The sequence below is a fragment of the Sphingopyxis sp. GW821-FHT10B01 genome (genome assembly GCF_059415685.1).
Window position 1 is genome coordinate 170,467 of sequence record NZ_JBWKNS010000006.1, and the last position, 56,422, is coordinate 226,888.

General features: G+C 63.9%; 55 protein-coding genes (2 of these 55 running past the window's edge). 32 read left to right on the top strand and 23 right to left on the bottom strand.

Going from position 1 to position 56,422, the window contains the following annotated elements:
- The 5 genes in view from AC07NV_RS18230 to pyrE are tightly spaced (at most 11 nt apart) and all read right to left on the bottom strand, a layout consistent with a single transcriptional unit that may run on beyond the window.
- Positions 1-493, bottom strand: partial view of an AI-2E family transporter gene (locus AC07NV_RS18230; protein ID WP_495167810.1) — the start only. Its footprint begins 629 nt before the window's first position; 493 of the gene's 1,122 nt are visible here — the first part of the coding sequence; its start codon is at positions 491-493; the stop codon falls past the left edge of the window.
- Between the two features lie 11 nt (positions 494-504).
- Positions 505-1,359 carry a signal peptidase I gene (gene lepB, locus AC07NV_RS18235; RefSeq protein ID WP_495167811.1) on the bottom strand — a complete coding sequence of 285 codons (855 nt, stop codon included), beginning with the start codon at positions 1,357-1,359 and terminating at the stop codon, positions 505-507.
- 6 nt (positions 1,360-1,365) lie between these two features.
- Positions 1,366-1,767 (bottom strand): holo-ACP synthase, encoded by a 402-nt coding sequence (gene acpS, locus AC07NV_RS18240; protein ID WP_495167812.1) that lies wholly within the window; start codon positions 1,765-1,767, stop codon positions 1,366-1,368.
- A complete protein-coding gene (locus AC07NV_RS18245; RefSeq protein WP_495167813.1) occupies positions 1,764-2,513 on the bottom strand; it encodes a pyridoxine 5'-phosphate synthase in 750 nt (249 codons plus the stop codon). The genes acpS and AC07NV_RS18245 overlap by 4 nt, the downstream gene beginning before the upstream one ends.
- Positions 2,510-3,091 carry an orotate phosphoribosyltransferase gene (gene pyrE / locus AC07NV_RS18250; protein ID WP_495167814.1) on the bottom strand — a complete coding sequence of 194 codons (582 nt, stop codon included), beginning with the start codon at positions 3,089-3,091 and terminating at the stop codon, positions 2,510-2,512. The genes AC07NV_RS18245 and pyrE overlap by 4 nt, the downstream gene beginning before the upstream one ends.
- A gap of 233 nt (positions 3,092-3,324) precedes the next feature.
- Between pyrE and coxB the strand changes: the two genes are divergently transcribed.
- The 19 genes from coxB to AC07NV_RS18345 all read left to right on the top strand — a co-directional run bounded on the left by coxB (position 3,325) and on the right by AC07NV_RS18345 (position 26,575).
- Entirely contained in the window at positions 3,325-4,428 is a 1,104-nt protein-coding gene (coxB, locus tag AC07NV_RS18255; RefSeq protein ID WP_495167815.1) for a cytochrome c oxidase subunit II, read from the top strand.
- Between the two features lie 15 nt (positions 4,429-4,443).
- Positions 4,444-6,117, top strand: coding sequence for a cytochrome c oxidase subunit I (gene ctaD, locus AC07NV_RS18260; RefSeq protein ID WP_495167816.1), 1,674 nt, complete (start codon positions 4,444-4,446; stop codon positions 6,115-6,117).
- A gap of 205 nt (positions 6,118-6,322) precedes the next feature.
- Positions 6,323-7,234, top strand: coding sequence for a heme o synthase (locus AC07NV_RS18265; RefSeq protein ID WP_495167817.1), 912 nt, complete (start codon positions 6,323-6,325; stop codon positions 7,232-7,234).
- The gene (locus AC07NV_RS18270) at positions 7,231-7,380 is read left to right on the top strand and encodes a cytochrome c oxidase system small membrane protein (protein WP_495167818.1); all 150 of its coding nucleotides are present in this window, start codon (positions 7,231-7,233) and stop codon (positions 7,378-7,380) included. The genes AC07NV_RS18265 and AC07NV_RS18270 overlap by 4 nt, the downstream gene beginning before the upstream one ends.
- Positions 7,377-7,952 (top strand): cytochrome c oxidase assembly protein, encoded by a 576-nt coding sequence (locus tag AC07NV_RS18275; protein ID WP_495167819.1) that lies wholly within the window; start codon positions 7,377-7,379, stop codon positions 7,950-7,952. Before AC07NV_RS18270 ends, AC07NV_RS18275 begins: the two co-directional genes overlap by 4 nt.
- Before the next feature lie 80 nt (positions 7,953-8,032).
- Positions 8,033-8,908 (top strand): cytochrome c oxidase subunit 3, encoded by an 876-nt coding sequence (locus tag AC07NV_RS18280; RefSeq protein WP_495167820.1) that lies wholly within the window; start codon positions 8,033-8,035, stop codon positions 8,906-8,908.
- Entirely contained in the window at positions 8,868-9,305 is a 438-nt protein-coding gene (locus AC07NV_RS18285; protein ID WP_495167821.1) for a DUF983 domain-containing protein, read from the top strand. The genes AC07NV_RS18280 and AC07NV_RS18285 overlap by 41 nt, the downstream gene beginning before the upstream one ends.
- Positions 9,298-9,939 (top strand): SURF1 family protein, encoded by a 642-nt coding sequence (locus AC07NV_RS18290; protein ID WP_495167822.1) that lies wholly within the window; start codon positions 9,298-9,300, stop codon positions 9,937-9,939. The genes AC07NV_RS18285 and AC07NV_RS18290 overlap by 8 nt, the downstream gene beginning before the upstream one ends.
- A 27-nt stretch (positions 9,940-9,966) precedes the next feature.
- Complete coding sequence (gene thrC, locus AC07NV_RS18295; protein WP_495167823.1) at positions 9,967-11,364, top strand: threonine synthase; 1,398 nt, start codon at positions 9,967-9,969, stop codon at positions 11,362-11,364.
- The gene (locus AC07NV_RS18300; protein ID WP_495167824.1) at positions 11,357-12,247 is read left to right on the top strand and encodes a class I SAM-dependent methyltransferase; all 891 of its coding nucleotides are present in this window, start codon (positions 11,357-11,359) and stop codon (positions 12,245-12,247) included. Before thrC ends, AC07NV_RS18300 begins: the two co-directional genes overlap by 8 nt.
- Before the next feature lie 169 nt (positions 12,248-12,416).
- Positions 12,417-15,401: a TonB-dependent receptor gene (locus AC07NV_RS18305; RefSeq protein WP_495167825.1), complete on the top strand. Its 2,985-nt coding sequence runs from the start codon at positions 12,417-12,419 to the stop codon at positions 15,399-15,401.
- Between the two features lie 105 nt (positions 15,402-15,506).
- Positions 15,507-17,042, top strand: coding sequence for a tryptophan halogenase family protein (locus AC07NV_RS18310; protein WP_495167826.1), 1,536 nt, complete (start codon positions 15,507-15,509; stop codon positions 17,040-17,042).
- A 12-nt stretch (positions 17,043-17,054) separates the two neighbouring features.
- The gene (locus tag AC07NV_RS18315) at positions 17,055-17,774 is read left to right on the top strand and encodes a SapC family protein (RefSeq protein WP_495167827.1); all 720 of its coding nucleotides are present in this window, start codon (positions 17,055-17,057) and stop codon (positions 17,772-17,774) included.
- Positions 17,767-18,798, top strand: coding sequence for a cupin-like domain-containing protein (locus AC07NV_RS18320; RefSeq protein ID WP_495167828.1), 1,032 nt, complete (start codon positions 17,767-17,769; stop codon positions 18,796-18,798). Before AC07NV_RS18315 ends, AC07NV_RS18320 begins: the two co-directional genes overlap by 8 nt.
- On the top strand, positions 18,795-20,294 hold the full coding sequence (locus AC07NV_RS18325; protein WP_495167829.1) for a tryptophan halogenase family protein: 1,500 nt from the start codon (positions 18,795-18,797) through the stop codon (positions 20,292-20,294). Before AC07NV_RS18320 ends, AC07NV_RS18325 begins: the two co-directional genes overlap by 4 nt.
- A gap of 112 nt (positions 20,295-20,406) precedes the next feature.
- On the top strand, positions 20,407-21,471 hold the full coding sequence (locus AC07NV_RS18330; RefSeq protein WP_495167830.1) for a LacI family DNA-binding transcriptional regulator: 1,065 nt from the start codon (positions 20,407-20,409) through the stop codon (positions 21,469-21,471).
- Positions 21,464-22,660, top strand: a complete 1,197-nt coding sequence (locus AC07NV_RS18335; protein WP_495167831.1) for an MFS transporter — start codon at positions 21,464-21,466, stop codon at positions 22,658-22,660. The genes AC07NV_RS18330 and AC07NV_RS18335 overlap by 8 nt, the downstream gene beginning before the upstream one ends.
- An 87-nt stretch (positions 22,661-22,747) precedes the next feature.
- Positions 22,748-25,231: a glycoside hydrolase family 3 protein gene (locus AC07NV_RS18340; protein WP_495167832.1), complete on the top strand. Its 2,484-nt coding sequence runs from the start codon at positions 22,748-22,750 to the stop codon at positions 25,229-25,231.
- A gap of 48 nt (positions 25,232-25,279) precedes the next feature.
- Positions 25,280-26,575, top strand: coding sequence for a sugar MFS transporter (locus tag AC07NV_RS18345; protein WP_495167833.1), 1,296 nt, complete (start codon positions 25,280-25,282; stop codon positions 26,573-26,575).
- A gap of 76 nt (positions 26,576-26,651) precedes the next feature.
- Here the strand turns inward: AC07NV_RS18345 and AC07NV_RS18350 are convergent, their stop codons facing one another.
- Complete coding sequence (locus AC07NV_RS18350) at positions 26,652-27,788, bottom strand: sensor domain-containing diguanylate cyclase (protein ID WP_495167834.1); 1,137 nt, start codon at positions 27,786-27,788, stop codon at positions 26,652-26,654.
- A gap of 215 nt (positions 27,789-28,003) precedes the next feature.
- Between AC07NV_RS18350 and AC07NV_RS18355 the strand changes: the two genes are divergently transcribed.
- Both AC07NV_RS18355 and AC07NV_RS18360 read left to right on the top strand, forming a co-directional pair.
- On the top strand, positions 28,004-29,362 hold the full coding sequence (locus AC07NV_RS18355) for an ATP-grasp domain-containing protein (RefSeq protein WP_495167835.1): 1,359 nt from the start codon (positions 28,004-28,006) through the stop codon (positions 29,360-29,362).
- On the top strand, positions 29,359-30,150 hold the full coding sequence (locus tag AC07NV_RS18360; RefSeq protein ID WP_495167836.1) for a sulfite exporter TauE/SafE family protein: 792 nt from the start codon (positions 29,359-29,361) through the stop codon (positions 30,148-30,150). Before AC07NV_RS18355 ends, AC07NV_RS18360 begins: the two co-directional genes overlap by 4 nt.
- Here the strand turns inward: AC07NV_RS18360 and AC07NV_RS18365 are convergent.
- A complete protein-coding gene (locus AC07NV_RS18365) occupies positions 30,147-32,279 on the bottom strand; it encodes a S9 family peptidase (protein WP_495167837.1) in 2,133 nt (710 codons plus the stop codon). The two genes, AC07NV_RS18360 and AC07NV_RS18365, sit on opposite strands and share 4 nt — an antisense overlap.
- Positions 32,280-32,573: 294 nt before the next feature.
- On the opposite strand from AC07NV_RS18365, the gene AC07NV_RS18370 reads away from it, so the two are divergent.
- Positions 32,574-34,760, top strand: coding sequence for a TonB-dependent receptor (locus AC07NV_RS18370; RefSeq protein ID WP_495167838.1), 2,187 nt, complete (start codon positions 32,574-32,576; stop codon positions 34,758-34,760).
- 54 nt (positions 34,761-34,814) lie between these two features.
- On the opposite strand, the gene AC07NV_RS18375 is transcribed toward AC07NV_RS18370, so the two are convergent.
- From AC07NV_RS18375 to AC07NV_RS18385, 3 genes are read right to left on the bottom strand one after another with little or no spacing between them, the layout of a single operon-like run.
- Positions 34,815-35,822 carry a histone deacetylase family protein gene (locus AC07NV_RS18375; protein ID WP_495167839.1) on the bottom strand — a complete coding sequence of 336 codons (1,008 nt, stop codon included), beginning with the start codon at positions 35,820-35,822 and terminating at the stop codon, positions 34,815-34,817.
- On the bottom strand, positions 35,819-36,397 hold the full coding sequence (locus AC07NV_RS18380; protein WP_495167840.1) for an FMN-binding negative transcriptional regulator: 579 nt from the start codon (positions 36,395-36,397) through the stop codon (positions 35,819-35,821). The genes AC07NV_RS18375 and AC07NV_RS18380 overlap by 4 nt, the downstream gene beginning before the upstream one ends.
- The gene (locus AC07NV_RS18385; RefSeq protein WP_495167841.1) at positions 36,394-37,347 is read right to left on the bottom strand and encodes an alpha/beta hydrolase; all 954 of its coding nucleotides are present in this window, start codon (positions 37,345-37,347) and stop codon (positions 36,394-36,396) included. The genes AC07NV_RS18380 and AC07NV_RS18385 overlap by 4 nt, the downstream gene beginning before the upstream one ends.
- 176 nt (positions 37,348-37,523) lie before the next feature.
- Between AC07NV_RS18385 and AC07NV_RS18390 the strand changes: the two genes are divergently transcribed.
- On the top strand, positions 37,524-38,282 hold the full coding sequence (locus AC07NV_RS18390; RefSeq protein WP_495167842.1) for an AraC family transcriptional regulator: 759 nt from the start codon (positions 37,524-37,526) through the stop codon (positions 38,280-38,282).
- A gap of 6 nt (positions 38,283-38,288) precedes the next feature.
- Here the strand turns inward: AC07NV_RS18390 and maiA are convergent, their stop codons facing one another.
- A complete protein-coding gene (gene maiA, locus AC07NV_RS18395; protein WP_495167843.1) occupies positions 38,289-38,948 on the bottom strand; it encodes a maleylacetoacetate isomerase in 660 nt (219 codons plus the stop codon).
- Positions 38,949-38,988: 40 nt separating this feature from the next.
- The gene (locus AC07NV_RS18400; RefSeq protein ID WP_495167844.1) at positions 38,989-39,480 is read right to left on the bottom strand and encodes an Lrp/AsnC family transcriptional regulator; all 492 of its coding nucleotides are present in this window, start codon (positions 39,478-39,480) and stop codon (positions 38,989-38,991) included.
- 187 nt (positions 39,481-39,667) lie between these two features.
- On the opposite strand from AC07NV_RS18400, the gene phhA reads away from it, so the two are divergent.
- Genes phhA through AC07NV_RS18440 form a run of 8 tightly spaced genes read left to right on the top strand, consistent with a single transcriptional unit; the run spans position 39,668 to position 47,137 of the window.
- Positions 39,668-40,540, top strand: coding sequence for a phenylalanine 4-monooxygenase (gene phhA, locus AC07NV_RS18405; RefSeq protein WP_495167845.1), 873 nt, complete (start codon positions 39,668-39,670; stop codon positions 40,538-40,540).
- On the top strand, positions 40,537-41,442 hold the full coding sequence (locus tag AC07NV_RS18410) for a tryptophan 2,3-dioxygenase (protein WP_495167846.1): 906 nt from the start codon (positions 40,537-40,539) through the stop codon (positions 41,440-41,442). The genes phhA and AC07NV_RS18410 overlap by 4 nt, the downstream gene beginning before the upstream one ends.
- Complete coding sequence (gene kynB / locus AC07NV_RS18415) at positions 41,439-42,068, top strand: arylformamidase (RefSeq protein WP_495167847.1); 630 nt, start codon at positions 41,439-41,441, stop codon at positions 42,066-42,068. Before AC07NV_RS18410 ends, kynB begins: the two co-directional genes overlap by 4 nt.
- Positions 42,065-43,306 (top strand): kynureninase, encoded by a 1,242-nt coding sequence (gene kynU / locus AC07NV_RS18420; protein WP_495167848.1) that lies wholly within the window; start codon positions 42,065-42,067, stop codon positions 43,304-43,306. Before kynB ends, kynU begins: the two co-directional genes overlap by 4 nt.
- Positions 43,303-44,319, top strand: coding sequence for a carbon-nitrogen hydrolase family protein (locus tag AC07NV_RS18425; protein WP_495167849.1), 1,017 nt, complete (start codon positions 43,303-43,305; stop codon positions 44,317-44,319). Before kynU ends, AC07NV_RS18425 begins: the two co-directional genes overlap by 4 nt.
- On the top strand, positions 44,316-45,449 hold the full coding sequence (locus AC07NV_RS18430; RefSeq protein ID WP_495167850.1) for a cupin domain-containing protein: 1,134 nt from the start codon (positions 44,316-44,318) through the stop codon (positions 45,447-45,449). Before AC07NV_RS18425 ends, AC07NV_RS18430 begins: the two co-directional genes overlap by 4 nt.
- A 16-nt stretch (positions 45,450-45,465) precedes the next feature.
- Positions 45,466-46,374 (top strand): fumarylacetoacetate hydrolase family protein, encoded by a 909-nt coding sequence (locus AC07NV_RS18435; RefSeq protein WP_495167851.1) that lies wholly within the window; start codon positions 45,466-45,468, stop codon positions 46,372-46,374.
- A gap of 10 nt (positions 46,375-46,384) precedes the next feature.
- Complete coding sequence (locus AC07NV_RS18440; RefSeq protein WP_495167852.1) at positions 46,385-47,137, top strand: maleate cis-trans isomerase family protein; 753 nt, start codon at positions 46,385-46,387, stop codon at positions 47,135-47,137.
- Here the strand turns inward: AC07NV_RS18440 and AC07NV_RS18445 are convergent.
- From AC07NV_RS18445 to AC07NV_RS18470, 6 genes are all read right to left on the bottom strand, one after another.
- A complete protein-coding gene (locus AC07NV_RS18445; protein WP_495167853.1) occupies positions 47,131-48,387 on the bottom strand; it encodes a dicarboxylate/amino acid:cation symporter in 1,257 nt (418 codons plus the stop codon). The two genes, AC07NV_RS18440 and AC07NV_RS18445, sit on opposite strands and share 7 nt — an antisense overlap.
- An 80-nt stretch (positions 48,388-48,467) precedes the next feature.
- On the bottom strand, positions 48,468-49,238 hold the full coding sequence (locus AC07NV_RS18450; protein ID WP_495167854.1) for an ABC transporter ATP-binding protein: 771 nt from the start codon (positions 49,236-49,238) through the stop codon (positions 48,468-48,470).
- Positions 49,239-49,249: 11 nt separating this feature from the next.
- The gene (locus tag AC07NV_RS18455; protein WP_495167855.1) at positions 49,250-50,095 is read right to left on the bottom strand and encodes an ABC transporter permease; all 846 of its coding nucleotides are present in this window, start codon (positions 50,093-50,095) and stop codon (positions 49,250-49,252) included.
- Positions 50,092-51,075, bottom strand: coding sequence for an aliphatic sulfonate ABC transporter substrate-binding protein (locus tag AC07NV_RS18460; RefSeq protein ID WP_495167856.1), 984 nt, complete (start codon positions 51,073-51,075; stop codon positions 50,092-50,094). The genes AC07NV_RS18455 and AC07NV_RS18460 overlap by 4 nt, the downstream gene beginning before the upstream one ends.
- Positions 51,076-51,089: 14 nt before the next feature.
- Entirely contained in the window at positions 51,090-51,965 is an 876-nt protein-coding gene (locus tag AC07NV_RS18465) for a TauD/TfdA dioxygenase family protein (protein WP_495167857.1), read from the bottom strand.
- Between the two features lie 319 nt (positions 51,966-52,284).
- Positions 52,285-52,413: a hypothetical protein gene (locus tag AC07NV_RS18470; RefSeq protein WP_495167858.1), complete on the bottom strand. Its 129-nt coding sequence runs from the start codon at positions 52,411-52,413 to the stop codon at positions 52,285-52,287.
- Between the two features lie 243 nt (positions 52,414-52,656).
- Here AC07NV_RS18470 and AC07NV_RS18475 point away from each other — a divergent pair, with 243 nt between their 5' ends.
- Positions 52,657-53,277 carry a PilZ domain-containing protein gene (locus AC07NV_RS18475; RefSeq protein WP_495167859.1) on the top strand — a complete coding sequence of 207 codons (621 nt, stop codon included), beginning with the start codon at positions 52,657-52,659 and terminating at the stop codon, positions 53,275-53,277.
- Positions 53,278-53,279: 2 nt separating this feature from the next.
- Here the strand turns inward: AC07NV_RS18475 and AC07NV_RS18480 are convergent, their stop codons facing one another.
- The 5 genes in view from AC07NV_RS18480 to AC07NV_RS18500 are tightly spaced (at most 28 nt apart) and all read right to left on the bottom strand, a layout consistent with a single transcriptional unit that may run on beyond the window.
- Entirely contained in the window at positions 53,280-53,936 is a 657-nt protein-coding gene (locus AC07NV_RS18480; protein ID WP_495167860.1) for an FABP family protein, read from the bottom strand.
- Between the two features lie 19 nt (positions 53,937-53,955).
- The gene (aguB, locus tag AC07NV_RS18485; protein ID WP_495167861.1) at positions 53,956-54,807 is read right to left on the bottom strand and encodes an N-carbamoylputrescine amidase; all 852 of its coding nucleotides are present in this window, start codon (positions 54,805-54,807) and stop codon (positions 53,956-53,958) included.
- Positions 54,808-54,835: 28 nt separating this feature from the next.
- Positions 54,836-55,156, bottom strand: coding sequence for an energy transducer TonB (locus tag AC07NV_RS18490; protein ID WP_495167862.1), 321 nt, complete (start codon positions 55,154-55,156; stop codon positions 54,836-54,838).
- On the bottom strand, positions 55,156-56,139 hold the full coding sequence (locus AC07NV_RS18495) for an agmatine deiminase family protein (RefSeq protein ID WP_495167863.1): 984 nt from the start codon (positions 56,137-56,139) through the stop codon (positions 55,156-55,158). The genes AC07NV_RS18490 and AC07NV_RS18495 overlap by 1 nt, the downstream gene beginning before the upstream one ends.
- An 18-nt stretch (positions 56,140-56,157) precedes the next feature.
- On the bottom strand, positions 56,158-56,422 hold the end of the coding sequence (locus AC07NV_RS18500; protein WP_495167864.1) for a M28 family metallopeptidase. The gene runs 1,418 nt beyond the window's last position; 265 of the gene's 1,683 nt are visible here — the last part of the coding sequence; its start codon lies off the right edge, out of view; the stop codon is at positions 56,158-56,160.

Consider the following 56,422-nt stretch of genomic DNA (forward strand, 5'->3'; position numbering starts at 1 on the left):
CGCGCCCGAATGTGCCAGCGAGATTGTCGGTGATCGTTTTCGTATCGAGCTGCAGATTGCCCATGCCATGTTCGCTGGCCCATGCGGCGATGCGCTCGACCTGCCCCATGACGACCGTTTGCAGCGTTGCGGCCTGATCGGCGATTTGCGAACCCGCGAACATCACCGTCCAGACGAGGAAGGCCAGCAGCGACAGGCAGACGATCAGGAGCCGCCAAGCGCGCGCGATCGGCAACACACGGCCGAGCAGGCGCGTTCCGCCGTCGAGCATGGAGGCCATGACGATGCCGGCGAAGATCAGCAGGATCGGCTGGACGAGGATGATGCACACGCCGATCAGCAGCGCGAGGCCAAGCCAGACGCCCGCTTTCAACAACTCGGTGCGGACGAGCTGGCTGCGGATTTCGGTGGGGCCGGGGGCTTCGGTGTGCCCATCGGCGGGCTTTGCGGCGCGCGTTCCGGTGGTTTTCCTTGTCGTGGTCGTCGCCGCCATGCCTTTATTCCCTATTTAATTTTGGTGTCGCGTTCGGGCCGCAGGTCGGTTCCTGCACGGCCCGATCGCAAGGCGTTGAACCAGCTCAACGGGTTGTACCATTCGGCCGTTCCGTCGGTCGAAAAACTGATGATCTCGGCGCGTCCGGCAATCGCGTCGAAGGGGACGGGACCGCCGAGGCCCTTTTGCATCGTGCTGACACGGCTGTCGGCGCTGCCGTCGCGGTTGTCGCCCATCAGGAACAGATGGTCGGCGGGCACGGTGATCGGGCCATAATCGTCGGTGGTATAGCCCGGGCCCATGTCGATCGTGTCGAAGGTTGCGCCGCCGGGGAGCGTTTCACGGACAATCGGCACTTCGAGCGCCGCGCGCCCGTCGGCGCCGCGGGTGACGAAGCGGTGCAGGCTGCTGTCGGGGCCGGGCAAATTGGGATCGACCGGGATCGACATCATCGGCTGAACTTCGCGCTTCACCGGCTTGCCGTTGATGCTGAGCTCGCCGTTGCGTAGTTCGATGGTGTCGCCGGGCAGCCCGATCACGCGCTTGATATAATCGATCCGCGACACGGGATGCTCGAGCACTACGATATCGCCGCGTTCGGGCAATTTACCGAAGAAACGGCCGCCCTTCTTGGGCGCGAGGTGAAAGCTGACCGAGGCGTAAGACCAGCCATAGGGATATTTGCTGACGATCAGCCGGTCGCCGTTGCGCAGCACCGGCATCATCGAATCGGAGGGGATATAGAAGGGCTTGGCGACGCAGCTGTGGATACCGAGCACCAAAAGCAGGATGACCACGATATCGCGGATCAGCTTGCCCCAGCCGCCTTCATCCTTTGCCCCGTTTCGCGAACCGTTTTTGGCCATTTCCGGTTAGTCCTTGATTGCTTCGATGATGACGAAGGCCTGCGCCCAGGGATGGTCGTCGGTCAGCGTCAAGTGGATATGTGCGGTGTGGCCCGCCGGGATCATCTGCGCGAGCCGCTCGGCGGCGCCGCCGGTCAGGGCCAGCGTTGGCGCGCCCGAGGGGGCGTTAACGACGCCGATGTCCTTCATGAAGACGCCGCGCTTGAATCCGGTACCGACGGCTTTCGAGAAGGCTTCCTTCGCCGCGAAGCGCTTGGCGTAAGTGCCGGCGCGGGTGAAGGGGCGCCGCGCTGCCTTCGCGCGCTCGATATCGGTAAACACGCGATTTTCGAACCGCTCGCCAAACCGCTCGAGCGAATTCTGGATACGCTCGATATTGCAGAGGTCGGAGCCGAGGCCGATGATCACAGCGCGCCCCGCGCCTCATCCATCAGCGTGCGCATCCGGCGCACGGCGGGATCGAGACCGGTGAAAATCGCTTCGCCGATCAGATAATGGCCGATGTTGAGTTCGGCGAGCTGCGGGATCGCGGCGACCGGAACGACATTCTCATATGTCAGGCCGTGGCCCGCGTGCGGCTCGATGCCATTCTTCCACGCGAGGGCGGCGGCGTCGGCGAGGCGGCGCAGTTCCACGGCACGTTCCAAGCCCTCGACATGCGCATAGCGGCCGGTGTGAAATTCGACGACCGGCGCGCGCAGGCGCATTGCCGCCTCGATCTGCCGCGGATCGGGTTCGATGAACAGGCTGACGCGGATGCCGGCGTCGTTCAGCCGCGCGACGATCGGGGCGAGGTGGTTGTGTTGCCCCGCAGCGTCGAGTCCGCCTTCGGTCGTGCGCTCTTCGCGCTTTTCGGGGACGATGCACGCCGCATGCGGCATATGGCGCAGCGCGATCTCGAGCATCTCGTCGGTCGCCGCCATTTCGAGATTCAGCGGCAGGTCGGTCGCCGCCTGGATTCGCGCAAGATCGTCGTCGCGGATATGGCGCCGGTCCTCGCGCAGATGCGCGGTGATGCCGTCGCCCCCGACCGCTGCGACGATTTCCGCCGCACGCACCGGGTCGGGATGCTCGCCCCCGCGCGCGTTGCGGATCGTCGCGACATGGTCGATGTTGACGCCGAGGCGAAGGCGGCCGGGCTGCGTCGGGCTCAATTCGCGCGGCTCCCCGGCTTGATCGCTTTGGTCCCCGCGAGTTCGGGCGGCAGCTCGTCTTCGGCATAGGTCGGAAAATTGATCGCAACGAGCGGATAGAAAGGCACCCCGAGGTCGACATGGCCCGCCGAGCGGTCGACCAGCGCGGCCTCGGCGATGACTTCGCCGCCCGCCGCCTGCACGCACGCCATGGCTTCGCGTGACGACAGGCCGGTGGTCACGACATCCTCGACCATCAATACTTTGGCACCGGGTTCGATCGTAAAGCCGCGGCGCAGTTCGAAGGTGCCGGTCGGCCGTTCGACGAAAATTGCCGGCTTGCCGAGCGCGCGTCCCATTTCATGCCCGATGATGACGCCGCCCATTGCGGGCGAAACGACGATATCGATCGCCTGTTTCAGGTCGCGCGGCAGCTTGGTGGCGAGGGCGACGGCGAGCCGTCCGGCGCGCTCTGTGTCCATCAGCACGCGCGCGCACTGCAGATAATATTCGCTATGCCGCCCCGAGGACAGCAGGAAGTGCCCATGTAGCAAGGCGTCGGCGGCACGGAATTCGGCCAGAATTTCATCATCGGTCATGGGAGAATTGTTCTTTTGTCCAGTGCGTCGTCCGTCATGGGCGACCGGGTTTTGGCGGCGAAGATTATCCAGCCGCAAAATAGTGTTAGAGATGCTTGAGGCAAGCGGCAAGCGGGTCTATAGCGCCCGCGAGTTTCAGCCCCTCGGCCGGCTGCCGCGACGTGTGTCCGGCGGCTGCAGCAGAGGGGAAGGGGCATCAATAAGAACAACAGGCAACGGGCGGCACTATCCTTATGAAGAGCTTGAAAACCCTTGTAATTGCGGCGGCTTTGTCGCTGGGCGCGGTGGGCGCCGCGCATGCGCAGACACCCGCCGCGGCTCCGGCCGAAGCGCCCGCTGCGACGGCTCCGGCGAATCCGGCTCCGGTCGCTTCGGATCCGGCTGCCAAGGCAGCGGCCCCGGTGGCGACACCCGCCGTCGTTCCGGCTGGCGATGCCACCTACGTCCCGATGAAGCCGACCCCCGGGGTCGGCCAGCCGGTCGACGCAGGCATCGATTTTCAGCCGCAGGTCAGCCCGGTCGGCGAGCAGGCTTACTGGTTCAACCACGTCATCCTGCTCCCGGTGATCACCTTCATCACGCTGCTCGTGCTCGGTCTTTTGCTCTGGGTGATGTTCCGTTTTCGCGCCAAGGCGAACCCGGTGCCGTCGAAGACGACGCATAACACCTTCATCGAAATCATCTGGACCGCTATTCCGGTCCTGATCCTCGCGGTGATCGCGGTGCCGTCGATCCGGCTTCTGGCCCAGCAGTATGAGCCGCCGTCGAAGGACGCGCTGACGATCAAGGTCACAGGCTATCAGTGGTATTGGGGCTATGCCTATCCCGATCAGGGCATCGGCGAATATGTCTCGAAGATCCTGCCCGAAGACAAGGCGATCGCCGCGGGCGAGCCCTATCACCTCGCCGTCGACAACCGCATGGTCGTTCCCGTCGGCCGTCAGGTAAAGCTGATCATCACCGGTGCCGACGTGATCCACAGCTTTGCGGTCCCCGCCTTCTGGACCAAGATGGACGCGGTCCCCGGCCGTGCCAACGAAACGACGTTCACCGCGAACAAGGTCGGCGTCTACTACGGCCAGTGCTCCGAACTCTGCGGTGTCGATCACGGCTATATGCCGATCGCCGTCGAAGTGCTCCCGGTCGACAAGTGGGAAGCATGGGTCCGCTCGAAGGGCGGCAACCCCAAGGGCCCGGTAGCTGCGGCTCCCGCCGCTGCCGCACCGGCGCCCGCTGCCGCCGCTCCGGCTGCGGCGCCTGCCGCAACGCCGGCCGCCGTCACGACCGAAGCTGCACCGGCAGCGGCGCCCGCCGCCGCTCCGGCCGCCAAGAAATAACAAGGGGTCCGACAGATGACCGATATTGCTGCAACTGCACCTGCCCATGGCCATGCCGATCATGCGCATGACGACCATGATCACGACACGCCGGGCTTTTTCGTCCGCTGGTTCATGTCGACGAACCACAAGGACATCGGCACCCTCTATCTGATTTTCGCGATCATCGCCGGCATCATCGGGGGCGGTTTGTCCGGCCTGATGCGCCTCGAACTCGCGCATCCCGGCATCCAGTATCTGGGCACTTGGGCGCAGGCCCTCGGCGGCGCGCAGGACCTTACCGCGGCCAAGCATTTCTGGAACGTGATGATCACGGCGCACGGCCTGATCATGGTCTTCTTCATGGTCATGCCTGCGATGATCGGCGGCTTCGGCAACTGGTTCGTCCCGCTGATGATCGGCGCGCCCGACATGGCATTCCCGCGCATGAACAACGTCAGCTTCTGGCTCACCGCCGTCGCTTTCGTCATGCTGATGGGGTCGTTGTTCGTGCCCGGGGGCAGTGGCAATGGCGCCGGCACCGGCTGGACCGTCTATGCGCCGCTGTCGACCAGCGGGTCGGTCGGACCTGCGGTCGACATGGCGATCTTCTCGCTTCACCTCGCCGGCGCGGCGTCGATCCTCGGTGCGATCAACTTCATCACCACCATTTTCAACATGCGTGCGCCGGGCATGACCCTGCACAAGATGCCGCTGTTCGTATGGTCGGTGCTCGTCACCGCCTTCCTGCTGCTGCTCGCGCTGCCGGTTCTGGCCGCTGCCATCACCATGCTGCTGACCGATCGTAACTTCGGCACCACCTTCTACGATGCGGCCGGCGGCGGCGACCCCGTCCTCTATCAGCATCTCTTCTGGTTCTTCGGTCACCCCGAAGTGTACATCATGATTCTGCCGGGCTTCGGCATCGTCAGCCAGATCATCTCGACCTTCAGCAAAAAGCCCGTGTTCGGTTATCTCGGCATGGCTTATGCCATGGTCGCGATCGGCGTCGTGGGCTTCATCGTGTGGGCACACCATATGTTCACGGTCGGCATGAGCGTGAACCTCAAGATGTACTTCACCGCCGCGACGATGGTCATCGCGGTCCCCACGGGCATCAAGATCTTCAGCTGGATCGCCACCATGTGGGGCGGCTCGATGACGTTCAAGACGCCGATGATGTGGTCGCTCGGCTTCATCTTCATGTTCACCGTCGGCGGTGTGACCGGCGTTGTGCTTGCCAATGGCGGCGTCGACACCAACCTGCACGACACTTATTATGTTGTTGCGCATTTCCACTATGTGCTGTCGCTGGGTGCGGTCTTCTCGCTCTTCGCCGGCTTCTATTACTGGTTCCCGAAGATGTCGGGCCGGATGTACAGCGAGGCGCTCGGCCAGCTGCACTTCTGGATCTTCTTCATCGGCGTGAACGTGATGTTCTTCCCCCAGCATTTCCTGGGCCAGCAGGGCATGCCGCGCCGTTATCCCGACTACGCGGAAGCCTATGCGCATTGGCACCTGATCTCGTCCTACGGCTATGTGATCATGGGCGTCGGCATGCTCTTCTTCTTCCTGAACATCGGCTACTCGTTGTTCGCGGGCAAGAAGGCCGCCGACAATCCGTGGGGCGAAGGTGCGACGACGCTCGAATGGACGCTGTCGAGCCCGCCGCCGTTCCACCAGTTCAACGAACTGCCGCGTATCGCCTGATCGGTATCGCCCCTCCGGCGCGGCGCGGCGGAGGGGAACACGGGAAAGAATGCAATATCCGCGTCTTTCCTTCGTCATGCTGAACTTGTTTCAGCATCCATGGCCCATCCCTTTCCTTCGGCGCAACGCCAGTGGAGAGGGTAGACCATGGATGCTGAAACAAGTTCAGCATGACGATGCAGGTTAGGGATTTATTGGAGTGAAGATGGCGCAGAGCCTGACCCACGGCGAAACGGCACTACCCGCCGACTGGCGCGACCTGTTCGCGCTGACCAAGCCGCGCGTCATGTCGCTGGTGGTGTTCACTGCGCTATGCGGGCTGCTTGCCGCGCCGGGCAGCGTGCATCCCGTTCTCGCTTTTTCGTCGATCCTCGCGATCGCGCTGGGGGCAGGCGCCTCGGGCGCGCTTAACCAATGGTATGAGGCGGGCCTCGATGCCAAGATGAAGCGGACCGCCGGCCGGCCGCTTCCCGCCGGGCGTCTCGATCCGCAGACCGCGCTGCAGTTCGGCGTCGGCCTTGCGGCCTTTTCGCTGTTCCTGATGCTGTTCGCGTCGAACTGGCAGGCGACATTGCTGCTCGCCGTCTCGATTCTCTTCTACGTCTTCGTCTATACGATGTGGCTGAAACCGCGGACGCCGCAGAATATTGTTATCGGCGGCGCCGCCGGGGCCTTTCCGCCGCTGATCGGCTGGGTCGCTGCGACGGGTTCGATCGCGCCGCTGCCGGTGTTGCTGTTCCTGCTGATCTTCCTGTGGACGCCGCCGCATTTCTGGGCGCTCGCGCTGTTCGTACGCTCGGATTACGCCGCCGCAGGTATCCCGATGATGCCCGTTGTCGCGGGCGAGAAGTCGACGCGGCGGCAGATCCTCTTTTATGCGTTGATCATGGCCGTGGCCGCGATCGCCCCTTGGCCGCTCGGTTACACCGGGGCACTCTATGGCTGGACCGCGGTGATCCTGTCGGCACTGTTTGTCGCGCTGTCGGTCCAGGTCGGCACGCGCACGACGGGCGAGGGCGATCTGATGCAGCCAGAAAAGCGCCTGTTCGCCTATTCGATCGCCTATCTTTTCATTCTGTTCGGCGCTGTCGTCGCCGACCATTGGTGGCCATTATGACCGAAGAACCGAATCTCGAGCCTTTCGATGAGGCGGAATATCGCCGCCGCCAGCGCAGCCGTGCGAATATGATGGCGTGGATGCTGGGCGCACTTGCGATCCTGTTTTTCTTCATCACCATCGCAAAGATGCAGATTTTCTCATGACGTCCTTTCCGGTGATCGGGCGCATGTCGCCGAACGCGAAGACCGCAAGCCTCGCTGCCTTGATGGCGCTCGCGATGACCGGCCTCGGCTTCGCGGCGGTGCCGCTCTATGATCTCTTCTGCCGCGTCACCGGTTTCGGCGGCACGACCCAGCGCTATGATCCCGTCGCCGCCGCGGCCGAACCGCAGATCTTGAGCGATACCATTTCGGTCCGCTTCGATGCCAATGTCTCACCAAACCTGCCGTGGAAATTCTATCCCGAGCATCCGACCGATACGGTCAGCATCGGCGCGCGCGACATGGCGATCTTCATTGCCGAGAATAATTCGGCACACCCGGTTGTCGGGACCGCCAGCTTCAACGTCACGCCCGATCAGGCGGGGAAGTATTTTACCAAGATCCAGTGCTTCTGCTTCACCCAGCAACGGCTGGAGCCGGGGCAGCAGATGCGTATGCCGGTCTTGTTCTTCGTCGATCCCAAGATCAAGGATGACCCCGATGCGCGCGACGTGCAGGAAATCACCCTCAGCTACACCTTCCACCCTGTAGACGAGGGTAAAAAGGCGAGCTAAGGCCGCGAACAAGAGTCTAACAAGACCGGCAGATGATGGGGAATCGTCATGCTGGGGCTGCTAAAAACGGGAAAAACGCCATGTCCGGTGCGAAACATCATGACTATCACCTCGTAAACCCCAGCGTCTGGCCGCTCATCGGCTCGGTCGCTGCACTCACGATGTTCTTCGGACTCGTCATGGCGATGCATGCCGATCATTTCGGCGGCATCGGCAAATGGGTTCTCGGCCTTGGCTTCATGGGCGTGATCGCCACCTTCTTCAGCTGGTGGTCGGACGTCATCAACGAAGCACATGCCGGCGACCATACGCCGGTCGTCCAGCTTCATCTGCGCTATGGCATGATCCTGTTCATCGCGTCCGAAGTCATGTTCTTCGTCGGCTGGTTCTGGGCGTGGTTCGATTTCTCGCTCTTCCCGGTGCCGATTGAATATGTCGATGGCGCGGTCACCTCGCTGTTCGGTCAGGACGGCGCCGCCGCGATGACCATGTGGCCGCCGAAGGGCATCGAAGTCATCGATCCCTTCTCGCTGCCTTTGCTCAACACGCTGATCCTGCTCTGCTCGGGCACGACGATCACCTGGGCGCATCACGCGCTGATCCACGGCGACCGCGAAGGGCTGAAAAAGGGCCTGTGGCTCACGATCATCCTTGGCGCGATCTTCTCGACGATCCAGGCCTATGAATATATGCACGCGCCGTGGGGCTTCGGGCAGAGCAACTACAGCTCGGCCTTCTACATGGCGACCGGCTTCCACGGTTTCCACGTGCTCGTCGGCACGATCTTCCTGATCGTCTGCCTTGTCCGCACCTACAAGGGCCACTTCACCCCCACCCAGCACTTCGGTTTCGAAGCCGCGGCCTGGTACTGGCATTTCGTCGACGTGGTGTGGCTGTTCCTCTTCATCATCGTTTATGTCTGGGGCGGCTGGGGCGCACCTGTCGCCGCGCACTAAATTGCCGACCGGCGATTCCATTCAAAAGGGGCAGCCGCCGATATGGCGCGCTGCCCTTTTTGGTCTCTGTCCCGAATGCGGGGCTTCGACATTGTTCGACGGGCCGGTGAAGTTCCGGGAGGCATGCGATAGCTGCGGGCTCGACTACAGCCGCTACAATGTCGGCGATGGTCCCGCTGCTTTCCTCACGCTTATTGTCGGTGCGCTGCTGATCGCACTTGCTCTCACGCTCGATGCGGCGGTGCGGCCGCCGCTATGGGTGCACGTCTTGCTCTGGGTGCCGCTGACGGCCGCCGGCATTGTCTATGGCCTGCGCGTCGGCAAGGGGGCCCTGCTGGCAAGCGAGCATCAGCGTCAGGCCGCCGAGGGCCGCCAGATGGATGACACGCATGACTGAAACAACCAGACCTGCGCGGCGCTGGCCGCTGATCCCGACGCTCCTCGTATTGGCCGCGGTGGCGGTGATGATCGCGCTCGGCATCTGGCAGCTCCAGCGCAAGACCGAGAAGGAAGCGCTGATCGCGCTGTTCCAGCGCAACACGGCGATGTCGTCGTTGGTGACGTATCCCGAACTGCCGCCTGTTCCCGACGCCTTTCTCTTTCGCAAAAGCAGCGTCGTCTGTCTCGAGCCCGTCCGCTGGGACCCGCGCAGCGGCACCGACCGCAAGGGGACGGCGGGCATCCGCATGATCGCCGACTGCCGGACCGGCGCCGAGGGGCCGGGCGTGCTGGTCGATGTCGGCATCGGCGACGATTTCACGCCGCCGCCATGGAAGGGCGGCACGGTGCAGGGGACGATCGTCCCTGGCCCCGAACAACCGACGGTGATGGAGCGCGCGATGGGCAAAGGCGTTCCGGCCCGCGCGATGCTGATTGCCGACGTGCCGGTCGCGGGCCTTCGCGCCAGCGCGGTGCCGTCGGCCGAAAATACGCCGAACAATCATCTCGCTTATGCGGGACAATGGTTCCTGTTCGCCGCCGCCGCGCTCGTCATCTATATATTGGCCGTCCGTCGCCGCTTGCGGCCTTGAGCCGCCACCGCTAGGCGCATTTGCGTCATGGACTATATCAGCACCCGCGGCTCTGCGCCGACCCTCGACTTTCGTGCCGCAACGCTTGCGGGCCTCGCCAGCGACGGCGGCCTGTATCTGCCGGCCAAATGGCCGCAGATGCCGGTCGAGGAAATTCGCGCGCTTGCGGGCCTCGACTATGCCGAGACGGCGGTGCGCGTCATGCGGCCCTTCGTCGAGGGTGTGCTGACCGAAGACGAACTGCGTGAGCTGTGCCGCGCCGCCTATGGCCGCTTCAGCCACGATGCGGTGACCCCGCTCGTCCAGCTCGACCATCGCCACTGGCTGCTCGAACTGTTCCACGGCCCGACGCTGGCGTTCAAGGATGTCGCGCTGCAATTGCTCGGCGAGCTGTTCGAGAAGTTCCTTGCCGGCGGCGACACAAATATCACGATCGTCGGCGCAACCTCGGGCGACACCGGATCGGCGGCGATTGAGGCGGTCGCGGGGCGCGAGCATATCCAGATCTTCATGCTGCACCCCGAAGGGCGCGTCAGCGACGTCCAGCGGCGGCAGATGACGACGGTGCTGGCACCGAACGTCCACAATATCGCAATCGACGGCAGCTTCGACGATGCGCAGGCGATGGTGAAGCGGCTGTTCGGCGACGAAGAAGCGCGCAGTCAGGTTACGTTGTCGGCGGTGAACAGCATCAACTGGGCGCGGCTGATGGCGCAGGTCGTCTATTATTTCTACGCCGCCGTCCGGCTCGGTGGTCCCGACCGCCCGATCGCGTTCAGCGTCCCGACGGGCAATTTCGGCGACGTGTTCGCGGGCTATGTCGCGGCGCAGATGGGGCTGCCGATCGCGAAGCTGGTCGTTGCGACAAACGTCAACGACATCCTCCACCGTGCACTGACCAGCGGCGACTATAGCGCGGGAACGGTGACGCCGACCGCGACGCCCAGCATGGACATTCAGGTCAGCAGCAATTTCGAACGGCTGCTCTTCGACCTGTCGGGCCGCGACGGCGCCGCGATCACCGGCATGATGGGCGAATTCGACGCGAAGCGCGCGATGACGATCCCCGCCGACATGCTTGCGGGCGCGCGCGGGCTGTTTTCCAGCGCGAGCATTGACGGCGACGCGATGGCGCTCGCGCTGCGCTGGGCGCAGGAGCATGGCGGGCAGATCATCGATCCGCACAGCGCGGTCGGCCTCGCGGCGGCGCGCGCACTGAAGATCGACGCCGATATTCCCGTCGTCACGCTCGCAACCGCTCATCCTGCAAAGTTCCGCGAAGCGGTCGAGCGGGCGACCGGCGTGCGTCCGCCGCTTCCCGCACGTCTCGGCAACCTTTTTGACCGGGAAGAGCGGTACGCGCGCCTGCCGGGCGATTATGACGCCGTGAAGGCCTTTGTCCTCGCGGAAGCAGCGCGTGGCTGATCTGCTCCCGCTGGTCACGCTCGTCGGCGAAGCGTGGGACGATTACGGTCTGGTCGACAGCGGCAACGGGCGCAAGCTCGAACGCTATGGTCGCTATCGTTTCATCCGTCCCGAGCCGCAGGCGATGTGGACGCCCGCGCTCTCGCCAAGCGAATGGGAAGCCGCCGACGGCGAGTTCATCCCCGCGTCCGACGACGATGGCGGTGGCCGCTGGTATTACAACAAGCCGGTGCCCGCCGAAGGCTGGCCGCTGGCATGGCGTGAAACGCGCTTTACCGCGCAGTGCACGCCGTTTCGCCATCTTGGCTTTTTCCCCGACATGGCGCCGGTGTGGGACTGGCTGCGCGAGCGTGTCGCCGACAAGGCCGACCCTGCCTTCCTGAACCTGTTCGGTTACACCGGCGTCGGCAGCCAGGCGCTCGCCGCCGCGGGCGCGTCGGTGACGCATGTCGACGCATCGAAAAAGTCGGTGGGGCAGGCGCGCGAGAACGCTGCGCTCGCGGACATGGCGGACAAGCCGATCCGGTGGATCGTCGACGACGCTGGCAAGTTCACCTCCCGCGAAGTCCGGCGCGAGCGCCGCTATGATGCGATCCTGCTCGACCCGCCCAAATTCGGTCGCGGCCCGGGTGGCGAGCGCTGGCAACTCGAGGAAGGTCTCGCGCCGCTGCTCGCCGACTGCCGCCAGCTTCTCGACGAAGACAGCCGCGCGCTGTTCCTGACCGTTTATGCGGTGCGTATGTCGGCGCTTGCGATCGGCGAGCTAATGGCGCAACTCTTCGCCGACCTGCCGGGCACGGTCGAATGCGGGGAGCTGGCGGTGCGCGAAGAAGCGCGCGGATTGTTGCTCCCGACTGCCATTTTTGCCCGCTGGAGCCGCTGACCGGCCATTCTCGCGACGTCATATTGCATACGTTTGCTGCCCCAAAACTGTAACATTGTGATCGAATTGCCACTGTCGATGCGTTGACAATGATAACGTTCCCATTTAGATAACGTTCACATACGGGCTATGCCGCCACAAAAGAGCGGTTATTTTGGGAGGAATGGGGATGCGGGCGTCTCGAAAGCAGTGGCTTGCCAAATTTCTGGTCGGTACGTCGGTACTATCCTTGATGGGCATGGCGCAAACGGCGGTTGCACAAGACGCGCCGGCGGAAGGCGTTGCCAATGGCGACGAGATCGTCGTCACCGGTATCCGCGCCAGCCTTGCGGCATCGGCCGATATCAAGCGCGAGGCGCAGGGCGTCGTCGACGCAATTTCTGCCGAAGACATCGGCAAATTCCCTGACACCAACCTCGCCGAGTCGTTACAGCGCATCACCGGCGTGTCGATCGACCGGTCGAACGGCGAAGGCCAGCTCGTCACCGTCCGCGGCTTCGGGCCCGAGTTCAACCTGGTGACGGTCAATGGCCGCCAGGTGCCGACTGCGCTGATCGGCGATGGTGGTAGTGCGCCGTCTTCGCGCTCGTTCGACTTCGCGAACCTTGCGTCCGAAGGCATTTCGGCGGTCGAAGTCTACAAGAGCGGCCGCGCGACGATTGAATCGGGCGGCATTGGCTCGACCATCAACATTCGTACGCCGCGCCCGCTCGACAACCCGGGAATGCGTGGCAGCCTGTCGGTGAAGGGCGTGTACGACAGCTCACGCAACGCGGGCAAACCGATCACGCCCGAAGTGTCGGGCATCTTCAGCACCACATTCGCCGACGATATGATCGGCATTGCGCTCGTCGGCTCTTACCAGAAGCGCAAGTCGAGCACGAACACCGCCAGCGTGGGCTGGCGCGACGGCTATCTCGGCAGCGAGAACAACTGGGGTTCGCTTGCGCAGCCGGGCACCCCGCGTGCGGCAAATATCACCAACCGGCCCGATCCAACCGACGTTTATCAGGTGCCGCAGAACGCTTCCTACAACCTCGAAGACATCAATCGCGAGCGCATCAACGGACAGGCGGTACTGCAATTCCGTCCGAGCGACGCGTTCACCGCGACGGTCGACTATATCTATTCGCGCAACACCGTCGAAACGCGGAACAGCAATGTCGGCGTGTGGTTCAACCATGAAGATACGTCGAGCGCATGGACCGACGGCCCCGTCGCGGGGCCGCTCTTTTACACCGAGCGATTTGCCGCGCCGACCGGCGTTCCCGGGCCGAACGCGCTTTATGGCGGCAAGGATTTGTCCTACAGCGGCTCGCTGGCCGAAAATCGCGCCGAGAATAAATCGCTGGGCGTCAACCTCGAATGGAAGGGCCCCGGCGGCATCACGTTCGAACTCGACGGACATCATTCGACGGCAGAGGTGAATCCCGTCAACCGGTTCGGGTCGAGCATGTCGCTGGGCAATGCCGTCTTTGGCGTCCAGAACCAGACGGTCAATTTCGAGAATGACCTGCCGGTTATCTCCTATGGCATGTTCCCCGGCATCGACCCGCTGAACACGTCGCTGATCACCCCGACCGGCAATGCGTTCCGCAACGCTTTTTTCCGGAACCGGATCAATCAGGTGCAACTGCGCGGTCAATATGACCATGATGGCGGCTTCCTCGACAGCATCGATTTCGGCGTATCCTATGTCGATAGTAAGGTGCGATCGGCCTTTGGTACGATCCAGAACGACGACACCTGGGGCGGAGCGGGGCCCGCATCGACCATTCCCGACGACATCTTCAAGCTTGTGACGCTGCCGGATAAATTCCCGGGGCTCGCCCAGCCGGGGATGATCCAGAGCTTCTACAGCTTCGATTTCGAGCGCATGGCGGATCTGGTCGAGCAGAATTTCCAGACGTGCAGCAATCCGGCGACGGGCTCGGCTCGGGCCGGCACCTGCCTTGCCAATTTCAATACCGATCGGCGCATCTCGGAAAAAACGCTGGCACCCTATCTGCAAGTGGCGACGGTGTTCGACCTGTTCGAGAACCCTGCGCATTTCGTCGCGGGCATCCGCTACGAGACGACCGACATTTCGTCGGCCGCGCTGGTGCCGGTGCCGGTGACCACCCGCTGGGTGGGCGACAATGAACTCAACGTCGTCTTTTCGGGCGACAGCGATTTCACCCGGTTCAAGGGATCCTACGACAATTGGTTGCCTGCGGTCGATTTCGACATCTCGCCGATGGAAGACGTCAAGCTGCGGGCATCGTACAGCCATACGATTACGCGGCCCGACTATGCCAACATGCAGGGCGGCCGCACGATCGATACGCTGTTCCGCGTTGGCGGCGGCACAGGCGCACAGGGAAATCCCGGCCTGATCCCCTATAAATCGAAGAATATCGACCTGTCCGCCGAATGGTATTACGCGCGCGACAGCTATATTTCGGTGGGCTATTTCCACAAGGATGTCAGCAACTTCATAGCCACATCGCGGATCGATGCCAATGCGTTCGGCCTTACGACGCCGATAGGCGGGCCGCGCTGGAATGCTGTGGTTGCGGCGCTTGGGCCAAATGCGACCGTCGGGCAGATTCGCCAGGAGATTATTAACCGGTTCCCGAGCACCGTCACTGGCAACATCATCAACGCAGCGCCGGGCGATCCGCTGGTCAATTTCGAGATTACGACGCCGATCAACAGCGATCAGAAGGCCTCGCTCGACGGCTGGGAGTTCGCGATCCAGCATAGTTTCTGGGATACCGGTTTCGGCGTGATCCTGAACTATACGAAGGTCGACGGCGACGCGACTTATGACAACGCGCAGCCGTCGACGGTGCCGCAGTTTGCGTTGACCGGCCTGAGCGACAGCGCGAATGCGGTCGCCTATTATGACAAGAACGGTCTTCAGGCGCGTGTCGCGTGGAACTGGCGCGATGAATTCCTTACGAAGACGGGGCCAAATCCCGAATATATCGAGGAATATTGGCAGATCGACGCGAGTGCGAGCTATGAGTTCATCCCGGGTCTCACGGCATTTGTCGAGGCGATCAACCTGACCGGAGAAGGTCGGCGAGGGCATCTGCGGCACAAGAATAACGTCAATTTCGTGCAGCCAGGTTTCGCCCGCTACGCGGCCGGGGTCCGGTTCAGCTTCTAGGGCGGATGGGCCATTTCCGCCGGATCGCTGGCAAGGGGGTCGCGCTTTTCTGGGCGCGGCTCTTTTGCGTGACGGCGATGGCAAGCTGGCTTAGGATCGATAGCAATGGATAGCGCGATCGAGAGGGTTGTCATCGTGGGCGGCGGCACCGCCGGCTGGCTCGCGGCGTCGCGCCTTGCCAGTTCGCGCCGGGCCTTGGCGGGACAAATCTCGGTTACGCTGATCGAAGCGCCGGATATTCCGACGATCGGTGTCGGTGAGGGGACCTGGCCGACGATGCGCGCGACGCTGGCGGCGATCGGGATCGGCGAGGCGGAATTTCTTGCCACATGCGACGGATCGTTCAAACAGGGATCGCGGTTCGATGGCTGGGTAACCGGTGCCGAGGGCGACCGCTATCTGCACCCGTTCACGTCGCCGCCCGCCGCACCGACCGCAGAATTGCTGGCCGCCTGGCAGACAGGGGCGCCGGATCTGGCATTCGCGGCGGCGATGACTGCGCAGGCGCATGTCTGCGATCTTGATCTCGCGCCGCGGCAGCGCGCAATGCCCGATTATCAGGGGGCGGCGAATTACGCCTATCATCTCGATGCGGGGAAGTTTGCGGCGCTGCTCGCGGCGCACGCGGTCCAGCGGCTTGGCGTGCGGCATGTTGCGGACCATGTTGTCGGGGTCATGCGCGATGCCGAAGGCGGCATCGTCTCGGTCGCGACGCGGCAGAATGGCGATATCGGCGGCGACCTGTTCATCGACTGCAGCGGTCATGCTGCGCTGTTGATCGGCGGCGAGCTTGGTGTCGAGTGGATCGATCGCAGCGATACCTTGTTCAACGACCGCGCTCTCGCGGCGCAGGTTCCGGTGGCGCCGGGCAGCCCGGTCGCGTCGCAGACGGTTTCGACTGCGCACGCCGCAGGCTGGATCTGGGATATCGGCCTGCCGGGGCGGCGCGGCATCGGCTGCGTCTATGCGAGCCGCTTCATGGACGATGATGCGGCCGAGGCGATTCTGCGCACCTATATCGCGCAGGTGCTGCCCGACGCGCCCGACGTTCCGGCACGCCGTCTGAGCTTTCCGACCGGCCACCGCGCGCGTTTCTGGGAAGGCAATTGTATCGCGATCGGCCTGTCGGCGGGTTTCATCGAGCCGCTCGAGGCCTCGGCCATCGTCCTGATCGAATTGTCGCTGAACGCGCTGCTCGATAATTTTCCCGCAAGCCGCGCCGCGATGCCGATCCACGCCGATCGCTTCAACGAGCTGTTCCGCTATCGCTGGGACCGCATCGTCGAATTCCTCAAGCTCCACTATGCACTCAGCCGGCGCGAAGAGCCCTATTGGCTCGCGCAGCGCGATCCCGCGCATATGCCGCCACGCCTCGCGGAAATGTTGCGGCTGTGGCGCGACCAGCCGCCGTCGACGTGGGATTTTCCGCGCGTCGACGAGATTTTCTCGGCCGAAAGCCATCAATATATCCTCTATGGCATGGGCTATCCGTCCCCGTCCGATCTGCCGGCGAGCGAGCGCGCCGCGGCGTTGCTCGCCGAGAACTGGCAGCGCGCCCGCTCGCTCGCCGCGGCGCTTCCGGCCAATCGTGATTATCTCGACGCCCTGCGAGACGAGCCCCATGCCGCAGCCGCGCGATAGGAAAGAAATTTGATGACCCGCCACGCCGTCCTCGACAATAAGACCCACCGCGATCTGCGCGTCCGGACCGATGCGGGCGCGGAACTGGGCGACGACATCATGGCGACGCTGACGGTGCCGAGCGAGTTCCGGCGGGTGCAGGCGCATTTCCCGATCCTGTTCCGCCGCGAAACCGGGCGCGAGGATTTTTCGGCGCTGGCGATGTTCGGTTTCCAGAATGGCGAGAATCTGTTTCTCCACGGGGATCGCTGGGACGCACGCTATCGCCCGCTGTCGGTCGCAATCCAGCCTTTCCTGATCGGGCATCCGGCGAACGGCGACGGCCCGGGGCAGGTTCATATCGATATGGACCATCCGCGCATCGCGACGTCGGGCGAAGGCATCCGGCTGTTCGACGCCGAAGGCGCGATGACGCCCTATCTCGAGGGCATCGTCGAGCGGCTTGGCGATCTGGACGAAGGCTATCGCGAGAGCGGCGCCTTTTATGACGCGCTACTCGCCTATGACCTGCTCGAACCCTTCAGCCTCGAAGTCACACTCGACGACGGGTCTATCCACTCGCTCGTCGGCTTTCACATCATCGACGAGGCGAAGCTGCGTGCACTCGATGCCGAGGCACTGGGTAGCCTCCACGCAGCGGGACATCTGATGCCGATGTTCATGGCGCTCGCGTCGCTGTCGCAACTGTCGGTGCTCGTCGCACGCAAGAACCGCAGGCTGGCCGATGGCTGAGCGCGACCGCGCCATATACGACCGCCTCGCGCCGGTGCGCGAGCGCGAATGGAATAAGGGGGCGGGGCCGGGCGCGTTGCTGGAAGGCGCGCGCGAGCCCTTTGTCCTTCGCGGGCTCGTTGCCGACTGGCCTTTGGTCGAGGCGGGGAAGCGCTCGGCCCGCGACGCGCGGCGCTATTTGCTCGATCGTGCGCGCGATCGGCCCTTCAAGGTATCGATCGGCCCGCCGGGCCACGACGGGCGCCTGTTCTACGACGCCAAGATGGAAATGAATTTCCGGATCGGGACGGGCAAGCTCGCCGATATTTTTGCCGGTATCGATACGGCCGAGGAAAAGAGCGAAAGCCGCACGGTGTATCTCGCGTCGATCGATATCCCGTCGCATTTCGACGGGCTCGACGAAGCGAACCCGATGGACCTTGGGGCGCGCGATCCGCTGAAAAGCATCTGGATCGGTACGCGCACGCAGATCGCGGCGCACAATGATTATCCCGACAATCTCGCCTGCTGCGCGGTGGGCCGTCGGCGTTTCACGCTGTTTCCGCCGAGCGCCTTTCGCAACCTCTATCTGGGGCCGATCGACAACACCCCCGCGGGCCGCGTCGTAAGCATGGTCGATTTCGACGCACCCGATCTCGTCGCGCACCCGCGCTTCGTCGATGCGATGGCCGAGGCGCAGACCGTCGAGCTCGAGCCCGGCGATGCGATCTTCATCCCGTCGATGTGGTGGCACCATGTCGAGGGGCTCGAGGGCTTCAACATCCTGGTCAATTACTGGTGGCGGCGCACGCCCGCCTGGCTTGGTCAGCCGCAGTCGGCGCTCAATCACGCGATCCTCGCGATCCGCGATCTACCGGCAGAGGACAAGGCGATCTGGCGCGCGCAATTCGACCATTATGTCTTCGACAACGACGAGCAGGTCACCGACCATATTCCCGAAACCGCGCGCAGCATCCTCGCCCCGCTTACGTCCGAAACGGCGGGCCGGCTGCGCGCCTTCTTGCTGAGGGCTTTGAGTAAATGAGCGACAAGAAACCTGTCCAGCGCGTCGTCATCGCCGGGGGCGGCACCGCAGGCTGGATGATGGCGGCGGCGATTGCCCGCACGATGGGCAAGACGGTCGACCTGACGCTCGTCGAATCCGAACAGATCGGGACGATCGGGGTCGGGGAATCGACGATCCCGCCGCTGGTCAATTTTAACCGCATCCTCGGCATCCCCGAACCCGAATTCATGCGCGCGACGCAGGCGACCTTCAAACTCGGCATCCTGTTCGACAATTGGAAGCACGACGGCGACAGCTATTTCCACAGCTTCGGCCTGTCGGGGAAGGATCACTGGTCGGCGGGGTTCCAGCATTTCTGGCTGAACGCGCGCGAGCGCGGGCACGAACAGCCGTACAGCGATTATTGCCTCGAACTCGTCGCCGGGATGGAGGGCAAGTTTGCGCACCTGCCCGAAGACCGCATGAACTACGCCTATCATGTCGATGCGACGCTCTATGGACGCTTCCTGCGCAAACTGGCCGAGGCCGACGGCTGCAAGCGCGTCGAGGGCAAGATAGCGCGCGTCGAACTGAACAGCGAAAATGGCGACATTGCCGCGCTGCATCTGGGTGGCGACCGGCGGATCGAGGGCGACATGTTCGTCGACTGCACCGGCTTTCGCGGCCTCTTGATCGATGGCGCGCTGCATGCGGGGTTCGAGGATTGGAGCCACTGGCTCCCCAACGACAGCGCGATTGCGGTGCAATCGAAGCATCTCGGCCCGCCGCAGCCCTATACGCAGGCGATCGCGCACGATGCCGGCTGGCAATGGCGCATCCCGCTGCAGCATCGCATGGGCGCCGGCATCGTCTATTCGAGCGGCTATCTGTCGCGCGACGAAGCGTATGGCCGGTTGATGAGCAGCGTCGGCGATCCGCTGATCGAACCGTTCGACATCAAGTTCAAGGGCGGGGTGCGGCGCAAGCAATGGTTCCGCAACTGCGTCGCGGTCGGTCTGGCAGGCGGGTTCGTCGAGCCGCTCGAGGCGACGACGGTGCACCTGATCCAGCGCGCGGTGCTGCGCTTCATCCGCATGATGCCGAACGGGCGGGTCAGCGAACGCGACGCCGCCGAATTCAACGACCAGCAGCGCGTCGACATCGAGCAGATCCGCGACTTCGTGGTCCTGCATTACAAGGCGACCAATCGCCGCGACAGCCCGTTCTGGCGCCATGTCGCGAACATGCCGGTACCGGACTCGTTGCAGCAGAAGATCGAACTGTTTCGCGAAACCGGGCGTGTGTTCCGCAAATATGAGGAGCTTTTTGCGGAGAATAGCTGGGTGCAGGTGATGATGGGGCAGGGGATCGAGCCGCAAAGCTATCACCCCATCGCCGACAAGCTGCGCGACGACGAGGTCGAGCGGTTGTTCCAGTCGATCCGCGATAATATCGCGCAGACCGTCGCGACGCTGCCCGAGCATCACGCCTATGTCGCGCGCTATTGCGGCGCCGAAGAACCGAAGGCAGCATGACCATCGATAATCGGAAATATCGGCAAATTGTGGAAGCAGGCCGGGTTCGCGGCTGGCATTGTCACCGCGATGCCGTTAGCGATGGCGGGCATATAAGAGGCCAGGGGGCATAATGGGGCGTCGGCGGCAGTCGGTTACGATCAAGCATGTTGCAGCCGACGCGGGTGTGTCGTTGCAGACGGTGAGCCGCGTCATCAACAATGAGCCCAACGTCCGCCCCGAAATGAAGGAGCGCGTGCAGGCATCGATCGACAAGCTCGGCTATGTCCCGTCGATCGCCGCACAGCGGATGAGCGGGTCGCGCTCCTATCTGATCCTTGCGATCAACGACCGCGAACGCACGATTGCCGACTGGCGCGGGCGGCAGGGGGTCGACTGGGTCGACCAGATGCTGCTCGGCGGGATGCTGAAATGCGCCGAGTTCGGCTATCGCATGATCTTCGAACTCGTCGACACGCACAACGACCATGTCGAGCGCGAGCTGCGCGCAGCGATTGCGGCGCTGCAGCCCGACGGGGTGATCCTGACCCCGCCGCATTCGGATAATCCGTTGATCGTCGGTCTGCTCGACCAGCAGAAAATCCCGTTCGCGCGCATCGGATCGCGCGGCGGCGCGGCGGGGATCGCACTGACGATGGACGATGAAGGGTCGGCGCGGCGCGCGACGCGTCACCTGATCGACCTCGGCCACAAACGCATCGGCTTTATCTCCGGTTCGCCCGAATATAGTTTGAGCCGCTGGCGCATCGACGGCTGGGAAGCCGAAATGGCGGCTGCGGGCTTGTCTACCGAGGGGCTGCTGGCCGAAGGCGACTTCACCTATGCCTCCGGCGCGGCCGCCGCGCGGCATCTGCTGGGTAGCGCCAATCCGCCCACCGCGATCATTGCGAGCAGCGACCAGATGGCGCTCGCGACGCTCGAGGTCGCCCGCGAGCGGGGTCTCGATGTGCCCGGCGAGCTATCGATCGTCAGCTTCGACAACACCCCGATTGTCCGCTTTACCCAGCCGGCGTTGACCGCGGTCGACCAGCCGGTTGCCGAAACCGCCTCGCGTGCGGTCGAATTGATCATCGCGGCCCAGCGGGGGGCTCCGCGTCCGATCGAGCCGACGCGCGTGCCGGGCGGCCTTGTCGAGCGCGGGTCGAGCGCTGCGCCGCCTGTCGTCGTGCATGGCTGAGACATCGGCCCCGCGCCGCCAGTCGATCCGCTTTCTTCTGCTTTATGCGTTTGCGGCCGCCGGAGGCGCGATCGCCTATGTTCCCTTCCTGACGATCTGGTTGCCGTCACGGATGACCGAGCTTGCCGGGGCGGCCGATGTCCGGATGCTGGGCTATGTCACCTTTTTCGGTGCGATTGCGGCCAGTCTGGGCGGTATCGGTTTTGGCTGGCTCAGCGACCGGACGGGCAACCGGCGCGGATGGATATTGACGGGGCTGGTATCGACCATCGCGCTGTTGTTGCTGGTTCCGTTGGCGCACGACATCTGGACACTCGTCGGGGTCATCATTGCTTGGCAGTTGACGCTCAATATGATGCTCGGGCCGTTGGCGGCGTGGGCCGGCGATTGTGTACCCGACGAGCAGAAGGGCCTGCTTGGCGGGCTGCTCGCCTTTTCGCCAGCACTCGGCGGCTGGTCGGGATGGCTTGTCACCTGGCCGGGGCTGGTGTCAGCGGAACAGCGGCTGGTGGTCATCGCCCTGTTGGTGGCGACTGCGGTTCTACCGGTCCTGCTCCTCGGCCGCCCGCGGCCCTTCCCGGACCTTACCGCACCGCCGCCGTTCCGGATTACGGGCAAGCCGTCGCCGCGACCGACCGGCCCCGCAGTGCGGATGTGGCTCGCGCGATTGCTGGTCCAGATCGCCGAAGCGGCGTTGTTCGCCTATCTCTATTTCTGGTTTCGATCGATCGATCCCGACATGCACGACAATGAAAAGGCGCGGTTGTTCGGCATGGCGTTGACGCTTGCCATTCCCATCGCGCTGGCCAGCGGACGCTGGGCGGATCGCACCGATCGGCCGTTCCTGCCGCTCGTCGCGGCCGCAGCGGTGTCGAGCATGGGGATGGTCGGTATGGCGATGGCGACGGGGCTGGACGCCGCGAAGGCGAGCTATCTGGTATTCGGTATCGCGAGCACAGTGTTCCTGTCGCTTCATTCCAGCCAGACGCTGCGGATCCTGCCGCGCTCCGATCGCCGCGGGCGCGATCTTGGCATCTTCAACCTGACCAACACCGTACCCTCGATGATCATGCCATGGCTGACGATCTCGCTCGTCCCGGGCTTCGGTTTTGACGCGCTTTTCCTGTTGCTTGCGGGACTCTCGGCGATCGCCGTGCTCCTCCTCGCGACGATGCCGTGCCTGCGCTAACCCCGCCCGAAATAGAGCGCTTGATTTCATCTGGCCACTATGCGACATCAATTTTGATAACGTTCACATAGAGGGATGGGAGAGACGATGCGCCGACAGGCAATGGTGATGGCGACCGCGCTGCTTTTGGCAGGAACCGCAATGGCTGCACCGCAGGACGCAGGGACGGAAGGGGCCGTAGTCCATGCGGAACTCTGGCCGGCGGCGAAAACGCCGGCGGCGATTTCCGATCCCAAAACCGAGGCGCGGATCGACGCGCTGATCGGGAAAATGACGATCGAGCAGAAGGTTGGCCAGCTGGTTCAGGCCGATATCAGCACGATTACCCCTAAGGACCTCGAAACCTATCCGCTCGGATCGATCCTCGCGGGCGGCAACAGCGGCCCGGGTGGTAATGAACGATCGAGCGCGGCCGACTGGGCCAGACTCGTCGGCGATTTTCGTTCGGTGTCGTTGCGTCCGCAGGCGAACGGCGTGGCGATCCCGATCATTTTCGGCGTCGATGCGGTCCACGGGCACAATAATATCCCGGGGGCGACGTTGTTCCCGCACAATATCGGACTTGGCGCCGCGCGCGATCCCGAACTGATCCAGCGCATCGGCGCGGTCACCGCGGCCGAAATCGCGGGCAGCGGGATCGAGTGGACCTTTGCCCCGACTCTCGCGGTGCCGCAGGATCTGCGCTGGGGCCGCAGCTATGAAGGCTATGCGTCCGATCCGAAGCTGATCGCCGAATATGCCAAGGCGATGGTGCTCGGATTGCAGGGGCCATTGGTCGCCGGTCGCTCGGTCGACGGCACGCATGTCGCGGCGACCGCCAAACATTTCCTCGCCGATGGCGGGACCTTCGAGGGCAAGGACCAGGGCGACGCCAAAGTCGACGAAAAGGAACTGATCGCGAAGCATGCGCAGGGCTATCCCGCCGCGATCGATGCCGGTGCGCTCACCGTGATGGCGAGCTTCTCGAGCTGGCAGGGTGTCAAGCATCACGGCAACAAGGGGCTGCTGACCGACGCGCTCAAAAAGAAGATGGGGTTCGAGGGCTTCGTCGTCGGCGACTGGAACGGCCACGGACAGGTCGCGGGATGCAGCGTCACCGATTGCGCGCAGTCGATCAACGCCGGGCTCGACATGTTCATGGCGCCCGATAGCTGGAAGGGATTGTACGAAACGACGCTGAAACATGCGAAGGACGGCACGATACCGGCCGCGCGGCTCGACGATGCCGTGCGCCGTATCCTGCGCGTGAAATACAAGCTGGGGCTGTTCGTCGAGGGCCATGTTAACCGCGGTAACTTTGCCGCTGTTGGCGCGGCGGACCATCTGGCCGTGGCGCGTGAAGCGGTTTCCAAGTCCTTGGTCTTGCTCAAGAACAACGGTAACATTCTGCCAGTCAAGCCGGGCGCGAAGGTGCTGGTCGCGGGCCCCGGGGCCGACAATATGGCGATGCAATCGGGCGGCTGGACGATCAGCTGGCAGGGCACCGACGTGGTCCGGTCCGATTTCCCGAACGGGCAGACGATATGGGAGGCGTTGAGCAAGGCAGTCGGCGATGCGGGCGGCAAGGCGGCGCTGTCGGTAGATGGCAGCTTTACCGACAAGCCCGACGTCGCGATTGTCGTATTTGGCGAAGCGCCTTATGCCGAATTCCAGGGCGACGTCGCCACGCTCGATTATCAGCCGTCGGAAGCGACCGATCTGGCCACGCTCAAGAAGCTGAAGGCCGCGGGTATTCCTGTCGTCGCGCTGTTCCTTTCGGGGCGGCCGATGTTCACCAACCCCGAAATCAACGCCGCCGATGCGTTCGTCGCCGGGTGGCTTCCGGGCTCGCAAGCCGCCGGCGTCGCCGACGTGCTTGTCGCCGGCCGCGACGGCAAGACGGCGCGGGCCTTCACCGGCACGCTGCCCTTCGCCTGGCCTTCCGATGCGCGGTCGCCGGTCGAAAATCCGCAGTTTGCCGTTGGTTACGGTCTCAAATATGGCGCGAGCACGGCTGTGCCGCAGCTTTCGGAAGTGCTTGGCATCGACATCACGCAGGCGCTGAATGTCGAGAATTTCTTCTCGGGCGGGCGCGCGCGGGCACCGTGGGTCCTGTCGGTTACCGACGCCGGCGGGGCGCGTCCGGTCGATTCCGGACCGGTGTCGAGCCCCGGCGGCCTGATTGCGGTTCGCTCGGTCGACGTGCGGGCGCAGGAGGATGGCAAATCCTTCGTCTGGACCGGACCCGCCTCGCTGCATCTGACGGGCCCTTATGCCGATCTGTCGCGCCAGCTCAACAACAGCTTCGCATTGCGGATCGACTGGCGGGTCGATGCGGCGCACGACACCCCGGTGAAGCTGGCGCTCGGCGGCGCGACCTTCGACATCTCTGCCATGGTCAGGGCCGCGCCGAAGGGGCAGGTGTCGACGATCAAGGTGCCGCTGCGCTGCTTCGCCGATGCTGGCGCCAATCTGCGTCAGGTCGACTATGCGATGACCGTGCAAGGCGACAAGGGCTTTGCCGCGACGCTGCTGAATACGAATGTAGAAGCGGTCGGGGAAAATCTGCCTTGCCCGCCCGCATCAAAATGACAAGACCAGCGCAAGGGTTGGCCTGAAACGAGGTTGGGGAGAGAATAGATGGCATTGGTGCCAGAAATAGGGCCGGGCGGCGATCGCACCACCGGCGAGACCGGGGACGCGCATGTCGATGCGCCCGAACTGCGTCTGTTCGTGATGGGGCTGTTTTTCATTTTCGGCGGCATCACCAGTCTGAACGACGTGATCATTCCCAAGCTGAAAGAGCTGTTCACGCTCAACTACACGCAGGCGATGCTCGTGCAATTCTGCTTCTTCACCGCCTATCTGGTGATCGGCATTCCGGGCGCAAAGCTGGTCAAGAAGATCGGTTATATGCGCGGCGCGGTGGCCGGGTTGCTGACGATGATGGTCGGGTGCCTGCTCTTCATTCCGGCGTCGCAGAACGCGGTCTATGGCCTGTTCCTGTTCGCGCTCTTCGTTTTGGCTAGCGGCGTCGTGATCGTGCAGGTCGTCGCCAATCCGCTGATCTCGCTACTCGGAAAACCCGAGACGGCGCACAGCCGCCTGACTTTCGCGCAGGCGTTCAATTCGCTCGGGACCACCATATTCCCGATCGCGGGATCGGTGCTGATCCTCGGCAGTCTTGCAACGATGAAGGCGGAGGATCTGTCGGGCGCCGAACTCGATGCTTATCGTACCGCCGAAAGTCAGGCGATCGTTCACGGCTATCTCGGCATCGCGGTCGCACTGCTGGTCGTCGCTGGTGCGGTGTGGCTGTTCCGCAACCGGCTGCAGGGTGAAAAGCATGAAGCGAGTGCGGGGCTGGCGGGTTTCGACCTGTTGAAACGCCCGCGCTTCGGTTTCGGCGCGCTCTGCATCTTCCTCTATGTCGGTGCTGAGGTGTCGATCGGGTCGTTGATCGTCAATTATCTGATGCAGCCCGGCGTGATGGGTCTTCAGGAGCAGGCGGCGGGCAAGCTGATCGGGCTATACTGGGGCGGTGCGATGATCGGCCGTTTCATCGGTTCGGGACTGATGCGCGTTGTGAGCCCGGGCAAGCTGCTGGCCTGTGTTGCGGTGGGAGCGATCACGCTGATCCTGATCTCGACCAGCACCACCGGCGTCTTCTCGGGCTATAGTCTTCTCGCGATCGGCCTGATGAACGCGATCATGTTCCCGACGATCTTCAGCCTTGCGTCCGAAAAGCTCGGCAGCCGCGCCGCGGACGGATCGGGAATCATCAATGTTGCGATCTTCGGCGGTGCGGTTGTGCCGCTGGCAACCGGCGCGGTGGCGGACCTTACCGGTAGCCTCGCGACGGCATTGCTGCTGCCAGCGCTCTGCTATGCGATCATTGCGGCGTTCGGCATCTACGCCCGGCGCCCCGCGGCCTGACGGTTAAAGCCGCGGGCGATGGCTCTGACGCGCAATCGCCCGCGGCTTACCCGCCCCCTCGCGGGAGCTTCGAACTTTATGCGGGGTCGGCGATCACGACGCGGTTCCGCCCGGCCGTCTTGGCTTTATAGAGCGCAGCGTCGGCGGCCTTGAGCGCCGCGCGCGCGTCGCCATAGCCAAAGATGTCGGCAACCCCGCCCGAGAAGGTGATCTGGCCGAAGGGTTCGTCGGTCTTGCGGTTGATCAGCCGCCGGTGGGCGAGGGCTTCGCGGGCATCGTCGAGCTTCTCGGCCGCCTGCGTCGGCGTCATGCCGCGGAACAGCATGACGAATTCCTCGCCGCCGTGGCGCGCGACATGACAATGGTCGTTCGATATCCGCGCCAGCGTGTCGGCGATTGCCTTGATGACGCGGTCGCCCGCGTCATGGCCATGGATGTCGTTGACCTTTTTGAACTCGTCGATGTCGCAAAAGGCGACGCTTAGCGGTTCGCACGCCGCACGGGCTTCTTGGTGATGCCGGTCGAGCAGGGTTTCGAACGCGCGGCGGTTGGGCAGGCCGGTCAGATAATCGACCTCGGCATCGCGCTTGGCGCGCTCGAGGCTGCGGCGGAGAGCCTTTGCTTCATCTTCGCTCTTGCGCATGTCGTCTTCGGCCTTGCGCGTGCGGTCGAGCATGACCCTGGCAAGGTCGGCGAGGTTCGAGACGATGCGCCCCGTTTTCTGCAATTGTTCGAGATCGATGACATGCTGTTCGAGTTCGGTCCCGTAGTCGCTGGTGACGTCGCGGGCTTCTTTGGTGTTCGCCTGGAAGGATTCGAGATTGGTTTCGAGACGGGTCATAAGGCGGTCGAGATCGGCGCGGTCGGGCTGGCCGCTTTCCTGTTCGCCAAGGTCGTTGAGCCATCGCTGGCTGATGCCGTCGGCCGATTGAGCCTGCGCAACGATCTGACGCGCTAGCCGGGGGTTTTTCCCCGAAAAGGCACTATGCGCCAACAGCAGGTTGGCGGGCGACACATCGAGGTCGTTGTCGACGAGGAAGGAAGTGATCGAAGCGGCGAGTTCGTACCGTAGCTGCCGCGCGATGTCGCGCGGCCCGCCTCCATCGGGCGGCGCATGTCCCCCTTCGGGGGGGGCGCCGCGTGCGTGGCGAAGCCCCAGCCAACCCAGGAGCCGTCCTACCGGCTCATTCGATTGTGTCGCTTTGGTGGTCATGCGACAGTTAACGAGCCCGGAAGGGCGGGTTTAAGGCCGATATCCCGAATATCGCAGGATTATTCGGTCGTCAGGATGCCGCTGGGGAGCGGCTGGTACAATCGGAACGTCAAAACAGCGACTTAAGTCAATTTACCGCTTGAACGATTGCGCGAGCGGGACGTTCTCTGGCACTGAGCGATTGCGTTCGACCAGATGTTCAAAGGAGCCGATCGTTGCTGGGCTGGATTTTCTTCCAACGGGATCTCGACCCGGCATTGCCGGAAGTGCCGGAAATCCTGCGATTTCAGGAAGCCGCGGCGGCGCGTGGAATCGAGCTTCACGTGCTGAAACCGCATAATTTCGACATCGTCGCTGCACCCGAGGACGGCTGGTCGGTCCATTACGAAGGCCATTCGCTCGCGCGGCCCGACTTCATCCTCTGCCGGACGGGCGCCGAAACCGACTATTTTACGCTCGCCGTGCTTCGCCACTTCGAGCGGCGCGGCGTACGGCTGGTCAACGGCCCCGAAACCATCGATCTGGTCGCCGACAAGCTCCACACGATGCAGCGGCTTGCGCGCGCAGGATTGCCCATTCCCGCAACGATCCTGGGAAAATTCCCGATGGGGGTCGACATCGTCGAGGAGGAGCTGGGATTCCCGCTGATCGTCAAGACGCTGCGCGGCACGCGCGGCACCGGCGTTCTGAAATGCGAGGACCGCAGCCAGTTCGAGGATCTGGCAGGGCTGCTCGAAAGCGCTGACGCAAAAGCCGATTTCCTGTTCCAGCATTATGTGCGGTCGAGCCATGGCCGCGACGTGCGCGTGCTCGTGATCGGCGGGCGGGTGATCGCGGCAATGGAGCGGCGTTCGCCCGCGGGCCATTTCAAATCGAATGTCTCGCTGGGCGGTGTGGGCATCGCCTATACCCCGACCGGCGAAATGGCCGACCTTGCCGCGCGCGCCGCCGATACGTTGGGGCTGGAGGTCGCGGGGATCGACATCCTGTTCGACAATGAAGGGTACAGGATCTGCGAAGCCAATAGCGCGCCGGGGTTCCAGGGGCTGGAGCGGGCATGCAGCGTCGACGTTCCCAACGCGATCTTCGACTGGATCGAGGCGAGCCACGAGGTGCAGGATCGCCCGATCAAGGCGGTGACCGGCGAGGCGTTGATCGACCTCGTTTTCGGTGGCCGGCTCAGCCTGCGTGCGATTGGCGACCGGCTCGAGGAGCCGCGCGCCTTTGCCCGCGCGGTCGGAGTCCGGCTGGTCGGGGCCGGGCTTGGGTCGGTGCTGTCGTCACTGACGCCCGGTGCGCGGGCGGTGCCGCACAGTCCGGTCGCACGTCGCCTCGAGGCCCTTCGTGCGGATGCCCGCGGCGTGCCACTCGCGGTAGCCACCGATATCGATCAGGAGCAGATTTTGCTGACCGTGCTCGGCGTATCGATATGGGCCGCCGTCCTGCCCTGGCTTGCAGGGGGAGAGCCGATCTTCGCCGGCGCTCTGTCGCTGATCGCGCTCTGCTTTCCGGCGGTTTTTCTTTTTACGCGCCGCGCACCCAAAACCACCCGCACCCGGCAGGCCATCCGATGACGGCGTTCGACGGGCTGACGCTTTGGGCGCTGTTGCCCTTCATTGTCGTCGGATTTGCCGCGCAGCTGATCGATAGCGCGCTCGGCATGGCGTTCGGTGTCATCGGCACCGCGCTGTTGCTGGTGCTCGGCTTGCCGCCCGTGTCGGCCTCGGCGGCAGTCCATGTCGCGGAAAGCTTTACCGGCGGGGTGTCGGGGCTTGCGCACGCGATGCAGCGCAATGTCGACTGGCGGCTGTTCCGCCGGCTCGTCGTACCCGGCATCATTGGCGGGCTGATCGGCGTATGGATATTGACCAATATCGACAACAGCATCGCGCGCCCCGTTGTGCTCGCATATCTGGGCGCCGTCGGCATCTATCTGCTTTGGCGCGGTGCGCGGCGTCCGCAAACCTATCGCAGCATCAAGCTCGTCGGCCCGCTCGGCCTGATCGGCGGGATTGCCGACGGATCGGGCGGCGGCGGATGGGGGCCGATCGTCAGCGCCAATCTGCTGGCACAGGGCGCAGAACCGCGCATCGTCATCGGGACGGTGAACGCGTCGGAGTTTTTCGTCACGGTGACCATCGCGGCCGGCTTCATCGGCGCAATGGGCTGGCAGAGCTTCAGCACCGCCGCGATTGGGTTGCTGATCGGTGGGGCCATTGCCGCGCCGATCGGTGCCTGGCTGGTCCGCCGCCTGCGCGCTGACTGGTTGATCGCCGCCGCGGGCGTGCTGTTGCTGCTCGCCAGCGCTTACGGCTTCATCGCGCTGATGTTCGATCCGGTACCGACGTTCCGCGGTTTCTAGACGCAGCGCATGGCGAAGGCCCAGAATAGCGCTTTCTGCTGATACTCGCTTTTCAGGTCGGCGCTGCCCTGATGCCCGCTATCCATATCGGTGTGCAGGAGTGCAGGATTGCCGCTCGTCGAACGGCGACGCACTTCGGCGACCAGTTTCGCGGGTTCCCAATAGGCGACGCGGTCGTCCTTCAGTCCCGCCGTGCAGAGCAGGGGCGGGTAAGCGGTCGCCCGGACATTCTCATAGGGTGAGATCGAGGCGATATAGTCATAGGCTTCGGGATCGGCGAGCGGATCGCCCCAGTCGGGGCGGAACAGCGGCACGAGCGGATGCGCGCCGTCGCTCATCGTGTTGAGCATGTCGACGAAAGGCACTTGCGCGATCACACCGCCCCACAGGGTCGGCGCGATGTTCATGCTGGCGCCGACGAGCAGACCCCCCGCCGAGAGGCCATAGGCGACGACCTTGCCTTTCGCGGTGTAACCTTCGGCCGCCAGATGTTCGGCGCAGGCGATGAAATCGGTGAAGCTGTTGCGCTTGGTGAACTTGCGTCCGCCGAGGAACCAGCGTCGTCCTTTTTCCGACCCGCCGCGGACATGCGCGATCGCATAACGCCAACCGCGATCGACGAGCGCGAGCGCGGGGATCGAGAATTCGGGATCGCTCGGCACGCCGTACGAACCATAGCCATATTGGAGGAGCGGTGCCTTGCCGTCCTTCGGCGCGCCGCGGCGCGAGAGCAGGGTGATCGGCACCATCTCTCCATCGGGAGCGGGGACGAACAATCGCTCGACCTCATAGTCGTCGGGATCGAAATTCGCGACGGCTTGTTGCTGGACGATCGTCTGCTTGCCGCTTGCCAGATCGATGGAAATCCAGCGGCGCGGCGATTTGGGTGACTGGTGGACGATCATCACCGACGCGGCGCTATAGCTTTGCTCGGGTGGCAGCTCGATCGCATAGGCGGGGTCATCGAAGGCAATCGCCTGTTCGGATCCGTCGACGCGAAGGATGACGAGCCGATGAAGGCCGTCGACGCGCTCAAGCCGCACCAGAGCCGCCGCGAACGGCAGGATCGAGAGGATCGGCGTTCCCGCGCGGTGCGGGACAAGCGTCGCGAGCGTGCGAAAGCTTTCAGGGTCAAGGCCAATCAGTTCCATGTCGAAGGCATTGTCGGCATCGGTCAGCGCGACGAGGCCGCGGTTCCACTCGTCGATGTCGTAGCGGACGCCGATTTTGCGCGGCCAGACGACGGCGGGTGCCGCCGTTTCGTCGGCGGCGGACACAAGCCGGACCTCGGCGGTTTCGGGGCCGGCGAGGGTGAGGGCAACGAAACCATCGGCCGCGGTCCGCTTGACCGACATGAAGATCGCGGGGTCTTTTTCCTCATAGACGAGGTCGGTGACCTTCCCGTCGACCGAGGTGCGATACAGCCGCGTCGGCCGGTTGCGCGCGTCGCGCCAGATCCAGAACAGCCAACGCGAGGAGGGAGCGAAGACGAGCCCGCCATAACCATAGGCGTCCTTGTCGACGATCGTGCGCACATCGCCGCTTTGATTGTCGCGGATGACGATCCGGTGGCGGTCGTTGCCGATGACATCCTCGGCCCAGGCGAAATAGCGGTGATCGGGGCTCGGCTGGTGGCCGGTGCTGCGGAAATAGGGCTGGCCTTTCGCGCGCGCAGCCTCATCGACCAGTCGCTCGGGCTTTCCGCCTTTCCTGTTGCGCGTGTAGACGGCATGCGCTGCGCCGGCGGGCGTTACCGATCCATAGTCCCAACCGTCTTTTTCGAGCGCGGGCGCCGCCATGTCGCCCGATGCCCGCGCCAGCATCGCATCGAGCAGTTTGGCGCGCTCTCCCGCCAGCGGCGCAAGAATTGCGTCCGCATAATCATTCTCGGCCTTCAGCATCGTGCTGACCGCATCGGGCAGGTTATCGCGTGAGCGCTCACCGTTGGCGGGAATGAATTTCATCCAACTATAGGCATCGTCGCGCTGGCGGCCCAATTGATCGATGACATGCGAAACGCGGGGCGACTGCGGCGGTGCCACCTTGGGCCAGCGCCCGGTGGTGCCTTGTTCGAGCGCCCAAGCAGCACGGCTCCCCAACAGGAGTGCCGCCATCGCGGCGCTGCTCATAAACGCTCTCCGCCCCTTGTTCTCGATGCTGTGCATGCCGACCCTCTTTTGACGCGCTGGGATGTCGCGTCCAGTGTATGTCGTGCCGGATGGCTTACTGCGCCGATCAGGCCGCCCAATCCATCGATCGGGCAAATTGGCTGGAAGCCCCTGCTAAACCGCGCTTTCTTGCGTCGTCGTGCTGGCCCGATCCGGCTGGAAACTGGCCCGACCATCGCCGTCACGCCAGTTTCGCATGATAGCTTGAGCATCGGATTTTCTTACCGACAGGCAATATCAATAAGGGAGGCAAAAATGGGGTTTGCATCGATCAGACGCGTCGCCGCATGCGGGATTTCCGTTCTGGCGCTGGGTCAGGCGACGGTCGCACTGGCGCAGGAGACAGACGACAACGAGATCGTCGTCACCGCAGCCAAGCGCGAACAGTCGGTGCGTGACGTCAGCGGTTCGGTTAGCGCCGTCAGCGAAGCGACGCTGCAAAAACTCAATGCCCAGAGTCTCTCGGACTATATCACCCGCGTCCCCGGCGTGGTGTTCAACGATTATCAGCCGGGCGTGTCCGAAGTCGTCATCCGCGGCATCGCCTCATCGACCTATCATGAGGCGAACCAGGCGACGACGGGCTATTATCTCAACGAATTGCCGCTCGGCGAACCCGGCTTCCCGCTCGTCATTCCCGATGTCGATGCCTTCGACGTCAGCCGCGTCGAGGTGTTGCGCGGGCCGCAGGGGACGTTGTTCGGATCGTCGTCGCTTGGCGGCGCGATTAACTATGTCGTCAACGAAGCCGACCCCGCCCGCTTCGATGCAGGCTTTGAGGGAATGGTGTCGACGACCAAGCGTGCCGGCGAGATCGGTTATGCGGTGAAGGGCATGGTCAACGCGCCGCTGATCACCGACAAGCTCGCCGTGCGCCTTGTCGCGCTGCAGCGTTTCGACGCGGGTTTCCTCGACAGCCCGGGTACGGGCACAAAGGGCAGCAACGATCTGCGCGTGCGCGGCCTTCGTGGTTCGATCGTCTTCACCCCGACCGAAACGACGCGCATCTCGCTGCTCAGCATGTATCAGGAATATGATCTCGACGATCAGACCTATGTCTTCATTGCGCCGGGCCGCAATTACACGCGCCCGAACACCGTCAGCGAATATCAGGACAGCGATTTCCAGATGCACAGCCTGCGGGCCGAGCAGGATCTGGGCTTTGCGACGCTGACTGCGGTCGGCAGCTATACGAAAAAGAAAGCGAGTTCGCGCTTCGATTATGGCCTTGGTGCCTTCGATCCGCGCACCGGTACTCCGCTCGTTGGCATCGGGTTCGGCAATTCGAAGACCGAATATGGCGAGCTCAGGCTTGCATCGCCCGACGGCGGCCGCCTCCGCTGGCTGCTCGGCGCAAACTACACGCGCCTGCGCGGGTTCGGCAACGACCGGCTTCAGCTCGAAGGCATCGCCGACTATGTCGATGCCAACCCGGGCCAATTCGGCGGCCAGCCGAGCAGCGTGATCACGCCCGACGATTTCACCAGCCGCTCGACCTATCGCAACCATGTCACCGAAAAGGCAATTTTCGGCGAAATCAACTATGAAATCGTCGATCAGCTTACCCTGACCCTTGGCGGACGCGTGTTCGAATATCGCACCCGCTCGCAGGCGACGCTGGCGCCCAACGTCGATCTGGTTCCAGCGTTCAACTATGCGCCCGATGCCGACAAACAGTCCGATTTCATTCCCAAGGCGTCGCTGACCTTCAAACCCAACGACGATTTCATGGTCTATGCGCTCTATTCGGAGGGTTTCCGTATCGGTGGCCTCAACGTCTTTGCATTGCCCTATCCAAACCTGCCGCAATCGTTCGGCAGCGACACGACCAAAAACTATGAAATCGGCACGCGCTTCGACCTGATCGACGGCACGCTGTCGGTCGATCTGACGGCTTATCATATCGATTGGGGCAATATCCAGGCGCGCCTCTTCACCCCCGATACCCGCGCCTACACCGTCAATGGCGGCGGTGCCGACATCGACGGGGTCGAACTCAGCCTGACATTGCGCCCGACGCGTGGCCTGACCTTCGCGTCGAACGTCTCGTACAACGATGCGCGGCTGTCGTCGCTGTTGCCCGACAGCTTTGCGCCCGGTGGCGGTTATGCCAAGGGCTCGCGGCTTCCGGGGGCATCCGAATGGATATTGTCGAACTCGGTCGACCTGACCTTCCCGGATTCGCCGCTGAAGCCGCGGATCGGCTTGTCGCACCGCTATATGTCGGCCGCGCCTGTTGCATTCGGCTCGACGCTCGAGAAGGGGGATTTCAATATCATCGATCTCAATGCGTCGGTCACGGTGAGCGACCGGATCGAACTCAGCCTGTTCGCGAAGAATCTGTTCAACCAATATGGCATCCTGAACGCGCCCTTCTCGTTCGCGGGCTCGGTCGTGCGGCCGCGTACGGTCGGTGCGAGCGTGCGCTTCAGCCTGAATTGAGGACAAAAAGGGGCCGCCTCGCTCGGTTTGAGCGGGGCGGCCCTTTTTGTCGTTTCAGAAGCCCGAGAGAAAAGCGGCGACGTTTTTGCCGAGATCGCCGACGGCATAGCCGCCCTCCATCACGATCAGCGTCGGGACGCCCAGCGCGGAGATGCGTCGGGCCAGCGCGACATAGTCCTCGCGTTCGAGCGCGAAGCTCGAAATCGGGTCGCTGCTGTGCGTGTCGGCGCCGAAAGAGATGATCAGATACCGCGCCCCCCAGTTCGAAATCGCACTCAGTGCCGTTTCCAGCGCCGGTGCATAGCTCGCTCCATCGGTGCCGCGGGAGAGGGGGAGGTTGAGCGTGGTTCCCGCTCCCGCACCTTCGCCGGTCTCGTCGGCATGGCCCCAGTAAAAGGGATAGTCGGTGTGCGGGTCGGCGTGGATCGAGGCGAAGAAGACATCGGGATCGTCATAGAAGATATCCTGCGTCCCGTTGCCGTGGTGATAATCGACGTCGAGCACCGCGACCGGCCCGAAGCCGCGCCGATGCGCTTCGCGTGCCGCGATGGCGGCGTTGTTGAGGTAGCAATAGCCGCCCATATAATCGCGTCCGGCATGGTGGCCGGGCGGCCGGCATAGCGCGAAGACGTGGCGTGCATCGCTGGCCGCCAGATCATCGAGCGCCGACAGCGCGCATTGCGCCGACCAATAGGCCGATTCCCATGTGCCGGTGGCAATCGGCGTCCCGGCGTCATAGCTGTAGGCACCGAGGTCGGCGTCGATGCGTCCGAAGTTCAGTGGTCGTCGGCGCCTGACCGGAAAGGTGTAGCCGATGGCGTCACCATTCCGTCCCGCCGCCAGCCATTCGCGATGCGCACGCTCGAGGAACGCGAGATAATCGGGGTCATGGACTGCGAGAAGCGGTGCCATGCCGAAATCGCGGACCGGATTCCAGTCGGTGAATTGCGCGACGATCGAACGCGGGCGCTCGACATTTTCGGCATAGGGCACCCAGTCGCCATTGTGCAGTTCGCGCAAGGGGGCATGGGTGGTCTGGCGATCGTCGAAAAAAAGCTTCACCTTTTGGCCTGTCCTTCCATCCATTTCACGAGCGTCCGGTTGGTGTGACCCGCGACAATCTCGGCAAAGCCCTGCGGGCTTTCGTCCTGCCCGAGCTTGAAGCTGTGCTCGGCCGAGCGGACGTGCGCGCGAAAGGCGATGATCTGGTCGAGCATTCTTTCATAGCGCGGCCCCAAGCTTTCTGTCGACCAGCCGCCGCCTTCCATTTTGGCCACGAGCCGTTCGATGGCTTCACGCGTCTCGGCGCCAACGAACTCGACCTCGACTGTGAAGCGGAGCACGGCATAATTCCACGTCGGCGCCCAGTCGGGCTTTGAAAGCAACCCGGTCGGGACATAGGCCGACGGCCCGTTGAACAGGATGAGGCCGCGCGGGTCCGCCCTGAAACCCGCGACGAGCGGATTGCGCAGCGCGCAATGGCCGAACAGCGCGACGACCGCGCCGCTGTCGTCGGTCTCTGCGATCAGCGGCAGCGGGCTGGCATGGAAATTCCCCGATATCAGCCAGGCAAGCGGATAGTCGGCGATCAGTTGCCGGATGTCGGCGGCGTTGCGTGGTTCGTATGGCGTGGTCATGCCCCGACAATATCACGGATCCATGCCGACTGTTCGTCGAACGCGCGATCGGCAAGGGGGGCGATCGATACCGCCTCGAGGAAGCTGTGCGTCGCGCCGCGATAGGTCACCGCGTGCGTGGGCACGCCGGCCGCTTCGAGTTTGCGGGCAAAGCTATCGTTGCAGTCGGCCAATATGTCGCACTCGGCGATAGCGAGAAAGGCGGGGGGCAGATCGGTCAGGTCGGCGCGCAGCGGCGCGACCAGCGGATCGGCGAGCTGTTCGGGGCCATCGACATAGGCTGCCCAGAAGGCGTCCATTTCGTCGGCTTCGAGCGAATAGTCGTCGCCAAAGCGCGCATAGCTCGGCGTGCGTTCGGGCGCGAAAGCACCGTAGTTGAGCAGCATCGCGATCGGTAGCGGCCGGCCGCGCTGGCGCTGAAGCAGGCACGTGGCAACCGAGAGGTTGGCGCCGGCGGAATCTCCGCCGATCAGCGCGCGCCCGGCATCGAGGTTCAGCGCGTCCGCCTGTGCCTCGATCCAGTCGAGCGCGGCGGCACATTCCTCCAGCGCCACCGGAAACTTGCTTTCGGGTGACAGGCTGTAATCGATCCCAAGCACGGCGATGCCGGCGCGCGCCGCATATTCGCGCATCAACCGGTCGTGCGTGTCGATGCTGAACAACATCCAGCCGCCGCCGTGGATATAGAGCATCACGGGCAGCTTTTCGTCCGCGACCGGGCGATGAAGCCGCAGGCGGACGCCGCCCATATCCATTTCATGGCTTGTTGCCATTATCGGGCCATCTTCGCGCCAGGGCTTGCGTACGCGTTCGGCGACCTGGCGGCGCGTCGCCATGCTTGCGCCCGCCGATGCGCCATGCTCGGCATAGGCCGCGTTGATGGCGTCGACAAAGCGCCGAATATCGGGGTCGGCCATATCGTCCTGCACGGCGCTCAAGCCCTTTGACATATTTGGCACTTCCTTCTCGAAACGATCCTTGATCGCCTGATAGCTTTTACACCGCTGACCCTATCGCCCGATTGGGCCAATCACCGCGCAGGACAGGCCAGTGACCGCATCTTTGCTGGTCAGGCGCATGCGCGGCCTATATCGTGCAGTTGACTAAGATTTGCGAGGATTGGGCCATGAAGCATAGCCTTGATGTTCTGACGAACGATCGTCCCGTCATTGCCCTGCAGGACGAATATCCTGGGGGCTTCATCGACCCGATGCACAGTCATGACCATATCCAGATCCTCTATGCGTCGGCCGGGGTGATGTCGGTGCGCACGCCCGAGACCAGTTTCGTGATCCCACCGCAGCGCGCCGTGTGGCTGCCCGCAGGTACGCGGCACGAGGTCGCATGCCGCGGCCCGGTGTCGCTTCGCACGCTGTATTTGCCATGCGGGCGTGGCGAGCAGGACAAGGCGTGCCGCGTGTTCGAGGTGTCGCACCTCGTCAAATCGCTGATCCTCGAGGTCGTCGACTTTCCGGCGCTTTACGACGTCAACGGGCGCGAGGGGCAGATCATCACGCTGCTGCTCGACGAGATCGGGCGGATGCCGAACGCGCCCTATCAGGTGTCGATGCCGTCCAATCCGCGCCTGCTTCGTGTATGCAACGCGATTATCGCCGATCCGTCCGACCCGCGCGATATCGATGACTGGGCGGCGCTCGCGGCGATGGGACGGCGGACCTTTACTCGGACCTTCAAGCAGGAAACGGGGATGGGCCTTGCCGTCTGGCGGCAGCAGGTGCGGCTGATGGAGGCGCTCTCGCTGCTCGCGGCGGGCGCGTCGATCACACAGGTCACCTATGACGTCGGCTATGACAGCCCCAGCGGCTTTGCCGCAATGTTCCGCCGGGCGTTCGGTGTGCCGCCGAGCCAGTATCTGAAACACTGACGGAAGTTATGCCGGCGGGCTGCGTTCCGGAGCGCCGTCCTGCAATTCAGGGCGAGCGGCCGAGACGGCCGGTAACGCCCGGGCCGCTTCGCCAGCCGCGCGAATCCGCGGGAAAGGGCTCAGGTCCGTCTTGTATCGCTCGGCGCTGTCGAGTTGCGGAACCAGATAGCAGTCCGCCAGTGTCGGCGTGTCGCCAAAGGCAAATGTTCCGCCATGCCGCGCGACGAGGGTTTCGAGCGCCGCGAAGCCCTCGCCGATCCAGCGCGCGATCCATGTCTTCACCTGCGGATTGGTTGCTCCGAAATCGCCGCGGATCGCGTTCAGCACGCGCAAATTGTTGAGCGGGTGGATGTCGCAGGCGATGAGTGCCGCCATGCTGCGGACCACCGCCGCATCGTCGATATCTTGCGGAAGCAGTGGCGGCTCCGGCCATCTTGCATCGATCCATTCAAGGATCGCGGGGCTCTCGATCAGCACCTGGCCATCATATTCGAGCGCGGGGACGAGATGGTGGGGCGCGATACCCACATAGCTTTCGCTATGCTGTTCACCCGCGAGCAGGTCGTGCTGTCGCTGTCTGCAGGCAAGGCCTTTGAGTCCGAGCGCGATACGGACGCGATAGGCGGCGCTGGAACGCCAGAAGCCGTGGAGGAGGATTTCGGTCATGGGGCAGGAGTAAGATGTGGCCGTCGCCACCGCAACAGCGCTAGTCGAAAGATGCGGGCGCGCGTGCGCGACCCTCGGTCGTTCGCGCCCATTCGGCAAGGTTGCCTTGACGCTTGATGGTCTTGAGACACACGACGGTCTTCAGCCGCTGAACTCCGGGCAGTTTTGACAGATTGTGTCGCAGCAATTCGTCGAGATGGTCGGCCGATCTAGAGAAGATCTTGAGCATATAATCGCTCTCCCCCGCGGTGGTGTGGCATTCGACGACAGCGGGGTGTGCCAGCACGGCCGCCTCGAATTCGGTATGCGCGTCGAAGCGGATCTGCACCTCGACAAAACTCTGCACCGCAAGCCCAAGCGCGATGGGGTCGAGTCGCGCGGCATAACCTTCGATCACGCCGCTTTCCTCGAGGTTTTTCACCCGCGACCAGCAGGGCGATTTGGACAGGCCGACCTGCTCGCCCAATTCGGCATAGGATTGCCGGCCGTCGCTTTCGAGTGCTGCAATGATCTTCCAGTCGAGCCTGTCCATGCGTTCCGTCCTGAATCGGGTTTGCGCGTAAACGCGATGGTGGAGTCATAATTGAAAGAATATCATCCTGCAAATCATGCGAATGGCAGAACAAAATTGAAATTTTATCGACCTGCCAACCTGAAATCCGCACAATGTTTGCGTGTGCACACGCTAGTTTCACGGTCGAAGGTTTGGAGAGAGACCGATGGCCGCGACACATATTTTCGATGCACCGCCCGAAGGTGTCGCGGCCGATTGGACGATGCCGCAAAACTGGCGCTCCTTTACGGCGCAGCAGCACGAAACCTGGCGGAGCTTGTTCGACCGGCAGTCCGCAGCGCTCGATGGCTATGCGTGCCGGTCGTTTCTCGAAGGTCTCGACATCCTCCGCCAGCTCGAGCCCGGGGTTCCCGACTTCGCCGAGCTCAATGCGTTGCTGAAGCCCGCTTCGGGGTGGGAGGTGGTCGCGGTGCCCGGCTGGATCCCGAACACCCCCTTTTTCGAGCATCTTGCGAACAAGCGCTTTCCGGCTGCCAACTTCGTCCGCCCTCCCGAGCAGATCGCATACAGTGAAGAGCCTGATATGTTTCATGACATATTCGGGCACGTTCCAATGCTGACCGATCCGGCCTTCTCGGACTTTCTCGTCGCTTATGGCGAGGCAGGGCTGCGCGCCGAGAAGCTGGGGGCATCGGACTTTCTCGGAAGGTTGTGGCTTTACACGGTCGAGTTCGGGCTGGTGGTCGAGGATGGCGAATTGCGCGCCTTTGGCGGCGGCCTGATGTCGAGTTTCGCCGAAACGCTATCGGCGCTGACCGCGCCCGAGCCGCGGCGCATCTGGCTCGATATCGAGCGCGTGATGCGGACGCGATATCATTTCGATGAATTCCAGCAGACCTATTTCGTCGTTGCGGGCTTCGGGGACTTGCTGCGCGCGACCGAGGAAACCGACTTTGCGAGCGTCTACCGGAAAATCGCGGGCGAAGCGGCGCTCGAACCCGGAGATGCCTGGCGCGGCGATGTCGCCTATGAAGGGCACCTGCCGGCCGCGCCGGCAAGCGGAGAGGTATCCCTATGATCAGGCAGACGAGCGACGGCGGCACCGACATTTTCGAGACCGAGATCGACGGCGAGACGATCCAGTGGGACAATGGCCTGACCTATGCGCGGCACCTGCAGACCGCGCAGCTCTTGTCGGCGCAGGTCCCTGTGTCGGACAAGCCCGACGAGATGCTGTTCATCATCATGCACCAGACGATGGAGCTGTGGATCAAGCTGGTGCTGCACGAGGGGCGGCTGGTTCTTGATGCGATCAAGGCCGACCGGCTCGAGATCGCCGGCAAGGGGCTCGACCGGATTGCGACGATCCAGCGGCATATGATCCATAGCTGGGAAGTGCTCGCGACGCTGACCCCGCATGATTTCCTGACCTTCCGCGGTTTCCTGCGCCGTGCGTCGGGGTTCCAGTCGCAACAATATCGCGAGCTCGAATATCTGCTCGGCAACAAACGCGAAGATATGATGATCGTCCACAAGGACGACGCCGCGGCCACGGCCCGGTTGCGCGCGGCGTTCGAGGCGCCGTCGCTTTATGACGAACTGTTGCGGCTGCTCGCGCGGCGCGGTTTTGCCATTCCGGCGGACACGCTCGAGCGTGACTGGACCAAGCCCTATGCGGCGTCGGAAGCGGTCGAGGACGCCTGGCTGAAAATCTACACCGATGTCGACGCGCATTGGGACCTCTACACGCTGGCCGAAAAGATCACCGCGCTCGAATATTATTTCCAGGAATGGCGCTTCAAACACATGAAGACCGTCGCGCGCGTGATCGGGCACAAGCCGGGGACCGGTGGTTCGTCCGGGGTCAATTATCTGGTCAAGGCGCTGGACCTCAGCTTCTTCCCCGAACTCTGGTCGATGCGCACGCGCATGGCGGCGCCGCGTGAAGGCGGCGACTATGGTGGAGGAGCAGGCGCATGACCCGCATCTGGGACATTTCGCAGCCGCTCCACGCCGCGGTGCCGGTGTGGCCGGGCGAGCCGGCGTTCGCGCTCCACAGCCATGCGGTGATCGGCGACGGCTGCCCGGTCAATGTCGGCGGCATGTTCACGCCGCTCCACGCGGGCACACACGGCGACGCGCCGTTGCACTACGCCAATGACGGCGCGTCGTCGGCCGACTGCGATCTGGGTGCCTATATCGGGCCTTGCGTGCTGCTCGACATGCGCCACGCACGCGGACGCGTCGAGATTGCCGATATCGACTGGGATGCGATCGAAGGCAGCGAACGCGTTCTGCTGCGGACCTATGAGCACTTCCCGCACGACCAGTGGGACTCGGATTTCACCGCGATTGCCAGCGATGTCATCACTCGGCTTGGCGAGATCGGTGTGCGGCTGATCGGCACCGACGCGGCGTCGCTCGACCCCGAACAATCGAAGACACTCGACGCGCATCAGGCGGTCAGGGCGGCCGATATGCGGATATTGGAGGGCCTCGTGCTCGATGACGTGCCACCCGGCCGATATGAGCTTGTCGCGCTGCCGCTGCGTATCGTGGGCGCCGACGCCAGCCCGGTGCGCGCAATTTTGAGGGAAATCGCATGACCGACACGATGTTTGCCGCCGATGTGCCGGCGCTCGATGCCACCGATCCGCTCGCGCCTTTCCGCGACCGTTTCCAGCTTCGCGAAGGCCTCCTCTATCTTGACGGCAATTCGCTCGGGGCCTTGCCCAAGGCGACGGGCAACCGGCTCGCCGAGGTTGTCGGCGGTGAATGGGGCGAGGGGCTGATTACCTCTTGGCTCGGCGCCGAATGGTCGACCGCGCCGCGGCGGATCGGGGACAAGATCGGGCGCCTGATCGGCGCCAACGCGGGCGAGATCGTCGCGACCGATTCGACTTCAGTGAATATTTTCAAGGCGCTCACGGCCGCTCTTTCGTTACGGCGTGAGCGTGGAGTCATTCTGTCGGAAGCGACGAACTTTCCGACCGACGTCTATATGATGCAGGGGATCGAGGCCTTTTCGGGCGGACGCGTGAAGGCGGTCACCGTGGTGCCCGACACGATCGTCGATGCGCTGGATGAGGACGTCGCGGTGCTGCTGCTGACGCAGGTCCATTACAAATCGGGTCGTGTCCGCGACATGGCGGCGATCACCAAGCGCGCGCACGACGTCGGCGCGCTCGTCGTCTGGGATCTCAGCCATAGCGCGGGCGCGATCCCGGTCGACCTGAATGGCGCGAACGCCGATTTTGCGATCGGCTGCGGATACAAGTTCCTCAACGGTGGCCCCGGCGCACCCGCCTTTCTGTTCGCGGCGGCGCGGCACCATGGCGCGACGCCGGTGCTGTCAGGCTGGTTCGGTCACGCACGGCCCTTCGCGTTCGAGGAAGATTACGACCCCGCCGCGGGAATCGAACGCTTTCAGTGCGGTACCCCGCCAGTGCTCGGGCTCGCGGCGCTCGAGGTGGGCGTCGACCTGATGCTCGAAGCCGACATGGCAGAAATCCGTCGCAAGTCGCTCGCGCTCGGCGACCTGTTCATCGAGCAGATGCAGCCTTTGTGCGAGGCCTACGGCTTCGAACTGGTGAGCACGCAGGGTCATTCCGAGCGCGGCAGTCAGGTCGCCTATGCGCATCCGCAGGGCTACCAGATCGTGCAGGCGCTCAAGGAATTCGAAGTCATTGCCGACTTCCGCGCGCCCGACATCCTGCGTTTCGGGCTGACGCCGCTTTACCTGCGTTATCGCGACATCGTCGAAACCGTCGAGCGGCTCGAAAGGGTCTGTGCGACGCGCGCGTGGGACAAGCCGCAATATCACCAGCGGGCGGCGGTGACATGAGCGACATGTCGGCCCCCTTTCTGCCCCAATCGCGCGTTGCCGCGGTGCAGGCCGCGCCGGTCTTCCTCGATACGGCGCGCACCGTCGACAAGGCGTGCGCGCTGATCGCCGAGGCCGCGGGCAACGGCGCGCAGCTTGTGGCTTTCCCCGAGGTGTTCGTTTCGGCCTATCCTTATTGGAACTGGCTGATGACGCCGATCGAGGGCGCCGAGTGGCACGAGCGCCTCTATCGCGCCTCGCTCCTGATCGACGGCCCCGAGGTCGCCGCGCTGTGCGCTGCGGCGCGCGATCATGGCTGCACCGTCGTCATCGGTATCAATGAACGCGATCCGGTGAGCGTCGGCACGCTTTATAACACCAATCTGATCATCGGTGCCGACGGCAGCCTGCTCGGGCGGCATCGCAAGCTGGTGCCGACCTGGGCCGAGAAACTGACCTGGGCGGGCGGCGATGGCAGCTCGATCCGCGTCTACGATACGCCGGTCGGGCCGCTCGGGACGCTGGCATGCGGCGAGAATACCAACACGCTCGCGCGCTTCGCTTTGCTGTCGCAGGGCGAGCTGGTCCATGTTGCCAATTATATCGCGCTGCCCGTCGCGCCCGCGTCGTATAATATGGCCGAGGCGATCAAGATCCGCGCCACCGCGCACAGCTTCGAAGGCAAGGTGTTCACGATCGTCGCCTGCTCGGCGGTAAGCGAGGAAATCATCGCGGCGATGTCCGAAGGGCGCCCGCAAAACCGCGAGCTGCTGTCGCGGCCGAACAGCGCCTTTTCGGGCGTGATCGACCCGCACGGCAATCTGGTGGGCGAGGCGCTGATCGACGATGAGGGCATCGTCTATGCCGATATCGACCTTGGCGAGTGTATCCGGCCCAAGCTGATGCACGACATCATCGGCGGCTATAACCGCTTCGACATCTTCAACCTGACTGTCGACCGGACTCCCCGCGCGTCGGCCCTGTTTGTCGACGAGCCGCAGCCCGTCGATCCGGACGAGGAGGAGCCGTCATGACGGAAAATTCCACGATCATCGACCCGCGCGACGATGTGCTCGGCCGCGCGCGTGTGACCGACACGCCCGAACTCGAAGCCTTTTATCAAGAGCTTGCGGCGCGCAATGCAGGCGCCTTCTGGAAGCGCGCCAATGCGATCGAGCCGTGGGAGCCCGAGACGCGCTATCGCCCGACGCTCTGGCGCTATGCCGAGATGCGCGGCATGTGCCTGCGCGCGCTCGATTTGGTGAAGCCCGAGGAAGCCGGGCGCCGCGTCGTGACCCTGCTCAACGACAGCGACGCAGGGCGCGAGAATGTCGCGGTGTGCGGTTGGCTGTTCAGCGGGATGCAGGCGATGCGCCCCGGCGAGATCACCCCCGCGCACCGCCACACTGCGTCGGCGCACCGCTTCATCATGGAAGGGAAGGGTGCCTATACCGTCGTCGACGGGCACCGCATCACGCTTGGCGCCAACGATTATGTGCTGACCCCGAACGGCGCCTGGCACGACCATGGCGTCGTCGCCGACGGCGAGGTGTCGATCTGGCAGGACGGGCTCGACATTCCGCTGATGAACAGCCTCGAGACCAATTTCTATGCGGTCTATGACCAACCCGCGCAGACCGCGGCGTTCCCCGCCGACGACCTGCCGCTGAGCTATGGCGGCGCGGGGCTGCGGCCCGAGGGCGTTCCGACGTGGGAGAAGCCTTATTCGCCGGTGATGGTCTATCGCTGGGAAGCGACGCGCGACGCGTTGTGGAACCTCGCCAAAGTGTCCGACGGCACGCCGTTCGATGGGCATATGGTGCGCTATTCGAACCCGCTGACCGGCGGCTGGGCGCTCCAGACGATGGGTGCGCATATGCAGCTTCTCAAACCCGGATTCCGCGGCAAAGCGCACCGCCACACGGGCAATGTCGTCTATAATGTCGCGAGCGGGCGCGGCTATTCGATCATCGGCGGCGAGCGCTTCGACTGGGGCACGCACGACATTTTCTGCGTGCCCGCGTGGGTGTGGCACGAACATGTCAATCTCGATCCTTCCGAAGAGGCCTTCCTCTTCTCGTTCAACGACTTTCCCGTGATGGAGGCGTTCGGCGTCCGGATCGAGGAACCCTATTCCGACAATGGCGGCCACCAGCCCGCCTGAGCAGACAGGACTATCTATGCGCTTCGTGACTTATCGCACGGCCCTGACCGAACCGCGGCTCGGCCTTCTCCACGACGGGCTCGTGATCGACGTCGAATATTTCGGCGATGCGATCGGGCACGACCTGCCCTCGACGATGCTCGATTTCATCGACTTGGGGCCAATCGCGCTCCGCTTTCTTCGGGACGCCGTTGCGGCGGCGACCACGGCCGACCTGATCGGCACCTCGCTGCCCGAGGGCAATGCGACCTTGCTCGCGCCGATCCCGCGACCGCGCAAGAATATCTTCGGAATCGGTCTCAACTATACCGAGCATGTCGCTGAATCGGCGCGTTCGCTCGACACGTCGAACGAACTGCCGCAGCAGCCGGTGATCTTCTCGAAGCCGCCGACCGCGGTCGTCGCGTGGAGCGATCCGATCCGCCACAATGCGAAGGTGACGCAGCAGCTCGATTGGGAAACCGAGCTGGCGGTGATCATCGGCAGCACCGCGCGCGGTGTCGCCGAAGGCGACGCGTTGAACCATGTGTTCGGTTACACCGTGATCAACGATGTGTCGGCGCGCGACTGCCGCCGCGCCGGGCAGTGGATCGTGTCGAAGGGGCAGGACAGCTTCGCGCCGATGGGGCCGTGCATCGTCACAGCCGACGAAATCGGCGATCCGCATAATCTCAATATCTTGACGCATGTGAACGGCGTGGAGAAGCAGAACAGCAATACGCGCTTCATGTTGTTCAATATCAACCAGTTAATCGCCGACATTTCGAGCGTGATGACACTCGAACCTGGCGATATCATCGCGACGGGCACGCCCGCGGGGGTCGGCGCAGGCCGGTCGCCGCAGGAATTCATGTGGCCGGGTGACGTCGTCGAATGCACCGTCGAGGGCATCGGCACGCTGCGCAATCCGATCATCGCGGTCTGAGGAGCGGCCAATGACACGACCCATCCGCATCGGGCAGATCGTGCCCAGCTCGAACGTCACGATGGAAACAGAAATCCCTGCGTTGCTCCGCGCAAGGGAAAGCATCGCGCCCGAGCGTTTCACTTTCCATTCGTCGCGGATGCGGATGAAGAAGGTGACGAAGGAAGAACTCGCGGCGATGGATGCCGATTCCGATCGCTGCGCGCTCGAATTGTCCGACGCCGCGGTCGATGTGCTCGGTTATGCCTGCCTCGTCGCGATCATGAGCATGGGCGAGGGCTATCATCGCGTGTCGGAGGCGCGGCTGCACCAGCGGACGGTCGAGAATGGGCGTGCCGCACCCGTCGTCACCAGCGCCGGAGCGCTGATCGAGGGGCTGGCGGCGCTGAAGGCGAAGCGCATTGCGCTCGTCGCACCCTATATGAAGCCGCTGACGCAGATGGTCGTTTCCTACATTCAGAATGAAGATATTGAGGTAAGCGACTGGCTTGCACTGGAAATTCCGGACAATCTGGAGGTTGCTGCGCAGGACCCGGCCAACCTGCTCGACCATTATAAAAGGCTCGACCTGACGGGCATCGACGCGCTCGTGCTGTCGGCATGCGTCCAGATGCCGTCGCTGCCGTCGGTGCAGAAGATCGAGGATGCGATCGGCCTGCCCGTCGTCTCGGCGGCGATCTGCACCGCGCACCAGATGCTCACGCGCCTGGGGCTGCGGGCCGAGGTTCCGGGCGCAGGGGCGCTGCTGTCGGGCCGCTATTGATCGACCGCGGCGGGCGGCGCAATCGCCGCCGCCGCGGCGACGTCGTGCGTTACATTGGCGACGGTACGAACCATGTCGGGGATGACGTCGATCGCGAGCAGGATCGGCAACAGCTCGATGGGCGCGCCGATGGCGATCGCGGTCGGCGCCACGGACGCGTAAAAGCTGATCTGCCCCGGCATCCCGAGGATGGCGAGCGACGACAGCACGGCGAGCGGCAGCGCCACCGCGATCTGCAGCGGCGAGACTTCGATGCCTGCCATCCACGCGAGCGCGAGCGCCATCATCACGGTGTTCGACGGCGCGGTGATCTTGAAGGTCGCGACCGCCATCGGCAGGATGACCGCGGCATCGCGTTCCTCGACCCCGATGCGCTCGGCGCTCACCATCATCGCGGGCAGCGTTGCGATCGACGATTGGGTGCTCGCCGCAATCGCCTGCGCCGGCGCCATGGCGCGGGCAAACCGCCCGAGCGCGACGCCCCCGGCGAAGCGCGCAATGGCATAGCCGAGGACGATCAATACCAGCGTGACGGTAATCGAAATCGTCATATATTGGGCGAGGATCGCGATCACCGCTGTACCCACCGTCGCGCCGATCGCCAGCGCCAGCGCGAAGATGCCGATGGGCGCGACGCGCAGCACCCAGCCGACGACGATAATCATCGCATCGGCAAGCCCGCGCAGCGGCTGGATCACCGCCTCGGCGCGGTCGCGGTCGATCTTGCCGACCGCAAGGCCGAGCACCAGCGCGAAGATGACGAGCGGCAGGACCGCGCCTTCGGCGGCCGACGCGACGACATTGGTCGGGATCATCGCGCGTATCGCCTCGGCCGCACCCGGCACCGCCGGTGCGGGCGGCGCCGGGAAGGCGCTGCGCAGCGCGGCGATATCGGCGGGCGCGATCGTAACCGCGCCGAGCATCGGCGGGACAAGGACAGCGCCGATCACGGCAGAGACGATCAGCAGACCGGTCAGGACGAGGGGCAAGCGCCGCCCGAGCCGTGCGGCTTCGTGATGGTCGCCCATGCCAAGGCTGGCGACGCCGGTCGCGACGAGCGCGAAGATCAGCGGGACGATCGTCATGCGCAGCCCATCGAGCCAGATGCCGCCGACCAGCTGCGCCGCCTCGACCACGGGCGAGGATGCCGCGACAAAGGTACCGATCGTAAAGCCGACGACGAGCGCGACGATCATCCAGCCCGATCCGGGCATGCGCGTGGCCCAGGCCCGTGCGCGCGAAATCACCATGAGTCGAAATCCCCCTGACCCCAGCATGCCGATGCATGCGGGGGTGGTCAAAGCCTTTGCTGTGGTTCGCTGACGGCGCGCTAGTGCGCCTGTGGCACGCCCAGTTCGGCGAGCAAAGTATCGCGCAGCGCGTCGAATTCCTCGCCGCCGGCGCGGCGCGGGTGCGGCAGGCGGACGCGCGTGTCGAAGCCGATCTGCCCCTCCTTGAGCACGAGGATGCGGTCGGCGAGCAGGATCGCCTCCTCGACATCGTGCGTGACGAGCAGGGTCGCGGGGCCATGCGCCTGACACAGTTCGCCGATCAGCCGCTGCATCTTGAGCCGGGTCAGCGCGTCGAGCGCCGCAAAGGGCTCGTCGAGCAGCAGCAGGCGCGGTTCGCGCACGAGCGCGCGCGCGAGCGCCGCGCGCTGTGCCTCGCCGCCCGACAGCGTCGCGGGCCAGGCATCGGTGCGATGATCGAGCCCGACCTCGGCGAGCGCCGCCTCGGCGCGCTCGCGTGAGGCCTGCTTGCCCGGCAGGCCGATCACGACATTCTTCCACACGCTCTTCGACTGGACGAGGCGCGGTTCCTGGAAGACGACGGTGCGCGCCTCGGGCACCCAGGCTTCGCCGCCGTCGGGGGCGTCAAGCCCGGCGAGGATGCGCAGCAGGGTCGTCTTGCCACTGCCCGATGCACCGAGCAACGCGACGAACTCGCCGCTGTGGATCGTCAGATTCAGGCTGTCGAGGACATTGGTGCCGGTGAAATTGCGGCTGACATCGCTGACCTCGACCGCGACCGGCCGGTGCGAAAAGTCGGGGGCGGCGACGCGCTCGGCGGCGGCGAAGTCGATCGAGATAACGGCGGACATCGATAAATCTCCTATCGGATGGCAACGCCCGCGCGCCACGGCATGAACAGCCGTTCGAGCGAGCGGACGATCAAGTCGGCGCCGAGGCCGAGCACGGCGTAGATGGCGATGCAGATCAGGATGACGTCGACCTGCTGGTACATTTGCGCGCTGTTGAGAAGATAGCCGAGCCCCGCCGAGGCGTTGATCTGTTCGGCCGCGATCAGCACGAGCACCGAGACGCCGAGCGCGAAGCGCAGCCCTGTGAAGATTTGCGGCAGCGCGAGCGGCAGCACGACCTCGAGGATCAGGCGGCGCCCGCCGAGCCCGAAGCTGCGCATCGCCTCGATCACCTTGCGGTCGACGTTGCGCACGCCGGCATAGGTGTTGAGATACATTGGGAACATCGTCGCGAGCGCGATGAGGAGGAGTTTCGGTGCCTCGCCGATCCCGAACCAGACGATGAACAGCGGGACGAGCGCGAGAAACGGGATGGTGCGCAGCATCTGGAGCAGCGCGTCGAACACTTCCTCGCCCAGTTTCGATAGCCCGGCAATGGTGCCGAGGATCAGTCCGAAGACGATTCCCACCGCGCCGCCAACGAGCGCACGGGTAAGCGAGGTCGCGATCTGCGAGGCGAGCGCCTGTTCGGTCCAGAGCTGCTGCCATCCCGCGACGAGCCCGGCGGGCGAGGGGAGGATCGACGGATCGATCCACCCCGCGCTCGTCGAGATCGCCCACAGCGCGACGATGATCAGCGGTCCCGTCGCGCGGCGCGCGAAAGAGAAGCGCTCCGACCGGTTTCCCTTCTGGCGGACGACGGGCTGGACGAGCCGGCCGGGATCGCCCGCGAGGGTGATTGGGGTGGGCGCGTTCATTTCTGGGCCTCCTGTGCCGCGACTATCGCGTCGTAGCGTTTGTCGAAGATCTGCGACGCGTCGAGTTTCTTGCGGATCAGCCCTTCCTTGAAGAAGAGATCGGCCTCGTCCTGATGCGCCGCGACGATCGCGTCGCTGATCGGCGCATAGCTGGCGGGTGCGCGCGTGATGATCTTTTCCGCGATTGCCGCATCGACGTTATAGCGTTTGGCGAGCGCGGGTGCAGCCTTGGTCGGGTTTTCGCGCTGCCAGCGCGTCGCGCGCGCCGCGCGGGCGACGAGATCGCCGATCGCCTTTGCCTTCACCGGATCGGCGAGCGCCGCGTCGGAGGCGACGAGGTAGAAGAAGCCCGGCGTGTTGGGCGGCGCGCCGCTGGCGAGCACGCGCACCTTCCCGGCATCGAGTGCCTGCGTCAGATAGGGTTCGCCGATCGTGATCGCGTCGGCCGATCCCTTGTCGAGCAGTCCGGTGCCGAAGCCCGTTGCCTGCACCGGCTTGATGTCTTTCAGCGACAGGCCCTGTTTGTCGAGCAGGCGCGCGACGAAATAATGGAGCACCGTGCCTTTCATGAACGACACCGACTTGCCCTTGAGATCGGCGATGCTGCGGATCGGAGAGCCGGGTTTCACCACCAGCGCATAGGGCGAGCCGCCGCCGTCGACTGTCTTGCTGACCGCGACAACCTTCACCGGGCTACCTGCGGCCTGCGCAAAGATCAGCGGGGTTTCGGCCATCCAGCCGACATCGAGCGATCCGCCCGTCTGCGCCGCAATGATCGGCGGCCCGCCGACGAAATTCGCCCATTCGATCTTGTAATCCGCCGGCTTGGCTTCGCCCGAGACGTCGAGCGATGATTTGAGCGCGTGGAGTTGGTCGCCGATCTTGATTGTCGTGCCGTTGTCGGCCGCGCCGCCGCACGCCGCGAGCGACAGAAAGGCGCCGGCGACGAGCGTGCGAAGAGGGGTGAGGGAGAGTGTCATCTGCTGCAGCGCGATCAGGCGGCGTTCGGGCCGACCGGACGGTCGCCGACGATCGTCACGCGTTCCATGTGGCGCGCCTCGCTATAGTCGGGGACGGCGTAGTGCTGCGTCGCGCGATTGTCCCAGAAGGCGATCGAGCCCGGCTGCCAGCTCCAGCGCACCTGGAATTCGGGGCGCTTGACCTGGTCGAAGAGCCGCGCGAGCAGTGCCTTGCTCTCCTCTTCGGGCAGTCCGACGATGTAGCGCGTGAAGACCGAGTTGACGTAGAGCACTTTCTCGCCCGTTTCGGGATGGATGCGCACGACGGGATGCTCGACCGGCGGGAAGCTGGCACGCAGTGCCTCCTTCTTCTCCTCGGTGTCGAGGAACTGGATGAAGACGCTCGGGTCGTGGATGGCGGTGAGGCCGTCGATCCGCGCCTTCGTTTCCTCGTCGAGCGTCTCGTAGGCGGCGACCGCATTGGCGAAGACCGTGTCGCCGCCGAGCGAGGGTGAGACGCGCTGGATCAGGATCGACGCCGCCGAGGGTTCGGTGCGGAAGGTCGTGTCGGCGTGCCAGTTGCTGTCGGTCGACTGGCGATATTTGCCTTTGAGTTCCTGCGAGATCAGCGGCAGGATCTGCGGATAGTCGGGCAGCGAAAAGACCGGATGCTCTTCAAGATCGCCGAACGCGGCGCCCAGCGCGATATGCTGTTCGCGCGTCAAATCCTGGTCGCGGAAAAAGAGCACCTTGTACTGAAGCAGCGCGGCGCGCAGCGCGTCATAGGTTGGGCGGTCGAGCGGCTGCGCCAGATCGATACCGCTGATCTGCGCGCCGAGGCTCGGCTGCAGCGGCGTGACGGCGAAGGCTTTGGTGGCGGTTTCGCTATGCTCGAGCGTCTGGACGGTCATGTCGAATTCCTTGTTGAATTGATATCGCGGCGCCGAGACGCGCGGCGATGTGGCCGGCGACCGCCGGGCGGCACCGAAAATGGTGGTAAACAGCGGCGCCAAAATCGGCGGTGCACCTGGTTCAGGGAAGCGTCCGGCTCGGACGCGGGCCGCTATCGCGGTAGAGAGACGTGCATCGTATCACCTCATCGACTGAGGGGAACACGATACCTGGCGCTGTCGCCTGAGCATCGCGCGCTTTAGCTGTTGGTAACGCGGAGCAAGCTGCTTCCCGGTCAAAAGCCGCGGATCCCGGGAAAAAGGCCTGCGCCGGTCGGGATCAAACCGGCAACTCAACTTGATCGGTAGAGTTGATGCCGTCAAGCGTAGTTTCGCTTTCATGCTGCAAAGCGCCGCTCGGTTCGGCCGACCGGTCGCAGCGATGGGTGGCATCGTCGATACCTGCCATTCTGGCACTTAATCCCGGCACTCTCGCGCCGTAAAATATGCATAATATGAATTTGACGCAGCTGGCGGCACGTCGGAGTGATGCATCTCCGCATTCTTGACAGAAGCGACGTTTACTATGATCCGCAATACGATTGAATTATAAGATTAATTCAAGTAATGTGGTGAAGTGGGGATTGTGTGTTTTGCAGTATAGGCAGGAAGTTCTGCTTCCATTCAATGCTGCTTCGATAAGGTAGATGACATGAACCAACGGCGCTTCTCCGATCCGGTAGAGGAGCAGGACATGGCCGCTGGCGAAGATCGCCGTGGCGGTGATCGTTACCGCACGGTCTGGCGCATCGCGAAGGTGGTGCGCAATGGCGACGCGGGTCTGTGGCGGGTTCGCAATATTTCCGACAAGGGCATGATGCTTGCCGCCGAGGTTCCGATCACCGTCGGCGAGAAGCTGGAAATCGCACTTTCCGATACGGTGACGCTGCAAGGCGATGTCGTATGGTCGGAGGGAGGACGGTGCGGCGTTGCGTTCGACAAGGAAGTCGACGTCGCCGATGTCTTGAAGCAATTGGCGGCCGAGCAACGCGCCACCGGCTATCGCCAGCCGCGCCTGCCGGTGCGCACGCAGGCGCAGGCGGTGACCGACGATGGCACGAGCCAGATCGAACTGGTCGATCTGTCGCAAAATGGCGCCGGTTTCATCCATGACGGCCATCTGGAAGTCGGCAAGGAATTCGAGCTGGTGCTGGCCGGCAACGTCCGGCGCAAGGCGATCGTTCGTTGGTCGCGGGCGGGGCGGGGCGGCCTTTGGCTCACCCAGCCGCTCGATCGCGCCGACCTTGAGAGCATTCGCCGCTTCGAAAGCTGAGCCTATTTTGTGGGAGCGCTCGCGCCCCGGACGATCTTCGCCCAAGGGTTGAGATCGGGTTCGCCGATCTTGGTCAGCCTGTTGCGGTCGCGATGCAGAAAGGGCTCGTCGCGGCCTTTGACGATCAGCGTCGTATCCGAAACATAGCTCCACGTTCCGTCGTCGTGGAAATCGACGGTAATCTGATAGCTGTCGGTCCGGAAGGCGAGTTCGAGGAAGGTCGTCGAACAGATCCCATAGTCGGTTTGCCCGCGGGTCGCTTTCAGGACGAGCTTTTTTGCATCGGGTTCGGCATGGCCTGCTGCAATCGCGATCTGGCCGCGCGGAATCGCCAGCGTTTGCAGGATCAGCCCGGTCGCTGCTTCATAGAGCCAGTAACCGACCTGATCGTGAAAGCTGATCTCTTCCTCGCGCGTGTTGACGTGGAGGTGGTAGCGCAGCCCGTAGAATAGCTGTGGCCCGTTCGCCTGCGGGTCGATCGGCTGCATCTCGATTCGCTCATAATATTCGCGCGTCTCGGGCCCGTCGGCCTTGGGATTGATATCGACCCCGCGCTGCCCGTCCCAGATGCCCGCAAGGCGGCGCAACGGGCCCAAGTGGGCGAGCGTTTCGGGATCGACGTCCTCGGGCTCGGTGAAAATGTCGTCGGGTAATATCATTGCGGCCCCCAAGCTGCGTTCAGATGTCTTCGACAAGCCGCCCATAGAGCTGCGGCCGGCGATCGCGGAAGAAGCCCATGCCCGCGCGATGCTTCGCTGCACGGTCGAGGTCGATCGTCTCGATCAGCACCCCGGTTTCGGCCGCGCCGAACGCCTGCGTCATGTCGCCCCATTCGTCGGTGATGAAGCTGTGGCCATAGAAACTGGCGTCGTCTTCGGTCCCGATGCGGTTTGCGGCAATCACCGGCATGCAGTTCGACACGGCGTGCCCGTGCATCGCGCGGCGCCACATGCGGCTGGTGTCGAGGTCGGCGTCGTAAGGCTCGCTGCCGATCGCGGTCGGATAGAAGAGGAGTTCGGCGCCCATCAGCGCCATCGCGCGTGCGCATTCGGGATACCATTGGTCCCAGCAGACGCCGACGCCGATGCGCGTGCCGAAAACGTCCCAGACCTTGAAGCCGGTGTTGCCGGGGCGGAAATAATATTTCTCTTCATACCCGGGACCATCGGGAATGTGGCTCTTGCGGTACGTCCCCAAGATGTTGCCATCGGGGCCGATCATCGCGAGCGTGTTGTAATAGTGCGGCCCGTCTTTTTCGAAATAGCTCGTCGGGATCGCGACCTTCAGCTTTGCGGCGAGCGCCTGCATCGCCACGACACTCGGATGCTCGGCGGTCGGCCGGGCGCTGGCGAACAGCGCCTCGTCTTCGACCTGACAGAAATAGGGACCTTCGAAGAGTTCGGGGGGCAGGATAACTTGCGCACCCTTCGCGGCCGCTTCTTCGACAAGCGCAGTGACGGCCTCGATGTTCGGCTCGACGGGGCCGGGCAAGGGAAGCTGCAGCGCGGCGACGGTGATGGTGCGGGTCATGTTAGTTGCCTTCGATTTGACGCCCGGTCTAACGAGGAATGATCCACGTAAAGCGGCTTGAAAAGCTGCTCTCGACGGCCTGCCCGGAATCGTCGAGCGCGGGCTTCCACCTAGCACGGCGCATTATAATCTTGCAGGTGGCTTCGTCGAGCGATGGGTGGCCTGCCGACTTAAGAATCCGGCAGCTCTTCGGTTTGCCGTCGTTTCCAATGAGAATTTGAAACTCGGTAGCGCCTTGCGCCCCAGCACCGAGCGCATCACTTGGATAATCCAGTTTGTCAAACCAGCGTTGTCGCGCGACCGGTATTGCCGGGGTCGACGCAAGCGCGAGTAAGGCTACGGAAATCATCACCTAGGCACCTGTTGGCTCGAGCAGTGGAAGCTGCCGCCCCCGACGATGATCCCGCGCGCGGGCACGCCGACGGCGCGTCGGTCAGGGAAGAGTGCGGCAAGCGTGTCGACCGCCGCCTGATCGTTCGCAACGCCATAGGTCGGCACGACCACGATACTATTGCCGATATAGAAATTCATATAGCTCGCTGCCGCGACCTCGCCGCCCACTTCGACGCGGCCGGGTGAGGGAAGGTCGATGATCTCGACCCCGCCGAACGCTGCGGTGCGTGCGCGGGCATCGGCGTAGATATGCGCATTGGGGTCGTCCGAACCCGCCGCGACGGGCAGGGCGAGCCGCCCTTCGCCGACGAAGCGCGCGAGATTGTCGACATGGCCGTCGGTGTGGTCGCCCACGAGCCCGTTGCCGAGCCACAGCAGACGCTCGATCCCGAGCGACTGGTGCAGTCGCACAGCGATATCCTCGCGTGTCAGCGTCGGGTTGCGATTGGTGTTGAGCAGGCACTCTTCGGTCGTGACGCACAGCCCGGTGCCGTCGACGTCGATGCCGCCGCCCTCGAGCACCCAGTCCTGATCGTCCACAGGCAAACCCGATCCGGCGGCGAGCGCGGCGCCGATTTCCTGATCGCCCGGCATGACGAATTTCTCGCCCCACCAGTTGAATTCGAAATTGCGCGCGCGGCGCGCGGCACCCGTGCCGGCGATGATCGGCCCGGTATCGCGCAGCCAGATATCGCCCAAGGGCTGGATCAGGATGCGCACGCCCGGATCGACGAGCGCGGCGGCGATGTCCGCCTGCCGCGCGTCGTTGACCACGAGCCGCACCTCCTCGCCGCGGCCGCCGTCATTCACGGCGTTGGCAAAGGCGGCGACGTCGCGCCGCCCTTCATCGATTGCCCCGGCCCACTCTTCGGCGAGGTGCGGGAACCCGATCCAGACGGCGTCGTGCGGCGCCCATTCGGCAGGCATTGTCAGCGTCATGGGCGCGCACTCTTTCGCTTATTTGCCGGCGCGCGACTTGTCGCGGGCGGCGCGGAATTCGTCGCCCTTGTTCCAGTTCGGCCATGCATCGGTCATCGCGAGCATGCGGCCTGCGGCGTAATAGAGGCGCAGGTCGGACATCATGCCGCCCCAGTTGGTGATCGCCTCATATTCGTCGCCCGGTGCGTGATAGCGGTTCTTTTCATAGTCTTCGGCCGCCTTCTTGCCAGCTTCGACGCCGCCTTCGACCAGGTCGTCGCCGCTGCCGAAGTTGAACATCGGC

Coding starts and splice junctions, on each gene's coding strand:
- lepB (WP_495167811.1), bottom strand. CDS start 1,359: ATGGCCAAAAACGGTTCGCGAAACGGGGCAAAGGATGAAGGCGGCTGG.
- pyrE (WP_495167814.1), bottom strand. CDS start 3,091: ATGACCGATGATGAAATTCTGGCCGAATTCCGTGCCGCCGACGCCTTG.
- coxB (WP_495167815.1), top strand. CDS start 3,325: ATGAAGAGCTTGAAAACCCTTGTAATTGCGGCGGCTTTGTCGCTGGGC.
- ctaD (WP_495167816.1), top strand. CDS start 4,444: ATGACCGATATTGCTGCAACTGCACCTGCCCATGGCCATGCCGATCAT.
- AC07NV_RS18265 (WP_495167817.1), top strand. CDS start 6,323: ATGGCGCAGAGCCTGACCCACGGCGAAACGGCACTACCCGCCGACTGG.
- AC07NV_RS18270 (WP_495167818.1), top strand. CDS start 7,231: ATGACCGAAGAACCGAATCTCGAGCCTTTCGATGAGGCGGAATATCGC.
- AC07NV_RS18275 (WP_495167819.1), top strand. CDS start 7,377: ATGACGTCCTTTCCGGTGATCGGGCGCATGTCGCCGAACGCGAAGACC.
- AC07NV_RS18280 (WP_495167820.1), top strand. CDS start 8,033: ATGTCCGGTGCGAAACATCATGACTATCACCTCGTAAACCCCAGCGTC.
- AC07NV_RS18285 (WP_495167821.1), top strand. CDS start 8,868: ATGTCTGGGGCGGCTGGGGCGCACCTGTCGCCGCGCACTAAATTGCCG.
- AC07NV_RS18290 (WP_495167822.1), top strand. CDS start 9,298: ATGACTGAAACAACCAGACCTGCGCGGCGCTGGCCGCTGATCCCGACG.
- thrC (WP_495167823.1), top strand. CDS start 9,967: ATGGACTATATCAGCACCCGCGGCTCTGCGCCGACCCTCGACTTTCGT.
- AC07NV_RS18305 (WP_495167825.1), top strand. CDS start 12,417: ATGCGGGCGTCTCGAAAGCAGTGGCTTGCCAAATTTCTGGTCGGTACG.
- AC07NV_RS18310 (WP_495167826.1), top strand. CDS start 15,507: ATGGATAGCGCGATCGAGAGGGTTGTCATCGTGGGCGGCGGCACCGCC.
- AC07NV_RS18315 (WP_495167827.1), top strand. CDS start 17,055: ATGACCCGCCACGCCGTCCTCGACAATAAGACCCACCGCGATCTGCGC.
- AC07NV_RS18320 (WP_495167828.1), top strand. CDS start 17,767: ATGGCTGAGCGCGACCGCGCCATATACGACCGCCTCGCGCCGGTGCGC.
- AC07NV_RS18325 (WP_495167829.1), top strand. CDS start 18,795: ATGAGCGACAAGAAACCTGTCCAGCGCGTCGTCATCGCCGGGGGCGGC.
- AC07NV_RS18330 (WP_495167830.1), top strand. CDS start 20,407: ATGGGGCGTCGGCGGCAGTCGGTTACGATCAAGCATGTTGCAGCCGAC.
- AC07NV_RS18335 (WP_495167831.1), top strand. CDS start 21,464: ATGGCTGAGACATCGGCCCCGCGCCGCCAGTCGATCCGCTTTCTTCTG.
- AC07NV_RS18340 (WP_495167832.1), top strand. CDS start 22,748: ATGCGCCGACAGGCAATGGTGATGGCGACCGCGCTGCTTTTGGCAGGA.
- AC07NV_RS18345 (WP_495167833.1), top strand. CDS start 25,280: ATGGCATTGGTGCCAGAAATAGGGCCGGGCGGCGATCGCACCACCGGC.
- AC07NV_RS18350 (WP_495167834.1), bottom strand. CDS start 27,788: ATGACCACCAAAGCGACACAATCGAATGAGCCGGTAGGACGGCTCCTG.
- AC07NV_RS18360 (WP_495167836.1), top strand. CDS start 29,359: ATGACGGCGTTCGACGGGCTGACGCTTTGGGCGCTGTTGCCCTTCATT.
- AC07NV_RS18365 (WP_495167837.1), bottom strand. CDS start 32,279: ATGAGCAGCGCCGCGATGGCGGCACTCCTGTTGGGGAGCCGTGCTGCT.
- AC07NV_RS18370 (WP_495167838.1), top strand. CDS start 32,574: ATGGGGTTTGCATCGATCAGACGCGTCGCCGCATGCGGGATTTCCGTT.
- AC07NV_RS18380 (WP_495167840.1), bottom strand. CDS start 36,397: ATGACCACGCCATACGAACCACGCAACGCCGCCGACATCCGGCAACTG.
- AC07NV_RS18385 (WP_495167841.1), bottom strand. CDS start 37,347: ATGTCAAAGGGCTTGAGCGCCGTGCAGGACGATATGGCCGACCCCGAT.
- AC07NV_RS18390 (WP_495167842.1), top strand. CDS start 37,524: ATGAAGCATAGCCTTGATGTTCTGACGAACGATCGTCCCGTCATTGCC.
- maiA (WP_495167843.1), bottom strand. CDS start 38,948: ATGACCGAAATCCTCCTCCACGGCTTCTGGCGTTCCAGCGCCGCCTAT.
- AC07NV_RS18400 (WP_495167844.1), bottom strand. CDS start 39,480: ATGGACAGGCTCGACTGGAAGATCATTGCAGCACTCGAAAGCGACGGC.
- phhA (WP_495167845.1), top strand. CDS start 39,668: ATGGCCGCGACACATATTTTCGATGCACCGCCCGAAGGTGTCGCGGCC.
- AC07NV_RS18410 (WP_495167846.1), top strand. CDS start 40,537: ATGATCAGGCAGACGAGCGACGGCGGCACCGACATTTTCGAGACCGAG.
- kynB (WP_495167847.1), top strand. CDS start 41,439: ATGACCCGCATCTGGGACATTTCGCAGCCGCTCCACGCCGCGGTGCCG.
- kynU (WP_495167848.1), top strand. CDS start 42,065: ATGACCGACACGATGTTTGCCGCCGATGTGCCGGCGCTCGATGCCACC.
- AC07NV_RS18425 (WP_495167849.1), top strand. CDS start 43,303: ATGAGCGACATGTCGGCCCCCTTTCTGCCCCAATCGCGCGTTGCCGCG.
- AC07NV_RS18430 (WP_495167850.1), top strand. CDS start 44,316: ATGACGGAAAATTCCACGATCATCGACCCGCGCGACGATGTGCTCGGC.
- AC07NV_RS18435 (WP_495167851.1), top strand. CDS start 45,466: ATGCGCTTCGTGACTTATCGCACGGCCCTGACCGAACCGCGGCTCGGC.
- AC07NV_RS18440 (WP_495167852.1), top strand. CDS start 46,385: ATGACACGACCCATCCGCATCGGGCAGATCGTGCCCAGCTCGAACGTC.
- AC07NV_RS18445 (WP_495167853.1), bottom strand. CDS start 48,387: ATGGTGATTTCGCGCGCACGGGCCTGGGCCACGCGCATGCCCGGATCG.
- AC07NV_RS18450 (WP_495167854.1), bottom strand. CDS start 49,238: ATGTCCGCCGTTATCTCGATCGACTTCGCCGCCGCCGAGCGCGTCGCC.
- AC07NV_RS18455 (WP_495167855.1), bottom strand. CDS start 50,095: ATGAACGCGCCCACCCCAATCACCCTCGCGGGCGATCCCGGCCGGCTC.
- AC07NV_RS18460 (WP_495167856.1), bottom strand. CDS start 51,075: ATGACACTCTCCCTCACCCCTCTTCGCACGCTCGTCGCCGGCGCCTTT.
- AC07NV_RS18465 (WP_495167857.1), bottom strand. CDS start 51,965: ATGACCGTCCAGACGCTCGAGCATAGCGAAACCGCCACCAAAGCCTTC.
- AC07NV_RS18470 (WP_495167858.1), bottom strand. CDS start 52,413: ATGGCAGGTATCGACGATGCCACCCATCGCTGCGACCGGTCGGCCGAA.
- AC07NV_RS18475 (WP_495167859.1), top strand. CDS start 52,657: ATGAACCAACGGCGCTTCTCCGATCCGGTAGAGGAGCAGGACATGGCC.
- AC07NV_RS18480 (WP_495167860.1), bottom strand. CDS start 53,936: ATGATATTACCCGACGACATTTTCACCGAGCCCGAGGACGTCGATCCC.
- aguB (WP_495167861.1), bottom strand. CDS start 54,807: ATGACCCGCACCATCACCGTCGCCGCGCTGCAGCTTCCCTTGCCCGGC.
- AC07NV_RS18490 (WP_495167862.1), bottom strand. CDS start 55,156: ATGATTTCCGTAGCCTTACTCGCGCTTGCGTCGACCCCGGCAATACCG.
- AC07NV_RS18495 (WP_495167863.1), bottom strand. CDS start 56,139: ATGACGCTGACAATGCCTGCCGAATGGGCGCCGCACGACGCCGTCTGG.